At 57.7% G+C, this 55,439-nt stretch carries 61 protein-coding genes and 4 tRNA genes (1 of these 65 running past the window's edge); 56 read left to right on the forward strand and 9 right to left on the reverse strand.

The features are described from left to right. The first annotated feature begins 196 nt into the window (after positions 1-196). The 49 genes from birA to bfr all read left to right on the forward strand — a co-directional run bounded on the left by birA (position 197) and on the right by bfr (position 35,614). A complete protein-coding gene (birA, locus tag HX873_RS07525; protein WP_177055545.1) occupies positions 197-1,156 on the forward strand; it encodes a bifunctional biotin--[acetyl-CoA-carboxylase] ligase/biotin operon repressor BirA in 960 nt (319 codons plus the stop codon). Continuing rightward, entirely contained in the window at positions 1,146-1,895 is a 750-nt protein-coding gene (locus HX873_RS07530; protein ID WP_087692333.1) for a pantothenate kinase, read from the forward strand. The genes birA and HX873_RS07530 overlap by 11 nt, the downstream gene beginning before the upstream one ends. A 7-nt stretch (positions 1,896-1,902) precedes the next feature. Further along, positions 1,903-2,349, forward strand: coding sequence for a hypothetical protein (locus HX873_RS07535; protein ID WP_177068939.1), 447 nt, complete (start codon positions 1,903-1,905; stop codon positions 2,347-2,349). Between the two features lie 143 nt (positions 2,350-2,492). Further along, positions 2,493-2,577, forward strand: a tRNA-Tyr gene (locus tag HX873_RS07540). Positions 2,578-2,600: 23 nt separating this feature from the next. After that, positions 2,601-2,674, forward strand: a tRNA-Gly gene (locus tag HX873_RS07545). Between the two features lie 26 nt (positions 2,675-2,700). Then, positions 2,701-2,776, forward strand: a tRNA-Thr gene (locus HX873_RS07550). A gap of 163 nt (positions 2,777-2,939) precedes the next feature. After that, positions 2,940-3,015 (forward strand) — tRNA-Trp (locus HX873_RS07555). A gap of 45 nt (positions 3,016-3,060) precedes the next feature. Further along, on the forward strand, positions 3,061-3,429 hold the full coding sequence (gene secE / locus HX873_RS07560) for a preprotein translocase subunit SecE (protein ID WP_003210099.1): 369 nt from the start codon (positions 3,061-3,063) through the stop codon (positions 3,427-3,429). A gap of 9 nt (positions 3,430-3,438) precedes the next feature. Then, complete coding sequence (nusG, locus tag HX873_RS07565) at positions 3,439-3,972, forward strand: transcription termination/antitermination protein NusG (RefSeq protein WP_003176436.1); 534 nt, start codon at positions 3,439-3,441, stop codon at positions 3,970-3,972. A 117-nt stretch (positions 3,973-4,089) separates the two neighbouring features. Continuing rightward, a complete protein-coding gene (rplK, locus tag HX873_RS07570; protein WP_003210097.1) occupies positions 4,090-4,521 on the forward strand; it encodes a 50S ribosomal protein L11 in 432 nt (143 codons plus the stop codon). Beyond that, positions 4,521-5,216 (forward strand): 50S ribosomal protein L1, encoded by a 696-nt coding sequence (rplA, locus tag HX873_RS07575; protein ID WP_003176434.1) that lies wholly within the window; start codon positions 4,521-4,523, stop codon positions 5,214-5,216. Before rplK ends, rplA begins: the two co-directional genes overlap by 1 nt. Positions 5,217-5,414: 198 nt before the next feature. Then, complete coding sequence (gene rplJ / locus HX873_RS07580) at positions 5,415-5,915, forward strand: 50S ribosomal protein L10 (protein WP_003210095.1); 501 nt, start codon at positions 5,415-5,417, stop codon at positions 5,913-5,915. A 78-nt stretch (positions 5,916-5,993) separates the two neighbouring features. Further along, the gene (gene rplL, locus HX873_RS07585; protein WP_003210093.1) at positions 5,994-6,359 is read left to right on the forward strand and encodes a 50S ribosomal protein L7/L12; all 366 of its coding nucleotides are present in this window, start codon (positions 5,994-5,996) and stop codon (positions 6,357-6,359) included. 220 nt (positions 6,360-6,579) lie between these two features. Beyond that, entirely contained in the window at positions 6,580-10,653 is a 4,074-nt protein-coding gene (rpoB, locus tag HX873_RS07590; RefSeq protein WP_008436421.1) for a DNA-directed RNA polymerase subunit beta, read from the forward strand. 64 nt (positions 10,654-10,717) lie between these two features. Further along, positions 10,718-14,917 (forward strand): DNA-directed RNA polymerase subunit beta', encoded by a 4,200-nt coding sequence (gene rpoC / locus HX873_RS07595; protein WP_003210090.1) that lies wholly within the window; start codon positions 10,718-10,720, stop codon positions 14,915-14,917. A 216-nt stretch (positions 14,918-15,133) separates the two neighbouring features. Next, a complete protein-coding gene (gene rpsL / locus HX873_RS07600; protein WP_002555494.1) occupies positions 15,134-15,505 on the forward strand; it encodes a 30S ribosomal protein S12 in 372 nt (123 codons plus the stop codon). A 118-nt stretch (positions 15,506-15,623) separates the two neighbouring features. Continuing rightward, positions 15,624-16,094 (forward strand): 30S ribosomal protein S7, encoded by a 471-nt coding sequence (gene rpsG, locus HX873_RS07605; RefSeq protein ID WP_002555493.1) that lies wholly within the window; start codon positions 15,624-15,626, stop codon positions 16,092-16,094. Positions 16,095-16,124: 30 nt separating this feature from the next. Beyond that, positions 16,125-18,230, forward strand: coding sequence for an elongation factor G (gene fusA / locus HX873_RS07610; RefSeq protein WP_003210087.1), 2,106 nt, complete (start codon positions 16,125-16,127; stop codon positions 18,228-18,230). A gap of 30 nt (positions 18,231-18,260) precedes the next feature. Beyond that, positions 18,261-19,454 carry an elongation factor Tu gene (gene tuf, locus HX873_RS07615; RefSeq protein WP_003210085.1) on the forward strand — a complete coding sequence of 398 codons (1,194 nt, stop codon included), beginning with the start codon at positions 18,261-18,263 and terminating at the stop codon, positions 19,452-19,454. 141 nt (positions 19,455-19,595) lie between these two features. After that, entirely contained in the window at positions 19,596-19,907 is a 312-nt protein-coding gene (gene rpsJ, locus HX873_RS07620; RefSeq protein WP_003210084.1) for a 30S ribosomal protein S10, read from the forward strand. 81 nt (positions 19,908-19,988) lie between these two features. Then, positions 19,989-20,624: a 50S ribosomal protein L3 gene (gene rplC / locus HX873_RS07625; RefSeq protein WP_003194649.1), complete on the forward strand. Its 636-nt coding sequence runs from the start codon at positions 19,989-19,991 to the stop codon at positions 20,622-20,624. Between the two features lie 12 nt (positions 20,625-20,636). Beyond that, positions 20,637-21,239, forward strand: a complete 603-nt coding sequence (gene rplD, locus HX873_RS07630) for a 50S ribosomal protein L4 (protein ID WP_003210082.1) — start codon at positions 20,637-20,639, stop codon at positions 21,237-21,239. Next, complete coding sequence (rplW, locus tag HX873_RS07635) at positions 21,236-21,535, forward strand: 50S ribosomal protein L23 (RefSeq protein WP_002555488.1); 300 nt, start codon at positions 21,236-21,238, stop codon at positions 21,533-21,535. Before rplD ends, rplW begins: the two co-directional genes overlap by 4 nt. 14 nt (positions 21,536-21,549) lie before the next feature. Next, positions 21,550-22,374: a 50S ribosomal protein L2 gene (rplB, locus tag HX873_RS07640; RefSeq protein WP_003210080.1), complete on the forward strand. Its 825-nt coding sequence runs from the start codon at positions 21,550-21,552 to the stop codon at positions 22,372-22,374. A gap of 16 nt (positions 22,375-22,390) precedes the next feature. Next, complete coding sequence (gene rpsS / locus HX873_RS07645) at positions 22,391-22,666, forward strand: 30S ribosomal protein S19 (RefSeq protein WP_002555486.1); 276 nt, start codon at positions 22,391-22,393, stop codon at positions 22,664-22,666. Positions 22,667-22,679: 13 nt separating this feature from the next. After that, positions 22,680-23,012: a 50S ribosomal protein L22 gene (gene rplV / locus HX873_RS07650; protein ID WP_003210077.1), complete on the forward strand. Its 333-nt coding sequence runs from the start codon at positions 22,680-22,682 to the stop codon at positions 23,010-23,012. A gap of 13 nt (positions 23,013-23,025) precedes the next feature. Continuing rightward, positions 23,026-23,712, forward strand: coding sequence for a 30S ribosomal protein S3 (rpsC, locus tag HX873_RS07655; RefSeq protein WP_003176422.1), 687 nt, complete (start codon positions 23,026-23,028; stop codon positions 23,710-23,712). A gap of 12 nt (positions 23,713-23,724) precedes the next feature. Continuing rightward, on the forward strand, positions 23,725-24,138 hold the full coding sequence (gene rplP, locus HX873_RS07660; protein ID WP_003210075.1) for a 50S ribosomal protein L16: 414 nt from the start codon (positions 23,725-23,727) through the stop codon (positions 24,136-24,138). Beyond that, on the forward strand, positions 24,138-24,329 hold the full coding sequence (gene rpmC, locus HX873_RS07665; protein WP_002555481.1) for a 50S ribosomal protein L29: 192 nt from the start codon (positions 24,138-24,140) through the stop codon (positions 24,327-24,329). The genes rplP and rpmC overlap by 1 nt, the downstream gene beginning before the upstream one ends. A 2-nt stretch (positions 24,330-24,331) precedes the next feature. Next, positions 24,332-24,598, forward strand: coding sequence for a 30S ribosomal protein S17 (gene rpsQ / locus HX873_RS07670; protein ID WP_003176419.1), 267 nt, complete (start codon positions 24,332-24,334; stop codon positions 24,596-24,598). Between the two features lie 23 nt (positions 24,599-24,621). Further along, the gene (rplN, locus tag HX873_RS07675; RefSeq protein WP_002555479.1) at positions 24,622-24,990 is read left to right on the forward strand and encodes a 50S ribosomal protein L14; all 369 of its coding nucleotides are present in this window, start codon (positions 24,622-24,624) and stop codon (positions 24,988-24,990) included. An 11-nt stretch (positions 24,991-25,001) separates the two neighbouring features. Next, on the forward strand, positions 25,002-25,316 hold the full coding sequence (gene rplX / locus HX873_RS07680; protein WP_007896770.1) for a 50S ribosomal protein L24: 315 nt from the start codon (positions 25,002-25,004) through the stop codon (positions 25,314-25,316). Positions 25,317-25,336: 20 nt separating this feature from the next. Next, a complete protein-coding gene (gene rplE / locus HX873_RS07685; protein ID WP_003210069.1) occupies positions 25,337-25,876 on the forward strand; it encodes a 50S ribosomal protein L5 in 540 nt (179 codons plus the stop codon). A gap of 13 nt (positions 25,877-25,889) precedes the next feature. Beyond that, positions 25,890-26,195, forward strand: a complete 306-nt coding sequence (gene rpsN / locus HX873_RS07690; protein WP_003176414.1) for a 30S ribosomal protein S14 — start codon at positions 25,890-25,892, stop codon at positions 26,193-26,195. A 208-nt stretch (positions 26,196-26,403) separates the two neighbouring features. Then, positions 26,404-26,796 (forward strand): 30S ribosomal protein S8, encoded by a 393-nt coding sequence (rpsH, locus tag HX873_RS07695; protein ID WP_003186040.1) that lies wholly within the window; start codon positions 26,404-26,406, stop codon positions 26,794-26,796. 12 nt (positions 26,797-26,808) lie between these two features. Beyond that, positions 26,809-27,342 carry a 50S ribosomal protein L6 gene (gene rplF / locus HX873_RS07700; RefSeq protein WP_003176412.1) on the forward strand — a complete coding sequence of 178 codons (534 nt, stop codon included), beginning with the start codon at positions 26,809-26,811 and terminating at the stop codon, positions 27,340-27,342. A gap of 10 nt (positions 27,343-27,352) precedes the next feature. Beyond that, positions 27,353-27,703, forward strand: coding sequence for a 50S ribosomal protein L18 (rplR, locus tag HX873_RS07705; RefSeq protein ID WP_003186037.1), 351 nt, complete (start codon positions 27,353-27,355; stop codon positions 27,701-27,703). A gap of 3 nt (positions 27,704-27,706) precedes the next feature. Next, positions 27,707-28,207 carry a 30S ribosomal protein S5 gene (gene rpsE / locus HX873_RS07710; RefSeq protein WP_003186035.1) on the forward strand — a complete coding sequence of 167 codons (501 nt, stop codon included), beginning with the start codon at positions 27,707-27,709 and terminating at the stop codon, positions 28,205-28,207. 2 nt (positions 28,208-28,209) lie between these two features. Further along, positions 28,210-28,386, forward strand: a complete 177-nt coding sequence (rpmD, locus tag HX873_RS07715; protein WP_003186033.1) for a 50S ribosomal protein L30 — start codon at positions 28,210-28,212, stop codon at positions 28,384-28,386. Positions 28,387-28,390: 4 nt separating this feature from the next. Further along, positions 28,391-28,828, forward strand: coding sequence for a 50S ribosomal protein L15 (rplO, locus tag HX873_RS07720; RefSeq protein ID WP_003210066.1), 438 nt, complete (start codon positions 28,391-28,393; stop codon positions 28,826-28,828). Then, complete coding sequence (secY, locus tag HX873_RS07725; protein ID WP_003210064.1) at positions 28,829-30,157, forward strand: preprotein translocase subunit SecY; 1,329 nt, start codon at positions 28,829-28,831, stop codon at positions 30,155-30,157. It begins immediately after the preceding gene. 27 nt (positions 30,158-30,184) lie between these two features. After that, positions 30,185-30,301 (forward strand): 50S ribosomal protein L36, encoded by a 117-nt coding sequence (gene rpmJ, locus HX873_RS07730; protein ID WP_002555468.1) that lies wholly within the window; start codon positions 30,185-30,187, stop codon positions 30,299-30,301. 129 nt (positions 30,302-30,430) lie between these two features. Then, positions 30,431-30,787 (forward strand): 30S ribosomal protein S13, encoded by a 357-nt coding sequence (rpsM, locus tag HX873_RS07735; RefSeq protein WP_003210063.1) that lies wholly within the window; start codon positions 30,431-30,433, stop codon positions 30,785-30,787. A 30-nt stretch (positions 30,788-30,817) separates the two neighbouring features. Beyond that, complete coding sequence (gene rpsK / locus HX873_RS07740) at positions 30,818-31,207, forward strand: 30S ribosomal protein S11 (RefSeq protein WP_002555466.1); 390 nt, start codon at positions 30,818-30,820, stop codon at positions 31,205-31,207. A gap of 18 nt (positions 31,208-31,225) precedes the next feature. Next, positions 31,226-31,846, forward strand: coding sequence for a 30S ribosomal protein S4 (gene rpsD, locus HX873_RS07745; protein ID WP_003210056.1), 621 nt, complete (start codon positions 31,226-31,228; stop codon positions 31,844-31,846). 22 nt (positions 31,847-31,868) lie between these two features. Then, complete coding sequence (rpoA, locus tag HX873_RS07750) at positions 31,869-32,870, forward strand: DNA-directed RNA polymerase subunit alpha (RefSeq protein WP_003176403.1); 1,002 nt, start codon at positions 31,869-31,871, stop codon at positions 32,868-32,870. 41 nt (positions 32,871-32,911) lie between these two features. After that, on the forward strand, positions 32,912-33,298 hold the full coding sequence (gene rplQ / locus HX873_RS07755) for a 50S ribosomal protein L17 (protein ID WP_003210053.1): 387 nt from the start codon (positions 32,912-32,914) through the stop codon (positions 33,296-33,298). Positions 33,299-33,545: 247 nt separating this feature from the next. After that, positions 33,546-34,994, forward strand: coding sequence for a catalase (locus HX873_RS07760; protein ID WP_008436430.1), 1,449 nt, complete (start codon positions 33,546-33,548; stop codon positions 34,992-34,994). Positions 34,995-35,149: 155 nt separating this feature from the next. Further along, entirely contained in the window at positions 35,150-35,614 is a 465-nt protein-coding gene (gene bfr / locus HX873_RS07765) for a bacterioferritin (RefSeq protein ID WP_003210048.1), read from the forward strand. A 68-nt stretch (positions 35,615-35,682) separates the two neighbouring features. Here the strand turns inward: bfr and uvrA are convergent, their stop codons facing one another. After that, positions 35,683-38,517, reverse strand: coding sequence for an excinuclease ABC subunit UvrA (uvrA, locus tag HX873_RS07770; RefSeq protein WP_003210046.1), 2,835 nt, complete (start codon positions 38,515-38,517; stop codon positions 35,683-35,685). Positions 38,518-38,695: 178 nt separating this feature from the next. Between uvrA and HX873_RS07775 the strand changes: the two genes are divergently transcribed. Then, complete coding sequence (locus HX873_RS07775) at positions 38,696-40,090, forward strand: MFS transporter (RefSeq protein WP_003210044.1); 1,395 nt, start codon at positions 38,696-38,698, stop codon at positions 40,088-40,090. Between the two features lie 9 nt (positions 40,091-40,099). Further along, entirely contained in the window at positions 40,100-40,618 is a 519-nt protein-coding gene (locus tag HX873_RS07780; RefSeq protein WP_003210042.1) for a single-stranded DNA-binding protein, read from the forward strand. 91 nt (positions 40,619-40,709) lie between these two features. Here HX873_RS07780 and HX873_RS07785 read toward each other — a convergent pair whose 3' ends face one another. Continuing rightward, positions 40,710-41,618 (reverse strand): LysR family transcriptional regulator, encoded by a 909-nt coding sequence (locus HX873_RS07785; RefSeq protein WP_177008886.1) that lies wholly within the window; start codon positions 41,616-41,618, stop codon positions 40,710-40,712. Positions 41,619-41,721: 103 nt separating this feature from the next. Between HX873_RS07785 and tam the strand changes: the two genes are divergently transcribed. Beyond that, entirely contained in the window at positions 41,722-42,483 is a 762-nt protein-coding gene (gene tam / locus HX873_RS07790; RefSeq protein ID WP_177122535.1) for a trans-aconitate 2-methyltransferase, read from the forward strand. Positions 42,484-42,495: 12 nt separating this feature from the next. Here the strand turns inward: tam and HX873_RS07795 are convergent, their stop codons facing one another. Next, positions 42,496-43,047, reverse strand: a complete 552-nt coding sequence (locus HX873_RS07795; RefSeq protein ID WP_102370002.1) for a cysteine hydrolase family protein — start codon at positions 43,045-43,047, stop codon at positions 42,496-42,498. Positions 43,048-43,142: 95 nt separating this feature from the next. Between HX873_RS07795 and HX873_RS07800 the strand changes: the two genes are divergently transcribed. From HX873_RS07800 to HX873_RS07810, 3 genes are all read left to right on the forward strand, one after another. After that, a complete protein-coding gene (locus HX873_RS07800) occupies positions 43,143-44,123 on the forward strand; it encodes a GlxA family transcriptional regulator (protein ID WP_008436451.1) in 981 nt (326 codons plus the stop codon). 171 nt (positions 44,124-44,294) lie between these two features. After that, a complete protein-coding gene (locus HX873_RS07805) occupies positions 44,295-45,404 on the forward strand; it encodes a DUF3182 family protein (protein ID WP_177122536.1) in 1,110 nt (369 codons plus the stop codon). Next, positions 45,394-46,146, forward strand: a complete 753-nt coding sequence (locus HX873_RS07810) for a S9 family peptidase (protein ID WP_003210032.1) — start codon at positions 45,394-45,396, stop codon at positions 46,144-46,146. The genes HX873_RS07805 and HX873_RS07810 overlap by 11 nt, the downstream gene beginning before the upstream one ends. On the opposite strand, the gene HX873_RS07815 is transcribed toward HX873_RS07810, so the two are convergent. The 5 genes from HX873_RS07815 to HX873_RS07835 all read right to left on the reverse strand — a co-directional run bounded on the left by HX873_RS07815 (position 46,133) and on the right by HX873_RS07835 (position 51,501). Further along, on the reverse strand, positions 46,133-47,113 hold the full coding sequence (locus tag HX873_RS07815) for a lysylphosphatidylglycerol synthase domain-containing protein (RefSeq protein ID WP_003210030.1): 981 nt from the start codon (positions 47,111-47,113) through the stop codon (positions 46,133-46,135). The two genes, HX873_RS07810 and HX873_RS07815, sit on opposite strands and share 14 nt — an antisense overlap. Then, positions 47,091-48,389 carry a cardiolipin synthase ClsB gene (clsB, locus tag HX873_RS07820; protein WP_003210028.1) on the reverse strand — a complete coding sequence of 433 codons (1,299 nt, stop codon included), beginning with the start codon at positions 48,387-48,389 and terminating at the stop codon, positions 47,091-47,093. Before clsB ends, HX873_RS07815 begins: the two co-directional genes overlap by 23 nt. Continuing rightward, positions 48,386-49,162 (reverse strand): endonuclease/exonuclease/phosphatase family protein, encoded by a 777-nt coding sequence (locus tag HX873_RS07825; RefSeq protein ID WP_003210026.1) that lies wholly within the window; start codon positions 49,160-49,162, stop codon positions 48,386-48,388. Before HX873_RS07825 ends, clsB begins: the two co-directional genes overlap by 4 nt. Then, on the reverse strand, positions 49,159-50,085 hold the full coding sequence (locus tag HX873_RS07830; protein WP_177028969.1) for a DUF72 domain-containing protein: 927 nt from the start codon (positions 50,083-50,085) through the stop codon (positions 49,159-49,161). The genes HX873_RS07825 and HX873_RS07830 overlap by 4 nt, the downstream gene beginning before the upstream one ends. Positions 50,086-50,298: 213 nt before the next feature. Then, entirely contained in the window at positions 50,299-51,501 is a 1,203-nt protein-coding gene (locus HX873_RS07835) for an MFS transporter (RefSeq protein WP_177122537.1), read from the reverse strand. Positions 51,502-51,678: 177 nt separating this feature from the next. Here HX873_RS07835 and HX873_RS07840 point away from each other — a divergent pair, with 177 nt between their 5' ends. Next, on the forward strand, positions 51,679-53,793 hold the full coding sequence (locus HX873_RS07840) for a mechanosensitive ion channel family protein (protein WP_177122538.1): 2,115 nt from the start codon (positions 51,679-51,681) through the stop codon (positions 53,791-53,793). A gap of 60 nt (positions 53,794-53,853) precedes the next feature. On the opposite strand, the gene HX873_RS07845 is transcribed toward HX873_RS07840, so the two are convergent. Further along, positions 53,854-55,439, reverse strand: the end of a protein-coding gene (locus HX873_RS07845; RefSeq protein WP_177122539.1) for a DEAD/DEAH box helicase. 2,695 nt of this gene lie beyond the right edge of the window; the window shows 1,586 of its 4,281 coding nt (coding positions 2,696-4,281); its start codon lies off the right edge, out of view; its stop codon occupies positions 53,854-53,856.

Genomic DNA, 55,439 nt, shown 5'->3' on the forward strand with positions numbered 1-55,439 from the left:
GCCCATGTGAGAGTAGGTCATCGTCAAGATTAAATTCCAGAACCCCTGATTGCTTATGCAGTCAGGGGTTTTGTTTTGGCGGTCGGAAAATTTGGGTGGTCGAATTTCAAGCATCTTCAATGCTAACGTCCTGCCTTTCTATGCAATGGCCTAATGCATGGCTATCATGCGTGCCTCATTGTGAGGCGAGACCTGCATGCTGACGTTGTTGAAACTTCTAAAAGATGGTCGATTCCACTCCGGGGAGGCGCTCGGTGCTGCCTTGGGTGTCAGTCGCAGTGCTGTATGGAAGCAGCTTCAGCATCTCGAGGCGGAATTGGGTCTACCTATCCATAAAGTGCGGGGCAGGGGGTATCAGTTGGCCGCGCCCCTGATACTGTTAAGTGCCGATGAAATAGCTCGGCATGTACCTGTTCCTGCATGGCCTGTTCATATCTCTGACTCCATTGACTCTACCAATGCCGAGGCATTGCGGCTGATTGAATCGGGTCGCACTGCGCCATTTCTTGTGCTTTCAGAACAGCAAACTGCAGGCAGGGGAAGGCGCGGACGAAAGTGGGTCAGTCCTTTCGCTCAAAACGTCTACTACAGCCTTGTGATGCGGATCGAAGGCGGCATGCGTCAGTTGGAAGGGCTAAGCCTGGTGGTCGGACTTGCAGTTATGCAGGCGCTGCGCGACGCGGGTGTTCGTGGTGCAGGGTTGAAGTGGCCAAATGACGTTTTGGTCGGGCAGAAAAAGATCGCCGGAATTCTCCTGGAACTGGTCGGGGATCCCGCTGACGTCTGTCACGTCGTTATTGGTATCGGCATCAACGTGAACATGCAGAAGGCGGATGAGGTCGATCAGCAATGGAGCTCCGTACAGTTGGAGAGCGGCAGTGCTGTTGATCGCAACTACCTGGTAGCGCGTCTTGGAGTGCAGCTGCAGGCTTATCTTGAGCGTCACCAGGCATCTGGCTTTTCGGCAATCCAGGGTGAGTGGGAGCAAAGCCATTTATGGCAGGGCCGGCCTGTATCGCTCATCGCGGGCGTGAACCGGATTGACGGCGTGGTGCTGGGGGTCGATGGGCAAGGTGCATTGCGGTTGAGCGTGGATGGTGTTGAGAAAGTATATAGCGGTGGTGAGCTAAGCCTGAGGTTGCGTGATGATTCTTGAGCTCGACTGTGGGAATAGCTTTATCAAATGGCGGGTACTTGAGTCGGATAAGGCTCGTATCTTTGCCGAAGGTGTCGTTGGGTCGGATGCCTCGCTGATCGACAGCCTGTTCGCGCTCACGGGGCTCGCGTTAAAAGACTGCCGGCTGGTGAGTGTTCGCGCTTCGGATGAGACAAGTCAACTGGTCGCTACCCTGGTCGAGGCATTTGGCGTCAAGGTGCTGTGTGCTGCTTCGGCGAGACAGATGGGTGGGGTGCGGAACGGGTACGAAGATTTCGAGCGCCTGGGACTGGATCGTTGGCTCGCGATGCTGGGTGGGTTTCAGCTGGCGTCGGGCGCGTGCCTGGTGCTCGATTTTGGCACCGCCGCAACAGCAGACTTCATTTCCGCAGACGGTGAGCATCTCGGCGGTTTCATTTGTCCGGGGATGCCGCTGATGCGTAATCAGCTTCGAACACATACCCGCAAAATACGCTATGACGATATCGCCGCTGAACGGGCTCTTGAGGCGCTGTCTCCAGGGCGCACAACTGTGGAGGCGGTAGAGCGCGGCTGTACGCTCATGCTGAGGGGCTTTGTGTTGACCCAGCTGGAGTTGGCTCGAAGCTATTGGGGGAGCGATTTTACCGTCTTCCTTACCGGTGGGGACGCTGAGCTCGTGGCTGACGCTGTGCCTCACGGTAGGCTTGTCCCTGATCTGGTTTTTGTTGGCTTGGCGATGGCGTGCCCTTTGTCCTGAGGTTTTTATGCGTTGGCTGTTTCTGCTTTTGCTGGTCCTCAATGTCTTCTATTACATCTGGCATCAGCAGGAGGCCCCTCTGCGCGCTAAAGATGTCACGCCTTTGGCTCTCTATCGTGGTTCTCAGCAAGATATCCGCCTGTTGAGCGAATCGGCTGATGCGATGGTTCGGCGAGACAGGGCAAAAGCGCCTGATGCGCAGGCGACGTGCTTGTATATCGGCGGTTTGCCTGATCAGAAAGAGGCTCAGTCCGTTGAGCAGCGCCTCACCAGCCTGGATATCAAGGTCAGGCTGCAGTCTCTGAACCTGCCTGATGCGTCGGGATATTGGCTGCGAGTGGCCCCTGAAAGCAGGCGTCTGGCCGATGATCTGCCCTTTGAAAACCTTGTTAATGAATTCAATGAGTTAAAACATAAAATAATGCCGTGCGAAGGCATTGCAACCTTCGAATAGTTTGCATAGAATGGCGCCCGCTTCGCAGTGAAGACCTTCTAGGTCGACAGGGCGAAGCGAAGGTCAACGCAGCTAACCTCATATTTTTTAATGAGAAAATGCTTGACAGAAGGCTGGCATGATGTAGAATGCCGGCTCGCTTAGGAGGGGTTCCCGAGCGGCCAAAGGGATCAGACTGTAAATCTGACGTCTACGACTTCGAAGGTTCGAATCCTTCCCCCTCCACCATTTTAGCGTGAGCTGCAAGCTCCGCGGGTATAGTTTAGTGGTAGAACCTCAGCCTTCCAAGCTGATGATGCGGGTTCGATTCCCGCTACCCGCTCCAAGTTTGCAGGTTGTGCAAGTTGTTTCGCTCTTGTAGCTCAGTTGGTAGAGCACACCCTTGGTAAGGGTGAGGTCAGCGGTTCAAATCCGCTCAAGAGCTCCATATAACAAGGCAGATATGAAAATATCTGCCTTTGTTTTAACAGCTACCTCCGGTTGAATATGCCCTCTCTCGCTGTTTTGTTTGGGTGGGTTTCAGGTCTGCAGGGGTTTGTTGTTGTAAAGTCTTTTTCAGATCGGCATAATTGTCGGCCTGATTTTGTTTTAGGTCAGTAGCTCAATTGGCAGAGCGACGGTCTCCAAAACCGTAGGTTGGGGGTTCGATTCCCTCCTGACCTGCCAGATTCACTTGGTGTGTCTGGCTTTCTTTTCACAGGATCTTCATAGATGACTCCTAAGGCTGAAGCTCAAGGCTCTCGCTTCGATCTGCTCAAGTGGCTTGTAGTAGTCGCTGTTGTGGTTGTAGGCGTTGTTGGCAACCAGTACTACTCTGGGTCGCCAATCCTGTACCGTGTCCTCGCATTGCTCGCCCTTGCTGCTGTTGCTGCCTTTGTTGGCCTGCAGACTGCAAAAGGCAAGTCGTTTGCGGTCCTGGTGAAGGAAGCTCGTACCGAGATCCGTAAAGTCGTTTGGCCGACTCGCCAAGAAACCACGCAGACCACGTTGATCGTGGTAGCTGTTGTTCTGGTTATGGCGTTGCTGTTGTGGGGGCTTGATTCCCTGCTCGGCTGGCTTGTTTCCTTGATTGTTGGCTAAGGGTGTCCCGTGGCTAAGCGTTGGTACGTTGTGCATGCTTACTCGGGTTACGAGAAGCATGTCATGCGCTCTTTGCTAGAGCGCGTAAAGCTGGCAGGCATGGAAGATGGCTTCGGCGAAATTCTGGTTCCCACTGAAGAAGTGGTTGAAATGCGTAATGGCCAGAAACGCAAAAGCGAACGTAAGTTCTTCCCTGGCTACGTGCTGGTTCAAATGGACATGAATGAGGGTACTTGGCACTTGGTCAAGGACACTCCTCGCGTCATGGGTTTCATCGGCGGTACCGCTGATAAGCCTGCTCCGATCACTGACAAAGAAGCAGAAGCAATTCTGCGTCGCGTTGCTGATGGTAGCGACAAGCCCAAGCCGAAGACGTTGTTCGAGCCGGGTGAGGTTGTTCGTGTCACAGATGGTCCGTTCGCTGATTTTAACGGCACCGTCGAAGAAGTTAACTACGAAAAGAGCCGGATCCAAGTGGCAGTGCTCATTTTCGGTCGCTCTACTCCGGTAGAGCTAGAGTTCAGCCAGGTCGAAAAAGTCTAGCTGAGCAAGCATCCCAACCCCGCAGCCTTAGGCTGTGGGGTTTTGTCGTCACTGGGATAAACGCGCAAGTAACCGGGGAGCCTTTCGAGGCGTTCGAACCCGTAATTGGAGTGCCTCATGGCCAAGAAGATTACCGCTTACATCAAGCTGCAAGTGAAGGCCGCTCAGGCCAACCCAAGCCCACCTGTTGGTCCAGCTCTGGGTCAGCACGGCGTGAACATCATGGAATTCTGCAAGGCCTTCAACGCCCGTACTCAGGGTATTGAGCCAGGTCTGCCGACTCCAGTGATCATCACTGTATACAGCGACCGTAGCTTCACCTTCGAAACCAAGTCGACCCCGGCTTCGGTTCTGTTGAAGAAAGCTGCTGGTCTGACTAGCGGTTCCGCTCGTCCTAACACCGTTAAGGTTGGCACCGTGACCCGTGCTCAGCTGGAAGAAATCGCGAAAACCAAAAACGCGGATCTGACTGCAGCTGATATGGATGCAGCCGTGCGTACCATCGCCGGTTCTGCTCGTAGCATGGGCCTTAACGTGGAGGGTGTGTAATGGCTAAGCTGACCAAGCGCCAAAAGGCTATCGCCGGCAAAATCGAAGCGGGCAAGTCCTACAATTTTGTAGACGCTGCTGCTCTGCTGACCGAGCTGTCGACTGTCAAGTTCAGCGAGTCTGTTGACGTTGCTGTAAACCTGGGCGTTGACCCACGTAAATCCGACCAGGTCGTTCGTAGCGCTACTGTGCTGCCACACGGTACTGGCAAGACTGTACGTGTAGCTGTCTTCACCCAAGGCCCAGCAGCTGAAGCTGCTCTGGCCGCCGGCGCCGATCGCGTTGGCATGGACGACCTGGCTGCCGAAATGAAAGGCGGCGACCTGAACTATGACGTCGTAATTGCTTCCCCGGATGCAATGCGCGTTGTAGGTCAGTTGGGTCAGATCCTCGGTCCACGTGGCCTGATGCCTAACCCTAAAGTCGGCACCGTGACTCCAGACGTAGCTACCGCGGTTAAAAACGCCAAAGCTGGTCAGGTTCGTTATCGCACCGACAAAAACGGCATCATTCACACCTCCGTTGGCAAAGTCGGCTTTGATGCCGTCAAGCTGAAGGAAAACGTTGAAGCCCTGATCGCTGATCTGAAGCGTATCAAGCCAGCTTCCTCGAAAGGTATCTACGTCAAGCGCGTTACCCTGAGCACCACTATGGGCCCAGGTCTGGTCATCGACCAAGGCTCGCTGGACGTATAAGACACAAATTGGCGCAAGTAATTGCGCCAATTGAAAGATTGGGGTCCCTGCCTGGCGGGGGCTATCCAAGACCGTAGGCGACGCAAGTCTTAAACCACAAGCCTACGCAGATGGTGCTCCCGGTTCCTTACCGAATCAGACACCAAAACGACATCCGGCCCAGGCCAGATGAAACGGTAACAAGCAGGAGTTAAACCCGTGGCAATTAATCTCGAAGACAAGAAGGCCATCGTCGCTGAAGTCAACGAGGCTGCCAAAGCTGCTCTGTCCGCTGTCGTGGCTGATGCCCGTGGTGTGACAGTAAGCGCTATGACCGGACTCCGTAAAGAGGCTCGTGAAGCTGGCGTATACGTACGTGTTGTACGTAACACCCTGCTCAAGCGCGCTGTTGCTGACACTGAATACAGTGTCCTCAACGACGTGTTCACCGGCCCGACCCTGATTGCGTTCTCCAAGGAACATCCTGGCGCTGCTGCCCGTTTGTTCAAGGAATTCGCCAAGGGTCAGGATAAGTTCGAGATCAAGGCAGCTGCGTTCGAGGGCAAGTTCCTCGCAGCTAACCAAATCGACGTACTGGCAACACTGCCGACCCGTAACGAAGCTATTTCTCAGCTGATGAGCGTGATTCAAGGCGCTACCAGCAAGTTGGCTCGTACTCTGGCCGCAGTTCGCGAGCAAAAAGAAGCTGCCGCAGCCTAAGGCTGAGCATCTCCTCTCGCGTATTTTTGTTTATTTCGATGGCCGCGTAGGCCGTCCCCCAATTCAGGAATTACAGCAATGTCTATCTCCCAAGACGATATCCTCAACGCCGTAGCTGAAATGTCGGTTCTGCAGGTTGTTGAGCTGATCAAAGCTTTCGAAGAAAAATTCGGTGTTTCCGCTGCCGCTGCTTCGGCTGGCCCAGCTGTTGCCGCTGTTGCTGCTGAAGAGCAAACCGAATTCAACGTCATGCTGCTGGAAGCTGGCGAGAAGAAAGTAAACGTGATCAAGGCAGTACGTGAACTGACCGGTCTGGGCCTGAAAGAAGCCAAGGCAGTAGTTGACGGCGCCCCTGCCCAGGTTCTGGAAGCAGTGTCGAAAGACGCAGCTGACAAAGCTAAAGCAGTGCTGGAAGAAGCAGGCGCTAAAGTCGAGCTGAAGTAAGCATCGACCTTGCGTCTCCAGCCCAAGCGTTAAGCTGAAGGCTGATGGCTGGTGGCTCTTGCCACCGGCCTTTTTCCGTTATTGGCAATCGACTCGGTCGTCGCCTATAACGCGCTGTAACCACCCGATGCGGTGGCGCAAACCATGGGGTTTGCAAGATTTTCTGGCTGCTCCCGTCGGGAGGGGCCAAACAAGCAGGTGACCAAGCTGGGGAACGCTGATGGCTTACTCATATACTGAGAAAAAACGTATCCGCAAGGACTTTAGCAAGTTGCCGGACGTCATGGATGTCCCGTACCTTCTGGCTATCCAGCTGGATTCGTATCGTGAATTCTTGCAGGCGGGAGCGACCAAAGATCAGTTCCGCGACGTGGGCCTGCATGCGGCCTTCAAATCCGTTTTCCCGATCATCAGCTACTCCGGCAATGCTGCGCTGGAGTACGTCGGTTATCGCCTGGGCGAACCGGCATTTGATGTCAAAGAATGCGTGTTGCGCGGTGTTACGTACGCCGTACCTTTGCGGGTAAAAGTCCGTCTGATCATCTTCGACAAAGAGTCGTCGAACAAAGCGATCAAGGACATCAAAGAGCAAGAAGTCTACATGGGTGAAATCCCCCTGATGACTGAGAACGGTACCTTCGTTATCAACGGTACCGAGCGCGTTATCGTTTCCCAGCTGCACCGTTCCCCGGGCGTGTTCTTTGACCACGACCGCGGCAAGACGCACAGCTCCGGCAAGCTCCTGTACTCCGCGCGGATCATTCCGTACCGCGGTTCGTGGTTGGACTTCGAGTTCGACCCGAAAGACTGCGTGTTCGTGCGTATCGACCGTCGTCGCAAGCTGCCGGCCTCGGTACTGCTGCGCGCGCTCGGCTATACCACTGAGCAAGTGCTGGACGCTTTCTACACCACTAACGTATTCCACCTGAGCGGCGAAACCCTCAGCCTGGAGTTGGTGCCTCAGCGCCTGCGTGGTGAGATTGCCGTTCTGGACATCCAGGACGACAAAGGCAAGGTCATCGTTGAAGCCGGCCGCCGTATTACCGCGCGCCACATCAACCAGATCGAAAAAGCCGGTATCAAGACGCTGGAAGTGCCTCTGGACTACGTCCTGGGTCGCACCACCGCCAAGGTCATCGTGCACCCGGCCACCGGCGAAATCCTGGCTGAATGCAACACCGAGCTGAACACCGAGATCCTGGCGAAAATCGCCAAGTCCCAGGTTGTTCGCATCGAGACCCTGTACACCAATGACATCGACTGCGGCCCGTTCGTCTCCGACACCCTGAAGATCGACTCCACCAGCAACCAATTGGAAGCGCTGGTCGAGATCTATCGCATGATGCGTCCTGGCGAACCACCAACCAAAGACGCTGCCGAGACCCTGTTCAACAACCTGTTCTTCAGCCCTGAGCGCTATGACCTGTCTGCGGTCGGCCGGATGAAGTTCAACCGTCGTATCGGTCGTACCGAGATCGAAGGTTCGGGCGTGCTGTGCAAGGAAGACATCGTCGCGGTACTGAAGACCCTGGTCGACATCCGTAACGGCAAAGGCATCGTCGATGACATCGACCACCTGGGTAACCGTCGTGTTCGCTGCGTAGGCGAAATGGCCGAGAACCAGTTCCGCGTTGGCCTGGTACGTGTTGAGCGTGCGGTCAAAGAGCGTCTGTCGATGGCAGAAAGCGAAGGCCTGATGCCGCAAGACCTGATCAACGCCAAGCCAGTGGCTGCGGCGGTGAAAGAGTTCTTCGGTTCCAGCCAGCTCTCGCAGTTCATGGACCAGAACAACCCGCTCTCCGAGATCACCCACAAGCGCCGTGTTTCCGCACTGGGCCCGGGCGGTCTGACTCGTGAGCGTGCAGGCTTTGAAGTTCGTGACGTACACCCGACTCACTACGGTCGTGTATGCCCGATTGAAACGCCGGAAGGTCCGAACATCGGTCTGATCAACTCCCTGGCTGCCTACGCGCGCACCAACCAGTACGGCTTCCTCGAGAGCCCGTACCGCGTGGTGAAAGACGCACTGGTCACCGACGAGATCGTGTTCCTGTCCGCCATCGAAGAAGCTGATCACGTGATCGCTCAGGCTTCGGCCACGATGAACGACAAGAAAATGCTGATCGACGAACTGGTAGCTGTTCGTCACTTGAACGAGTTCACCGTCAAGGCGCCGGAAGACGTCACCTTGATGGACGTATCGCCGAAGCAGGTAGTTTCGGTTGCAGCGTCGCTGATCCCGTTCCTGGAGCACGATGACGCCAACCGTGCGTTGATGGGTTCCAACATGCAGCGTCAAGCTGTACCGACCCTGCGCGCTGACAAGCCGCTGGTAGGTACCGGCATGGAGCGTAACGTAGCCCGTGACTCCGGCGTTTGCGTCGTGGCTCGTCGTGGCGGCGTGATCGACTCCGTTGATGCCAGCCGTATCGTGGTTCGTGTTGCCGACGACGAAGTTGAAACTGGCGAAGCCGGTGTCGACATCTACAACCTGACCAAATACACCCGCTCCAACCAGAACACCTGCATCAACCAGCGTCCGCTGGTGAGCAAGGGTGATCGGGTTCAGCGCAGCGACATCATGGCAGACGGTCCGTCCACCGATATGGGTGAGCTGGCACTGGGCCAGAACATGCGCATCGCGTTCATGGCCTGGAACGGTTACAACTTCGAAGACTCCATCTGCCTGTCCGAGCGTGTGGTTCAGGAAGATCGCTTCACCACGATCCACATTCAGGAACTGACCTGTGTGGCGCGTGACACCAAGCTTGGGCCAGAGGAAATCACTGCAGACATCCCGAACGTGGGTGAAGCTGCACTGAACAAGCTGGACGAAGCCGGTATCGTTTACGTAGGTGCTGAAGTTGGCGCAGGCGACATCCTGGTAGGCAAGGTCACTCCGAAAGGCGAGACCCAACTGACTCCGGAAGAGAAGCTGTTGCGTGCCATCTTCGGTGAAAAAGCCAGCGACGTTAAAGACACTTCCCTGCGTGTACCTACCGGTACCAAGGGCACTGTCATCGACGTACAGGTCTTCACCCGTGACGGCGTTGAGCGTGATGCTCGTGCACTGTCCATCGAGAAGACCCAACTCGACGAGATCCGCAAGGACCTGAACGAAGAGTTCCGTATCGTTGAAGGCGCGACCTTCGAGCGTCTGCGTTCCGCCCTGGTAGGCCACAAGGCTGAAGGCGGCGCAGGTCTGAAGAAAGGTCAGGACATCACCGACGAAGTACTCGACGGTCTTGAGCACGGGCAGTGGTTCAAACTGCGCATGGCTGAAGATGCTCTGAACGAGCAGCTCGAGAAGGCCCAGGCCTACATCGTCGATCGTCGCCGTCTGCTGGACGACAAGTTCGAAGACAAGAAGCGCAAACTGCAGCAGGGCGATGACCTGGCTCCAGGCGTGCTGAAAATCGTCAAGGTTTACCTGGCAATCCGTCGCCGCATCCAGCCGGGCGACAAGATGGCCGGTCGTCACGGTAACAAAGGTGTGGTCTCCGTGATCATGCCGGTTGAAGACATGCCGCACGATGCCAATGGCACCCCGGTCGATGTCGTCCTCAACCCGTTGGGCGTACCTTCGCGTATGAACGTTGGTCAGATCCTTGAAACCCACCTGGGCCTCGCGGCCAAAGGTCTGGGCGAGAAGATCAACCGTATGATCGAAGAGCAGCGCAAGGTCGCAGACCTGCGCAAGTTCCTGCACGAGATCTACAACGAGATCGGCGGTCGCAACGAAGAGCTGGACACCTTCTCCGACCAGGAAATCCTGGATCTGGCGAAGAACCTGCGCGGCGGCGTTCCAATGGCTACCCCGGTGTTCGACGGTGCCAAGGAAAGCGAAATCAAGGCCATGCTGAAACTGGCAGACCTGCCAGAAAGCGGCCAGATGCAGCTGTTCGACGGCCGTACCGGCAACAAGTTTGAGCGCCCGGTTACTGTTGGCTACATGTACATGCTGAAGCTGAACCACTTGGTAGACGACAAGATGCACGCTCGTTCTACCGGTTCGTACAGCCTGGTTACCCAGCAGCCGCTGGGTGGTAAGGCTCAGTTCGGTGGTCAGCGTTTCGGGGAGATGGAGGTCTGGGCACTGGAAGCATACGGTGCTGCTTACACTCTGCAAGAAATGCTCACAGTGAAGTCGGACGATGTGAACGGTCGGACCAAGATGTACAAAAACATCGTGGACGGCGATCACCGTATGGAGCCGGGCATGCCCGAGTCTTTCAACGTGTTGATCAAAGAAATTCGTTCCCTCGGCATCGATATCGATCTGGAAACCGAATAACACGTGACGCGAATCGAGAGCGGGGCTGTTTAGCCCGCTCTCTGCTCCGCCAGGAGGAAAGGCCTTGAAAGACCTACTGAATTTGCTGAAAAACCAGGGTCAAGTCGAAGAGTTCGACGCCATCCGTATTGGGTTGGCATCGCCTGAGATGATCCGTTCGTGGTCGTTCGGTGAAGTTAAAAAGCCGGAAACCATCAACTACCGTACGTTCAAACCAGAGCGTGACGGCCTGTTCTGCGCCAAGATCTTTGGCCCGGTAAAGGATTACGAGTGCCTGTGCGGTAAGTACAAGCGCTTGAAGCACCGTGGTGTGATCTGCGAGAAGTGCGGCGTTGAAGTTGCACTGGCCAAAGTTCGTCGTGAGCGCATGGCGCACATCGAGCTGGCTTCGCCGGTTGCCCACATCTGGTTCCTGAAATCACTGCCGTCCCGTATCGGCTTGCTGATGGACATGACCCTGCGTGATATCGAACGCGTTCTCTACTTCGAGAGCTATGTCGTTATCGATCCAGGCATGACCACCCTTGAAAAGGGTCAGCTGCTGAACGACGAGCAGTACTTCGAAGCGCTGGAAGAGTTCGGCGACGATTTCGATGCCCGCATGGGTGCCGAAGCTGTCCGCGAACTGCTGCACGCTATCGACCTGGAACACGAGATTGGCCGTCTGCGTGAAGAAATTCCGCAAACCAACTCCGAAACCAAGATCAAGAAGCTGTCCAAGCGTCTGAAGTTGATGGAAGCCTTCCAGGGTTCCGGCAACTTGCCAGAGTGGATGGTGCTGACCGTTCTGCCGGTTCTGCCGCCAGACCTGCGTCCGCTGGTACCGTTGGATGGCGGTCGCTTCGCGACTTCCGACCTCAACGACCTGTACCGTCGCGTGATCAACCGTAACAACCGCTTGAAGCGTCTGCTCGACCTGTCCGCTCCGGACATCATCGTGCGCAACGAAAAGCGTATGTTGCAGGAAGCTGTCGATGCCCTGCTCGACAACGGTCGTCGTGGCCGCGCTATCACCGGTTCGAACAAGCGTCCTCTGAAATCCCTGGCTGACATGATCAAGGGTAAGCAGGGTCGTTTCCGTCAGAACTTGCTCGGTAAGCGTGTTGACTACTCCGGTCGTTCGGTAATTACCGTAGGCCCGACCCTGCGTCTGCACCAGTGCGGTCTGCCGAAGAAGATGGCTCTCGAGCTGTTCAAGCCGTTCATTTTCGGCAAGCTGGAAATGCGTGGTCTCGCGACCACCATCAAAGCTGCCAAGAAAATGGTCGAGCGCGAGCTGCCAGAGGTTTGGGACGTTCTCGCTGAAGTGATCCGTGAACACCCGGTTCTCCTCAACCGTGCACCGACCCTTCACCGTCTGGGTATCCAGGCGTTTGAACCGGTACTGATCGAAGGTAAAGCTATCCAGCTGCACCCGCTGGTCTGTGCTGCGTACAACGCCGACTTCGACGGCGACCAAATGGCCGTGCACGTACCGCTGACGCTGGAAGCCCAGCTGGAAGCGCGTGCGTTGATGATGTCGACCAACAACATTCTGTCGCCAGCCAACGGTGAGCCAATCATCGTTCCGTCGCAGGACGTTGTATTGGGTCTGTACTACATGACTCGTGAAGCGATCAACGCCAAGGGCGAAGGTCGTGTGTTCGCGGATCTGCAGGAAGTTGACCGTGTGTTCCGTGCCGGCGAAGCCGCACTGCACGCCAAGGTTAAAGTCCGCATCCACGAAACCATCAACGATCGTGACGGTGGCAGCGTCAAGAACACCCGTATCGTCGACACCACTGTCGGCCGTGCGCTGCTGTTCCAGGTTGTTCCACCTGGCCTGTCGTACGACGTGGTCAACCAGCCAATGAAGAAAAAGGCGATCTCCAAGCTGATCAACCAGTGCTACCGCGTGGTTGGTTTGAAAGAGACCGTTATCTTCGCTGACCAGTTGATGTACACCGGTTTTGCTTATTCGACCATTTCCGGCGTTTCCATCGGTGTTAACGACTTCGTTATCCCGGACGAGAAAGCCGCCATCATCGGTGCTGCCACCGATGAAGTGAAAGAGATCGAAAGCCAGTACGCCTCCGGCCTGGTAACCCAGGGCGAGAAGTACAACAAAGTGATCGACCTTTGGTCCAAGGCCAACGACGAAGTGTCGAAGGCGATGATGTCGAACCTCTCGAAAGAGCGTGTTATCGACCGTCATGGCGTGGAAGTCGATCAAGAGTCGTTCAACTCGATGTACATGATGGCCGACTCGGGCGCACGGGGTTCTGCTGCGCAGATCCGTCAGCTCGCCGGTATGCGTGGCCTGATGGCCAAGCCGGACGGTTCCATCATCGAAACGCCGATTACTGCGAACTTCCGTGAAGGTTTGAGCGTACTTCAGTACTTCATCTCGACTCACGGTGCTCGTAAAGGTCTGGCGGATACCGCGTTGAAAACCGCTAACTCCGGTTACCTGACTCGTCGTCTGGTAGACGTTGCGCAAGACTTGGTTGTGACTGAAGTTGACTGCGGCACCGAACACGGTCTGCTGATGACTCCGCACATCGAAGGCGGCGACGTTGTAGAACCGTTGGGTGAGCGCGTACTGGGTCGAGTAATCGCCCGTGACGTATTCAAGCCAGGTACCGAGGAAGTCATCGTTCCTGCCGGCACCCTGGTAGACGAGAAGTGGGTCGAGTTCATCGAACTCAACAGCATCGACGAAGTGATTGTTCGCTCGCCGATCAGCTGCGAAACCCGCTACGGCATTTGCGCCAAGTGCTACGGCCGTGACTTGGCTCGTGGTCACCAGGTGAACATCGGTGAAGCGGTCGGCGTTATCGCTGCCCAGTCCATCGGTGAGCCGGGTACCCAGCTGACCATGCGTACGTTCCACATCGGTGGTGCGGCAAGCCGGACCTCCGCAGCCGACAGCGTTCAGGTGAAGAATGGCGGTACCGTCCGTCTGCACAACCTGAAGCACGTTGAGCGAGTGGATGGCCACCTGGTTGCTGTGTCCCGTTCCGGTGAGCTGGCAATCGCTGATGACTACGGTCGTGAGCGCGAGCGTTACAAGCTGCCGTACGGTGCTGTGATTTCGGTTAAAGAAGGTGACAAGGTCGACGCTGGCGCAATCGTGGCCAAGTGGGATCCACACACTCACCCAATCGTTACCGAAATGAAAGGTACCGTGACCTACGTGGGCATGGAAGAAGGCATCACGATCAAGCGTCAGACTGACGAATTGACCGGTATGACCAACATTGAAGTACTCGACGCCAAAGACCGTCCAGCTGCAGGCAAAGATATCCGTCCTGCCGTGAAGATGGTTGATGACAACGGCAAGGATCTGTTGCTGCCAGGCACTGACGTTATCGCTCAGTACTTCCTGCCAGCCAACGCCCTGGTCGGTGTTGCGGATGGTGCGAAGATCGCGATCGGTGATGTTATCGCTCGTATCCCGCAAGAAACTTCGAAGACCCGTGACATCACCGGTGGTCTGCCGCGTGTTGCCGACTTGTTCGAAGCTCGTCGTCCGAAAGAAGCGTCGATTCTGGCTGAAGTCAGCGGCACCATCGCGTTCGGTAAAGAGACCAAGGGCAAGCGCCGCCTGGTTATCACCCCGAACGACGGTAGCGATCCGTACGAAGAGCTGATTCCGAAGTGGCGTCACCTGAACGTCTTCGAAGGCGAACAGGTAAACCGCGGCGAAGTTATCTCCGACGGCCCGAGCGATCCACACGACATCCTGCGTCTGCTGGGTGTGAGTGCGCTGGCCAAGTACATCGTTAACGAGATCCAGGACGTTTACCGTCTGCAAGGCGTGAAGATCAACGATAAGCACATCGAGACCATCCTGCGTCAGATGCTGCGTAAAGTTGAAATCGCTGAATCCGGCGATTCGAGTTTCATCAAGGGCGACCAGATGGAACTGACTCACGTACTGGTAGAGAACGAGCGCCTGGCGAACGACGAGAAATTCGTTTCCAAGTTCACTCGTGTGTTGCTGGGTATCACCAAGGCGTCGTTGTCCACTGAGTCGTTCATCTCGGCGGCCTCCTTCCAGGAGACTACTCGCGTACTGACCGAAGCAGCGGTAACCGGCAAGCGCGATTACCTGCGCGGCCTGAAAGAAAACGTGGTTGTGGGTCGTCTGATCCCGGCCGGTACCGGTTTGGCCTACCACAGCGAGCGTAAGCGTCGCCGTGAACTCGACAAGCCGTTGCGCGTAAGCGCCAGTGAAGTGGAAGCTGCACTGACCGAAGCGCTGAACTCAAGCGGTAACTGAGTTCTGCGGTAAATAAGACCGGGCCCTGGCAGCCCCGTTCGTCGGATCGAGACAGATTTGTCCCGGTTCGATGGAAGGGGAGGTCGGGGCCTTGCCTTGACTGGGGACAAGATCCTCTTTAGACTCTTGTACCCCTAAATTTGGCGGGAATTCGTTCCTGCCATTTTGCTTTTCTTGCAAGACAATAGCGTCGCAAGACAACAGTGGAGCTAGTAGATGGCAACTATCAACCAGCTGGTACGTCAGCCGCGTAAGCGTATCGTCGAGAAATCCGACGTGCCTGCGCTGCAGAACTGCCCGCAACGTCGTGGCGTATGCACTCGCGTGTATACCACTACGCCGAAAAAACCTAACTCGGCACTGCGTAAAGTATGCCGTGTGCGCCTGACCAACGGTTTCGAGGTTTCCTCGTACATCGGCGGTGAAGGTCACAACCTGCAAGAGCACAGCGTGGTACTGATCCGCGGCGGTCGTGTAAAAGACTTGCCAGGTGTTCGTTACCACACCGTACGCGGCTCCTTGGATACTTCCGGCGTTAAAGGTCGTAACCAGGGTCGTTCGAAGTACGGTACCAAGAAGCCTAAGTAGTAGCGGCTTTTTGTAAAACTGAATCATCTTATTTTCTGAGTCGATAAGAGTAAGGTCGGAGGCGTCCCGAAAGGGCACCGATTCCGAGCGAACCTGAAGACCGTTTGAGGGCTTATCCATGCCAAGAAGACGCGTAGCAGCCAAGCGCGAAGTGCTTGACGATCCAAAATACGGAAGCCAAATCCTGGCCAAGTTCATGAACCACGTAATGGAAAGCGGCAAGAAAGCCGTTGCCGAGCGTATCGTTTATGGCGCGCTGGAAAAGGTTAAAGAACGCAAGAACAGCGACCCCCTGGAAATCTTCGAGAAAGCTCTCGACGCCATCGCTCCGCTGGTCGAAGTGAAGTCGCGCCGTGTAGGCGGTGCTACTTACCAGGTTCCGGTTGAAGTTCGCCCGTCCCGTCGTAACGCTTTGGCAATGCGCTGGTTGGTAGACTTCGCCCGTAAGCGCGGCGAGAAGTCTATGGCCCTGCGTTTGGCTGGCGAACTGTTGGACGCTGCTGAAGGTAAAGGTGCTGCTGTTAAGAAGCGTGAAGACGTGCACCGTATGGCTGAAGCCAACAAAGCTTTCTCGCACTACCGCTTCTAATTCTGGCTTCACTAATTTTGCGAGGGCTTTATGGCTCGTACTACTCCGATTAGCCGCTACCGTAACATCGGTATCGTTGCTCACGTGGATGCTGGTAAAACCACCACCACCGAGCGCGTACTGTTTTACACCGGCAAAAGTCACAAAATGGGCGAGGTGCATGACGGCGCCGCGACCACAGACTGGATGGTTCAGGAGCAGGAGCGTGGTATTACCATTACTTCTGCTGCTATTACCGCCTTCTGGAAAGGTTCCGAGAAGCAGTACAAGGACGAGCACCGCTTCAACGTAATCGATACCCCAGGCCACGTAGACTTCACCATTGAAGTTGAGCGTTCCCTGCGTGTACTCGACGGCGCTGTCGTTGTGTTCTGCGGTACTTCGGGTGTTGAGCCTCAGTCGGAAACCGTATGGCGTCAGGCCAACAAGTACGGCGTTCCGCGTCTTGTTTACGTAAACAAGATGGACCGTGCTGGTGCCAACTTCCTGCGCGTGATCGGTCAGATCAAACAGCGTCTGGGTCACACTCCGGTGCCAATCCAGTTGGCTATCGGTTCCGAAGACAACTTCCAGGGTCAGATCGATCTGATCAACATGGAAGCTGTTTACTGGAATGACGCTGACAAAGGCATGGTTCCTGTTCGTAAGCCTATCCCTGCAGAACTGCAGGAGCTGGCTGACGAGTGGCGTAACAACATGGTTGAGGCTGCTGCTGAAGCCAGCGAAGAGCTGATGAACAAGTACCTCGAAGGTGAAGAACTCACCAACGTGGAAATCAAGGCCGCTCTGCGTCAGCGTACTATCGCTGGTGAGATCGTTCTGGCTGTTTGCGGTTCTTCCTTCAAGAACAAGGGTGTTCCCCTGGTTCTCGACGCCGTTATCGACTACCTGCCTGCTCCAACCGACATTCCTGCTATCAAGGGTACCAACCCTGATAACGAGGAAGAAGAGATGGAGCGTCACGCCGATGACAGCGAGCCGTTCTCGGCTCTGGCGTTCAAGATCGCTACTGACCCATTCGTGGGTACTTTGACCTTCGTCCGCGTTTACTCGGGCGTGTTGGCCTCCGGCGACGGCGTGATCAACTCGGTTAAAGGCAAGAAAGAGCGTGTGGGTCGTATGGTGCAAATGCACGCAAACGCCCGTGAAGAGATCAAGGAAGTACGCGCTGGTGACATCGCGGCCCTGATCGGCATGAAGGACGTCACCACTGGTGAGACCTTGTGCGACGCTGCCAAGCCAATCATCCTGGTTCGCATGGACTTCCCGGAGCCGGTTATTTCGGTTGCCGTTGAGCCTAAGACCAAGGATGACCAGGAAAAAATGGGTATCGCTCTGGGCAAGCTTGCTCAGGAAGATCCATCTTTCCGCGTCAAGACTGATGAAGAGACTGGTCAAACGATCATCTCCGGCATGGGCGAGCTTCACCTGGACATCCTGGTTGACCGGATGCGCCGTGAGTTCAACGTCGAAGCCAACATCGGTAAGCCTCAGGTTTCCTATCGTGAGCGCATCACGAAGAACTGCGAAATCGAAGGCAAATTCGTTCGTCAGTCCGGCGGTCGTGGCCAGTTCGGCCATTGCTGGATCCGTTTTGCTCCTGCTGATGAAGGTCAGGAAGGTCTGCAATTCGTGAACGAAGTAGTGGGCGGTGTTGTTCCTAAGGAATACATCCCGGCTATCCAGAAGGGTATCGAAGAGCAGATGAAGAACGGTGTTGTTGCCGGCTATCCGCTCATCGGCCTGAAGGCGACCGTTTTTGACGGTTCTTACCACGACGTCGACTCCAACGAGATGGCGTTTAAGGTGGCTGCTTCCATGGCTACCAAGCAACTGGCCCAGAAGGGCGGTGGTGAGTTGCTTGAGCCAATCATGGCAGTAGAAGTCGTTACGCCTGAAGACTACATGGGTGACGTGATGGGCGACCTTAACCGTCGTCGCGGCATGATCTTGGGTATGGAAGATACGGTTTCCGGCAAAGTGATTCGTGCCGAGGTTCCGTTGGGCGAGATGTTCGGTTATGCGACCGACGTTCGTTCCATGTCTCAGGGTCGCGCAAGCTACTCTATGGAATTCAAAAAATACAACACAGCTCCGGCGCACATCGCTGAAACTGTATCCAAAAAACAAGGCTGATTCAGTCCTTTAGGCAAGGAGTTAATTGTCGTGGCTAAAGAAAAATTTGATCGTTCCCTACCGCACGTAAACGTTGGCACTATCGGCCACGTTGACCACGGTAAAACCACTCTGACCGCTGCTCTGACTCGCGTCTGCTCCGAAGTTTTCGGTTCGGCTCGTGTTGACTTCGACAAGATCGACAGCGCACCAGAAGAAAAAGCTCGTGGTATCACCATCAACACCGCGCACGTTGAATACAACTCGCTGATCCGTCACTACGCTCACGTTGACTGCCCAGGTCACGCTGACTATGTGAAGAACATGATCACCGGTGCTGCCCAGATGGACGGCGCGATCCTGGTTTGCTCGGCCGCTGATGGTCCGATGCCACAAACCCGTGAGCACATCCTGCTGTCCCGTCAGGTAGGCGTTCCGTACATCGTGGTTTTCCTGAACAAGGCTGACCTGGTAGACGACGCTGAGCTGCTGGAACTGGTTGAGATGGAAGTGCGCGATCTGCTGAGCACTTACGACTTCCCAGGCGACGACACTCCGATCATCATCGGTTCTGCTCGTATGGCTCTGGACGGTCTTGACGACAACGAAATGGGCACCACTGCCGTTCGTAAACTGGTTGAGACTCTGGACAGCTACATCCCAGATCCAGTTCGTGTTATCGACAAGCCGTTCCTGATGCCAATCGAAGACGTATTCTCGATCTCCGGTCGTGGTACTGTTGTGACTGGTCGTATCGAACGCGGTATCGTTAAGGTTCAAGATCCACTGGAAATCGTTGGTCTGCGTGACACTACCGTCACCACCTGCACCGGTGTTGAAATGTTCCGTAAACTGCTCGACGAAGGTCGTGCAGGCGAGAACTGCGGCGTTCTGCTGCGTGGTACCAAGCGTGACGACGTTGAGCGTGGCCAGGTTCTGGTCAAGCCAGGTTCGGTTAAGCCGCACACTACCTTCGAAGCTGAAGTGTACGTGTTGAGCAAAGAGGAAGGCGGTCGTCACACTCCGTTCTTCAAAGGCTACCGTCCACAGTTCTACTTCCGGACCACTGACGTGACCGGTAACTGCGAACTGCCGGAAGGCGTTGAAATGGTAATGCCAGGCGACAACATCAAAATGGTTGTCACCCTGATCAAAACCATCGCAATGGAAGATGGTCTGCGTTTCGCTATCCGTGAAGGCGGTCGTACCGTCGGCGCTGGCGTCGTAGCCAAAATCATCGCTTAATAAGTGATGACTTGAAAAAGCCCCCGCTCAGCGGGGGCTTTTTTATTGAGTTGACACCCATATGGGGCGTCTATAGAATTGCGCCTCCTTTTAACGGGCGTGTTGCGCTCGCTGGGAATAGCAGCCGGAGTCTGAAATCCAATGGCAAATCAGCAAATTCGTATCAGGTTGAAGGCTTTTGACCACAAACTGATCGACCAATCCACCCAGGAAATCGTGGAAACCGCGAAACGTACTGGTGCTCAAGTGCGTGGTCCAATTCCACTGCCTACCCGTAAAGAGCGGTTCACCGTTCTGGTCTCCCCGCACGTCAACAAAGACGCGCGTGACCAGTACGAGATCCGTACTCATAAGCGCGTGCTGGACATCGTCCTGCCAACGGATAAAACCGTTGATGCACTTATGAAGCTTGATCTGGCGGCCGGTGTGGAAGTACAGATCAGCCTCGGCTAAGACTTGGGTCTTAGTCGTGTAACGCTCTGAAATGGGCGGCCATAGCGGGTGAAAGCCCCGTACACTCATGAGGTTTACAACATGACTATTGGTGTAGTCGGTCGTAAATGCGGTATGACCCGTATTTTCACCGAAGAAGGTGTCTCCATTCCGGTCACGGTCATTGAGATCGAACCGAATCGCGTCACCCAGTTTAAAACTGAAGAAACCGATGGCTATCGTGCAGTGCAAGTCACTGTCGGCGAGCGTCGTGCTTCGCGTGTGACTGCTGCTCAAGCAGGTCACTTCGCTAAAGCAAACGTTGCAGCTGGTCGTACTGTTATGGAGTTCCGTCTTGAAGACGGCGACTACCAGGCTGGCGATCTGATCAACGCTGAAATCTTCGCCGCTGGTCAACTGGTTGATGTAACCGGTCAGTCCAAGGGTAAAGGCTTCCAGGGTACGATCAAGCGTTGGAATTTCCGTGGCCAAGACAACACTCACGGTAACTCCGTTTCCCACCGCGTCCCGGGCTCTATTGGCCAGTGCCAGACTCCTGGTCGTGTATTCAAGGGCAAAAAAATGTCCGGTCATATGGGCGCTGAGCGCGTGACCGTGCAGTCCCTCGAAGTAGTGCGCGTCGACGCTGAACGCAATCTGTTGTTGGTCAAGGGTGCTGTTCCTGGCGCTACTGGCGGCAACCTGGTTGTACGTCCAGCGGCCAAGGCTCGCGGTTAAGGGGAAGCTGACATGCAATTAAACGTAAATGACGCTCAAGCGATCGAAGTTTCCGAACTGACATTTGGCGGCGAATTCAACGAGACGCTGGTTCACCAAGCAGTCGTGGCCTACATGGCCGGCGGCCGTCAAGGTAGCAAGCAGCAAAAGACCCGTTCCGACGTTCGTGGTGGCGGTAAGCGCCCTTGGCGTCAGAAAGGTACTGGCCGCGCTCGTGCCGGTACTATCCGTAGCCCAATCTGGCGTGGCGGCGGTACCACTTTCGCAGCACGTCCACAGGATCACACCCAGAAGCTCAACAAGAAGATGTATCGCGCAGCACTGCGCTCCATCCTTGCTGAACTCGTGCGTACTGATCGTCTGGTCGTGGTTCAGGACTTCGCTGTTGAAGCGCCGAAAACCAAAGATCTGCTGAACAAGCTGAACGGCATGGGCCTGACTGACGTCCTGATCGTGTCTGAAGCTGTTGATCAGAACCTGTACCTGGCTGCTCGCAACCTGCCACACGTTGATGTACGTGACGTGCAAGGTTCCGATCCAGTTAGTCTGATCGCATACGACAAGGTGTTGATCACCGTGTCGGCCGTGAAGAAATTCGAGGAGCTGCTGGGATGAACCAGGAACGCGTATTTAAAGTTCTGCTTGGCCCGCACGTTTCCGAAAAGGCTACGGTTCTGGCTGACAAGAAAGGCCAGTTCGTTTTCAAGGTTGCAACTGACGCAACCAAGCTGGAAATCAAGAAGGCCGTCGAAAGCCTGTTCAGCGTGAAAGTAGAGCGTGTTACTACCCTGAATGTTCTGGGTAAGAGCAAGCGCACTGCTCGCGGTCTGGGCAAGCGTAATGACTGGAAGAAGGCAGTTATCTCCCTTCAGCCAGGCCAAGATCTCGATTTCAGCAGCAGTGCTGAGTAAGGAAGGGGTGCATCATGGCAATCGTTAAATGCAAACCGACTTCCCCTGGCCGCCGTTTTGTGGTCAAGGTGGTCAACCAGGAGCTGCATAAAGGCGCTCCTCACGCACCGCTGCTCGAGAAGAAATCGAAGACTGGTGGTCGTAACAACAATGGTCGTATTACCACTCGTCACATCGGTGGTGGCCATAAGCAGCATTATCGTCTGGTCGACTTCCGTCGCAACGACAAAGATGGCATCGCTGCCACTGTCGAGCGTATCGAATACGATCCAAACCGTACTGCTCACATCGCTCTGCTGCTGTACGCAGATGGCGAGCGTCGCTACATCATCGCCCCTAAAGGCGTGAGTGCTGGTGACCAGCTGATCGCAGGTGCTTTGGCACCGATCAAGCCGGGCAACGCTCTGCAACTGCGCAACATTCCAGTTGGTAGCACCGTACACGGCATCGAATTGAAGCCGGGTAAAGGCGCGCAAATCGCTCGTTCCGCTGGTGCTTCGGCTCAGCTGATCGCTCGTGAAGGTGTCTACGTGACCCTGCGTCTGCGCTCTGGTGAAATGCGTAAAGTATTGGCTGAATGCCGTGCGACCCTGGGCGAAGTCTCGAACTCCGAGCACAGCCTGCGTTCGCTGGGTAAAGCTGGTGCCAAACGCTGGCGTGGCGTTCGCCCAACCGTTCGTGGTGTTGCCATGAACCCGGTTGACCACCCACACGGTGGTGGTGAAGGTCGTACCTCTGGTGGTCGTCATCCGGTATCGCCATGGGGCTTCCCGACTAAGGGCGCGAAGACTCGTGGTAATAAGCGTACCGACAAAATGATCGTCCGTCGTCGCAAGTAAATAGAGGGATACGACAGTGCCACGTTCTCTGAAAAAAGGTCCTTTTATTGATCTTCACCTACTGAAGAAGATCGAAGTGGCGGCGGAAAAGAACGATCGCAAACCGGTGAAAACCTGGTCGCGTCGTTCGATGATCCTGCCACAAATGGTCGGTCTGACCATTGCAGTGCATAACGGTCGTCAACATGTTCCAGTTCTCGTGAACGAAGACATGGTCGGCCACAAACTAGGCGAGTTTGCCGGTACCCGCACATATCGTGGGCACGTGGCAGACAAGAAAGCCAAGCGTTAAGGGGTAAGGAACGATGGAAGTAGCCGCTAAGTTGTCGGGCGCTCGAATCTCCGCCCAGAAAGCCCGCTTGGTCGCCGACCAGATCCGCGGGAAGAAGGTGGGCGAAGCGCTCAACCTGTTGGCTTTCAGCAGTAAGAAAGCCGCCGAGATCATCAAGAAAGTGCTGGAGTCGGCCGTAGCCAACGCCGAGCACAACGAAGGCGCAGACGTTGATGACCTGAAGGTCAGCACCGTTTTCGTCAACGAAGGGCGTTCGCTGAAGCGCATCATGCCTCGTGCCAAAGGCCGAGCTGATCGCATCGTCAAGCGGTCTTGCCATATCACTGTCAAGGTTGCTGACAAGTAACGGAGTCGAAGAGATGGGTCAGAAAGTACATCCCATTGGCATTCGCCTGGGAATCGTCAAGGAGCACACCTCCGTCTGGTACGCAGACGGTCGGACTTATGCGGACTACTTGTTCGCTGATCTGAAGGTGCGTGAGTATCTCCAAGACAAACTAAAAAGCGCGTCCGTGAGCCGTATCGATATCCATCGTCCTGCTCAAACTGCACGTATCACCATCCACACCGCTCGTCCAGGTATCGTTATCGGGAAGAAAGGTGAAGATGTTGAGAAACTGCGTCAGGACCTGACCAAGCAAATGGGTGTGCCTGTGCACATCAATATCGAAGAGATCCGCAAGCCGGAGCTCGACGGTATGCTGGTTGCGCAGAGCGTAGCTCAGCAGCTGGAGCGTCGCGTTATGTTCCGTCGCGCTATGAAGCGCGCAGTACAGAACGCCATGCGCATTGGTGCCAAAGGCATCAAAATCCAAGTGAGCGGTCGTCTCGGCGGTGCTGAAATCGCACGTACTGAATGGTATCGCGAAGGTCGTGTGCCACTGCACACCCTGCGTGCCGACATCGACTATGCCAACTACGAAGCTCACACCACCTACGGTGTGATCGGTGTAAAGGTTTGGATCTTCAAAGGCGAAGTAATTGGTGGTCGCCAAGAAGAACTGAAACCACAAGCACCAGCGCCTCGTAAAAAAGCTGCTAAGTAAGGGGTACGCCAAATGTTGCAACCAAAGCGTACGAAGTTCCGCAAGCAGATGACAGGCCACAACCGTGGTCTGGCTCAGCGCGGTAGCAAAGTCAGCTTCGGCGAATATGCGCTGAAGTCTGTAGCTCGTGGTCGTCTCACCGCTCGTCAGATCGAGTCAGCGCGTCGTGCACTGACCCGTCACGTTAAACGTGGCGGCAAGATCTGGATCCGTGTATTCCCGGACAAGCCTATCTCCAAAAAGCCCCTCGAAGTTCGGATGGGTAAAGGTAAGGGTAACGTGGAATATTGGGTTGCCCAGATTCAGCCAGGCAAAGTCCTGTATGAAATCGAGGGTGTTACTGAAGAGCTGGCGCGTGAGGCTTTCGCCCTGGCTGCTGCAAAGCTGCCGCTCGCCACCTCCTTTGTTAAACGGACGGTGATGTGATGAAAGCGAATGAACTTCGTGAAAAATCCGCACAGCAGCTGAACGAGCAACTGCTCGGCCTGCTGCGCGACCAGTTCAATCTGCGTATGCAGAAAGCAACTGGCCAGTTGGGGCAGTCTCATCTGCTCTCGCAAGTTAAGCGTGACATTGCTCGCGTGAAGACTGTGCTCAACCAGCAGGCAGGTAAGTGATCATGGCTGAAGCCGAAAAGACTGTCCGTACGCTGACTGGCCGTGTTGTCAGCGACAAGATGGACAAAACCATCACCGTTTTGATCGAGCGTCGCGTTAAGCACCCGATCTACGGTAAATACGTTAAGCGTTCGACTAAGCTGCACGCGCACGACGAAACCAACCAGTGCCACATCGGCGACAAAGTCACTATTCGTGAAACTCGTCCGTTGGCCAAGACCAAGTCTTGGGCCCTGGTTGATGTTCTCGAACGCGCTGTGGAAGTCTAAGGACTAGGGGTCGGAGAAATTATATGATTCAGACTCAATCCATGCTCGATGTGGCCGATAACAGCGGCGCACGCCGCGTTATGTGCATCAAGGTGCTGGGTGGCTCCCATCGTCGTTACGCTGGTATCGGTGACATCATCAAAGTTACCGTGAAGGAAGCAATTCCTCGCGGTAAAGTGAAAAAAGGCCAAGTGATGACTGCTGTTGTAGTCCGCACTCGTCACGGCGTACGCCGTGCAGATGGCTCCATTATCCGCTTTGATGGCAACGCTGCTGTTCTTCTGAACAACAAGCAAGAGCCGATCGGCACCCGTATCTTTGGGCCAGTGACCCGTGAACTTCGTACTGAGAAGTTCATGAAGATCGTCTCGCTCGCCCCAGAAGTGCTGTAAGGAGATCCGACATGCAAAAGATTCGTCGTGACGACGAGATCATCGTGATCGCCGGCAAAGACAAAGGTAAGCGCGGTAAGGTGCTGAAGGTTCTTGCTGATGACCGTCTGGTCGTTGGTGGTCTGAACCTGGTCAAGCGTCATACCAAGCCTAACCCGATGTCGGGCGTACAAGGCGGTATCGTCGAGAAAGAAGCGCCACTGCACGCTTCTAACGTCGCCATCTTCAACGGCGAAACCAACAAGGCTGACCGCGTTGGTTTCAAAGTAGAAGACGGTAAGAAAATTCGTGTCTTCAAGTCGACCCAAAAAGCGGTTGATGCTTGAACACTGCTAGGTAGAAGACCATGGCACGACTAAAAGAGATTTACCGGAAGGAAATCGCACCGAAACTTAAGGAAGAACTTAAGCTTTCGAACGTGATGGAAGTTCCGCGCGTTACCAAAATCACCCTGAACATGGGTCTGGGCGAAGCGATCGGCGACAAAAAAGTCATCGAGCACGCTGTTGCTGACCTGGAAAAGATCACCGGCCAAAAAGTCGTTGTGACCTACGCTCGTAAATCCATCGCTGGCTTTAAAGTCCGTGAAGGATGGCCGATCGGCGTCAAAGTGACTCTGCGCCGTGAGCGTATGTACGAATTCCTGGATCGTCTGCTGTCGATCTCCCTGCCTCGGGTCCGCGACTTCCGCGGCCTGAATGCCAAGTCCTTCGATGGTCGTGGTAACTACAGCATGGGCGTTAAAGAGCAGATCATCTTCCCGGAAATCGACTACGACAAGATCGATGCTCTCCGCGGTCTGGACATCACCCTGACCACCACTGCCAAGAACGATGATGAAGGCCGCGCTCTGCTGCGTGCGTTCAAATTCCCGTTCCGCAACTGATTGGAGTAGGACCATGGCCAAGATGAGCATGAAAAACCGCGAGCTGAAGCGTCAGCTCACGGTTGCCAAGTACGCCAAGAAGCGTGCAGCACTGAAAGCAATCATCGTTGATCTGAACGCAAGTCCAGAAGCGCGTTGGGAAGCTACAGTTGCTCTGCAGAAGCAGCCACGTGACGCAAGCGCTTCGCGCATGCGTAACCGCTGCCGCCTGACCGGTCGTCCACACGGCGTTTACCGCAAGTTCGGCCTCGGCCGTAACAAACTGCGTGAAGCGGCAATGCGTGGTGACGTACCAGGTCTGGTTAAAGCCAGCTGGTAAGTACGTTCGAAGTCTCGGTGGCCAGGATCGCAAGATACTGACCACCGGTGGCCTAGAATCTGGAACAAGCCCCTTTTGGGGCTTGTTTCATTTCCGGAGTGTGTCTAAAATACGCGGCTCGCCTGAGCCCGTGTGTTTTGTGCTCGGAGATTCTCGGCGACACGTAATGGCCGCAAGGCTAATTTTTTTGTATTAGGAGCGTCTAGCCATGAGTATGCAGGACCCGTTAGCGGACATGCTAACTCGTATCCGTAATGCCCAGATGGCTGAAAAGTCCGTCGTAAGCATGCCATCTTCCACGTTGAAGGTTGCTGTTGCCAAAGTCCTGAAAGACGAAGGCTACATTGCGGGTTATCAGATCAGCAGCGAAATCAAACCACTGCTGTCCATCGAGCTGAAGTACTTCGAAGGCCGTCCGGTCATCGAAGAAGTGAAGCGCGTTAGCCGTCCAGGCCTGCGTCAGTACAAGTCCGTTGATGATCTGCCAAAAGTTCGTGGCGGTCTCGGTGTGTCTATCGTCTCCACCAACAAAGGTGTGATGACGGATCGTGCTGCGCGCGCTGCCGGTGTCGGCGGCGAAGTTCTTTGCACTGTGTTCTAAGGGGGGATAAGCATGTCACGCGTCGCTAAGAACCCCGTTAAGCTGCCAGCCGGTGTCGAAGTAAAATTCGCAGGCCAACAGCTTTCGGTGAAGGGTGCCAAGGGCACTCTGGAACTGAACATCCATTCGTCCGTTGAGATCGTTGAAGAAGCTGGTGAGCTGCGTTTCGCTGCTCGCAATGGCGATCAACAAACTCGCGCAATGGCCGGTACCACTCGTGCGTTGGTAAACAACATGGTCCAAGGCGTAAGCCAAGGCTTCGAGCGCAAGCTCCAGCTGGTCGGTGTTGGTTACAAAGCGCAAGCAAAAGGCACGGTTCTGAACCTGGCCCTTGGCTTCTCGCACCCAGTGGATTACGAACTGCCGGAAGGCATCACCGCTGAGACCCCTAGCCAAACCGATATCCTGATCAAGGGTATTGATAAGCAGCTGGTAGGTCAGGTGGCCGCTGAGATCCGCGACTTCCGTCCACCAGAGCCGTACAAAGGCAAAGGTGTGCGCTACGCGGACGAAGTCGTCCGTCGTAAAGAAGCCAAGAAGAAGTAGGGCATAGCAAATGACCGACAAAAAAGTTACTCGACTGCGTCGCGCTCGCAAAGCACGCCTGAAAATGCACGAACTCGAAGTCGTGCGTCTCTGCGTGTTCCGCTCGTCGCAGCACATCTACGCCCAGGTCATCTCGGCCGACGGCAACAAAGTCCTGGCAAGCGCCTCGACTTTGGATAAAGAACTGCGTGATGGTGCCACTGGCAACATCGACGCGGCCACTAAGGTTGGCCAGCTGGTCGCTACGCGTGCTAAGGCCGCCGGCGTCTCGCAAGTGGCTTTCGACCGCTCTGGCTTCAAGTACCACGGCCGCGTGAAAGCGCTGGCTGATGCTGCTCGTGAAGCTGGGCTGGAGTTCTAAGTTATGTCAAATAACGACCAAAAGCGCGACGAAGGCTACATTGAGAAGCTGGTTCAAGTTAACCGCGTAGCCAAAACCGTTAAAGGCGGCCGTATCTTCACTTTCACCGCGTTGACCGTGGTAGGTGATGGTAAAGGGCGCGTTGGCTTCGGCCGTGGCAAGTCACGTGAAGTGCCTGCTGCGATCCAGAAGGCAATGGAAGCTGCTCGTCGCAACATGATCCAAGTTGATCTGAACGGCACTACTCTGCAGTACGCAATGAAGTCCGCTCACGGCGCTTCGAAGGTGTACATGCAGCCTGCCTCTGAAGGTACCGGTATCATCGCTGGCGGCGCTATGCGTGCTGTCCTCGAAGTTGCTGGCGTTCAGAACGTTCTGGCCAAGTGCTACGGCTCGACTAACCCGGTAAACGTGGTTCACGCCACTTTCAAGGGTTTGAAAGCAATGCAGTCTCCTGAATCCATTGCCGCCAAGCGTGGCAAAAGCGTCAAGGAGATCTTCTGATCATGGCTACCGTTAAAGTAACGCTGATCAAAAGCATGACCGGCCGCATCCCTAACCACAAATTGTGCGTTAAGGGTTTGGGTCTGCGTCGCATCGGTCACACTGTAGAAGTACTTGATACTCCCGAGAATCGCGGGATGATCAACAAGGCTTACTACATGCTGCGTGTCGAGGGTTAATTCGATGAAACTCAATGATCTGAGTCCAGCGCCGGGTTCCCGTCGCGAAAAGCATCGTCCGGGCCGTGGTATCGGTAGTGGTTTGGGCAAGACCGGTGGCCGTGGCCACAAAGGTCAGTCCTCCCGCTCCGGTGGCACCATCGCTCCAGGCTTTGAAGGCGGTCAACAGCCGCTGCATCGTCGCCTGCCGAAGTTCGGTTTCGTTTCCCTGAAAGCCATGGACCGCGCAGAAGTGCGTCTGTCCGAGCTGGCCAAAGTGGAAGGCGACATCGTTACCGTGCAGACCCTGAAAGATGCCAACGTGATCAACGTCAACGTACAGCGTGTGAAAATCATGCTGTCCGGTGAAGTGACTCGCGCTGTCACTATCGGCAAGGGAATCGGCGCCACCAAAGGTGCGCGTTCGGCTATCGAAGCAGCTGGCGGCAAGTTCGAGGAATAAATGGCTAAGCAAGGTGCTCTCTCAGCGCTCGGCAAAGGCGGTATGTCTGAACTTTGGGCTCGTCTGCGTTTTCTGTTCCTGGCGATTATCGTCTACCGAATAGGCGCACACATCCCGGTTCCAGGTATCAACCCGGACCGACTCGCAGACCTGTTTCGACAGAATGAGGGGACCATTCTTAGCTTGTTCAACATGTTTTCCGGCGGCGCGCTGGAACGGATGAGCATCTTTGCACTGGGGATCATGCCGTACATCTCGGCATCGATCATCATGCAACTGATGACCGCCGTCAGTCCGCAGTTGGAGCAGTTGAAGAAGGAAGGTGAAGCTGGCCGTCGCAAGATAAGCCAGTACACCCGCTACGGCACTGTCATCCTCGCCCTGGTCCAGGCTATCGGCATGTCCGTTGGCCTGGCCGGGCAGGGTGTTGCGTTCACTGGTGACTTTGGCTTCCATTTCGTCGCGGTATCCACATTTGTGGCTGGTGCGATGTTCATGATGTGGCTGGGTGAGCAGATTACTGAGCGTGGTGTTGGTAACGGTATCTCGATGTTGATTTTCGCAGGTATCGTTGCCGGTCTTCCGAGAGCGATTGGGCAGTCTTTCGAGTCTGCACGTCAGGGTGATATCAATATCTTCGCCCTGGTTGCCATCGGTTTGTTGGCAGTAGCGATTATCGGTTTTGTGGTGTTCATTGAGCGTGGCCAGCGTCGTATTGCTGTTCACTACGCCAAGCGTCAGCAGGGCCGCAAGGTCTTTGCCGCGCAGACCAGCCACCTGCCGCTGAAAGTGAACATGGCCGGGGTTATTCCTGCCATTTTCGCGAGCAGCATTTTGCTGTTTCCGGCTTCGTTGGGTGCCTGGTTCGGTCAGTCTGAAGGTATGGGCTGGTTGCAGGACATCTCGCAGTCGATCGCTCCTGGTCAGCCGTTGAATATTCTGCTGTTTAGTGCAGGGATTATTTTCTTCTGCTTCTTCTATACGGCGTTGATGTTCAATCCGAAAGACGTAGCGGAAAACCTGAAGAAGTCCGGTGCCTTTATTCCGGGTATTCGTCCAGGTGAGCAGTCTGCGCGCTACATTGATGGCGTTCTGACTCGCTTGACCATGTTCGGTGCTCTATATATGACGGCCGTCTGCCTGTTGCCCCAGTTCCTGGTGGTTGCAGCAAACGTTCCGTTCTACCTTGGCGGGACCTCGTTGCTGATCGTCGTCGTGGTTGTGATGGACTTCATGTCCCAAGTACAATCGCACCTCGTTTCGCACCAGTACGAATCCCTGATGAAGAAAGCCAACCTGAAGGGTTACGGCAGCGGCATGTTGCGCTGAGTACCCATAAGGTTCGAGGAGTTGGTGATGAAAGTTCGTGCATCGGTGAAAAAGCTGTGCCGTAACTGCAAGATTATTCGCCGCGAAGGTGTTGTTCGAGTAATTTGCAGCGCGGAACCGCGTCACAAACAGCGCCAAGGCTGAGTGTGATCCGCTTGAAGCCCGGCAGCTAGTGCGCTGCCGGGTTGATTATTTGTTATTACAGCGATATTATCTCGCGCCCTATTTCTTGGCTTCCGGGGCGTAGGTAGCTGTCAATTGGAGTCCCACTGAATGGCCCGTATTGCAGGCGTTAACATTCCAGATAACAAGCACACTGTTATCTCGCTGACCTACATCTATGGTGTTGGTCGCACTACTGCGCAGAAAATTTGCGCAGATACTGGGGTAAACCCAGCCGCAAAGATCAAGGATCTGAGCGACGAGCAGATTGAGCTGTTGCGTGGCGAAGTGGCGAAGTTCACCACTGAAGGTGACCTGCGTCGCGAAATCAACATGAAAATCAAGCGTTTGATGGACCTCGGTTGCTACCGTGGTCTGCGTCATCGTCGTGGTCTTCCAGTACGCGGTCAGCGTACCAAGACTAACGCGCGTACCCGTAAAGGTCCGCGTAAGCCGATCCGCAAGTAATCGCCCACGCGAATCGACAGGAAATTAATCATGGCAAAACCTGCTGCTCGTCCTCGTAAAAAAGTTAAAAAGACAGTGGTTGATGGCATCGCCCACATCCATGCATCTTTTAACAACACAATCGTGACCATCACCGACCGTCAAGGTAACGCGCTTTCTTGGGCTACCTCCGGTGGTTCGGGTTTCCGCGGTTCCCGCAAGTCCACCCCGTTTGCTGCTCAAGTAGCTGCTGAACGTGCTGGTCAAGCTGCGCTGGAATATGGCCTGAAAAACCTCGACGTCAACGTCAAAGGTCCAGGTCCAGGTCGTGAGTCTGCTGTCCGTGCATTGAACGGCTGTGGCTATAAGATCGCCAGCATCACCGACGTGACGCCAATCCCGCACAACGGGTGCCGTCCGCCGAAGAAGCGCCGCGTGTAATCCAGGAGATTGTAAAGAATGGCTCGTTACATTGGTCCAAAATGCAAACTCGCTCGTCGTGAAGGCACCGATCTCTTTCTGAAGAGCGGCGTGCGCGCGATCGAATCGAAGTGCAACATTGAAGCAGCACCTGGTATCCACGGCCAACGCCGCGGTCGCCAGTCCGACTACGGCACCCAACTGCGTGAAAAGCAGAAGGTCCGTCGTATCTACGGCGTTCTCGAGCGTCAGTTCAGCGGCTACTACAAAGAAGCTGCTGGCAAGAAAGGTGCAACCGGTGAAAACCTGCTGCAACTGCTCGAATGCCGTCTGGACAACGTTGTATACCGTATGGGCTTTGGTTCGACTCGTGCCGAATCCCGTCAGCTGGTATCGCACAAATCCGTCAGCGTAAACGGCCAAACCGTTAACGTCCCGTCGTACCAGGTTCGTGCTGGTGACGTGGTCGCGATTCGCGAGAAAGCAAAAAATCAACTTCGCATTGTCCAAGCTCTCGATCTGTGTGCCCAACGTGGCCGCGTAGAATGGGTAGAAGTAGACACTGAGAAGAAGTCGGGCGTTTTCAAGAACGTTCCTGCTCGCAGTGATCTGTCCGCCGACATCAACGAAAGCCTGATTGTCGAGCTCTACTCCAAGTAAGGGCTAGAAAATAGGTGCATCCATGCAGATTTCGGTAAATGAGTTCCTGACACCCCGTCACATTGATGTGCAGGTTGTCAGTCCAACCCGCGCCAAGATCACTCTCGAGCCTCTCGAGCGTGGTTTTGGCCACACCCTGGGCAACGCGCTGCGCCGCATCCTGTTGTCCTCAATGCCCGGCTGTGCAGTAGTCGAGGCCGAGATTGACGGTGTGCTCCACGAGTACAGCGCCATCGAAGGTGTACAGGAAGACGTAATTGAAATCCTGTTGAACCTTAAAGGTCTGGCTATCAAGCTGCACGGCCGTGACGAAGTTACGCTGACCTTGTCGAAGAAGGGTTCGGGGGTGGTTACCGCTGCCGATATTCAGCTGGATCATGATGTCGAGATCGTTAATCCCGATCACGTAATCGCTAACCTGGCGTCTAACGGCGCCCTGAACATGAAGCTCACCGTAGCTCGTGGTCGTGGTTATGAACCGGCCGACTCGCGTCAGAGCGATGAAGACGAAAGCCGCAGCATTGGTCGCTTGCAGCTCGACTCTTCGTTCAGCCCGGTTCGCCGTATCGCATACGTGGTGGAAAACGCCCGTGTCGAACAGCGTACTAACCTGGACAAGCTGGTTATTGATCTGGAAACCAACGGTACTCTGGATCCTGAAGAGGCTATCCGCCGCGCTGCAACCATTCTGCAACAGCAGTTGGCTGCGTTCGTCGACCTCAAGGGTGACAGCGAACCAGTGGTAATCGAGCAGGAAGACGAGATCGATCCGATCCTGCTTCGCCCGGTTGACGATCTGGAACTGACTGTACGTTCGGCTAACTGCCTTAAGGCGGAAAACATTTACTACATCGGTGATCTGATTCAGCGCACCGAAGTAGAACTGTTGAAGACTCCGAACCTGGGCAAGAAATCCTTGACTGAAATCAAGGACGTTCTGGCCTCCCGCGGTCTGTCCCTCGGCATGCGCCTCGACAACTGGCCGCCTGCAAGTCTTAAGAAGGACGACAAGGCGACTGCCTGATCGTCGTAATCACCGAACGTGAGTTTGGTAAGGAATGAACCATGCGTCATCGTAAAAGTGGTCGTCACCTGAGCCGTACCAGCTCGCACCGTAAGGCTATGTTCCAGAACATGGCGGTGTCGCTGTTCGAGCACGAGCTGATCAAAACTACACTGCCGAAAGCTAAAGAACTGCGTCGCGTTGCTGAGCCGCTGATTACTTTGGCCAAGACAGACAGCCTGGCTAACCGCCGTCTGGCTTTCGACCGTACTCGTTCGAAAGCTATCGTTGGTAAGCTCTTCAACGACCTGGGCAAGCGTTACGCTACCCGTGAGGGTGGCTACCTGCGCATCCTCAAGTGCGGTTTCCGCGCTGGTGACAACGCGCCTATGGCGTACGTTGAGCTGATCGATCGTCCAGTTGGCGGTGAAGCTGTATCCGCTGAGTAAGACGTCAGTCTGTAACGAAGAACCGGGCCTAGTGCCCGGTTTTTTGTGCGCGTTGAAAACTGGAATTACCTCGAGCGAATACACGTTCAGCCCGTGCAGCTACTTCTGATATCCGTTCGGATGGATCGTTAGTTAATTTCTATCGGTGGGTATGATTTAATAAATTTGATGGTGTCATCTTCCTGATCAATAATCGCTCCAAGCCGATTAGCCGGCAGTTCCAAGACTGACCTGAGGAAGATTGAGCATGAGCCAGAATAAAACCCTTACTACCGCCAGCGGCGCACCTGTCGCGGATAACCAGAATTCCCGTTCCGCCGGCCCACGCGGCCCGCTGCTGCTCGACGACTTTCACCTGATCGAGAAGCTCGCTCACTTCAACCGTGAAAACATTCCTGAGCGTCGTGTACACGCCAAAGGCTCGGGCGCTTACGGTACCTTCACCGTCACTCAAGACATCACGCAGTACACCAGCGCCAAGCTCTTCGATTCTGTGGGCAAGCAAACTCCGACTTTCCTGCGCTTCTCCACGGTGGGTGGCGAGCGTGGTTCGGCTGATACTGAGCGCGACCCGCGTGGTTTCGCGTTGAAGTTCTACACCGAAGAAGGCAACTGGGACATCGTTGGTAACAACACCCCGGTGTTCTTCATCCGCGACCCGCTGAAGTTTCCCGACTTTATCCACACCCAAAAGCGCCTGCCGCAAAGCAACCTGAAAAGTGCACAGATGATGTGGGACTTCTGGTCGCACTCCCCTGAGGCGCTGCACCAGGTCACCATCCTGTTTTCGGACCGTGGCATCCCGGACGGCTACCGTCACATGCACGGCTTCGGCAGTCACACCTACAGCTTGATTAACGCCAAAGGCGAGCGTCACTGGGTGAAGTGGCACTACAAGACCAAGCAAGGTATCAAGAACCTGGCGCCGGCTGACGCTGCACGCCTGGCGGGTACCGACCCTGATTACGCTCAGCGCGATCTGTTCGGTGCTATTGAGCGTGGTGACTTCCCGAAATGGCGCGTGTGCATTCAGATCATGACTGAGGCCCAGGCCAACGCTCACTACGAAAACCCGTTCGACGTGACCAAGACCTGGTCGCAGAAAGAGTTCCCGCTGATCGAAGTGGGTGAGCTGGAACTGAACCGCAACCCGCTGAACTACTTCGCTGAAGTTGAACAGGCGGCTTTCGGTCCAAGCAACATGGTCCCGGGTGTTGGCCTGTCGCCAGACCGCATGCTGCAAGGGCGCGTGTTCGCTTACGCCGATGCCCATCGCTACCGCGTAGGTACCAATCACCAGCAACTGCCGGTGAATGCGCCACGCAGCCCAGTCAACAGCTACCAGCGTGATGGTTCGATGGCATTCGGCTCCAATGGTGGTGCGGCCCCCAATTACGAGCCAAACAGCTACGCCGATGCGCCGAAGCAGGCTCCTCAGTATGCCGAGCCAGCCTTGGCCCTGAGCGGTGCGGCTGATCGTTACGATCACCGCGAAGATACCGACTACTACAGCCATGCCGGTGCGCTGTTCCGCCTGATGAACGATGAGCAGAAAGCCCTGCTGATCAACAATATCGCCGGCGCAATGGCGGGTGTTTCCAGCGACGTGGTGCAGCGCCAGTTGCAGTACTTCTTCAAGGCCGACCCGGCTTATGGAGAAGGGATCGCATCTGCACTGGGTGTATCGCTTAACTGACTCTAAACGATAAGCAGAACCGCCCTCATTTGGGCGGTTTTTGCGTTATTTAAGCTACTTTTCACCGGAAATCTTCACTTTTCTGCCGTTGGTCCCGTGACCTCCGGGTCATCATGGTTCAAACTACAGGCTTTCAAGCAGGGAGATGTAGGGCGATGCAAGGTCACCCCGACGTAATCGATTACCTCAACACGTTGCTGACGGGCGAACTGGCAGCTCGTGACCAATATTTCATTCACTCGCGGATGTACGAAGACTGGGGCTTTACCGAGCTCTACGAGCGTATCAACCATGAAATGGAAGAAGAGGCACAGCACGCCGACGCACTGATGCGCCGTATCCTGATGCTCGAAGGCACGCCCCGTATGCGTCCCGACGACCTGGATACCGGCACCACGGTGCCTGAGATGCTCGCCAGCGACTTGCGCCTTGAGTACAAGGTCCGTGCCGCGCTCTGCAAGGGCATTGAGCTCTGCGAGCAGCACAACGACTACGTCACGCGGGAAATCCTGCGGGTGCAGTTGAATGACACCGAAGAAGATCACACCTACTGGCTGGAAAAGCAGTTGGGCCTGATCAAGCTGATTGGCCTGGAGAATTACCTGCAATCGCAGTTCTGATTCCTCCAGCTACTAAAAAGCCCCTGTCACTTACACGGTGACAGGGGCTTTTTCGTGGGGCTGAACAATCAGTCCTTGTCGCGAGCCAGCAGAGGCTTGAGGTAGAAGCCGGTGTGAGACTGCTTCATCTCCGAGACTTGCTCCGGTGTGCCGACCGCAATGATCTGCCCACCTTTGGAACCGCCTTCCGGCCCCAGGTCCACCAGCCAGTCGGCGGTCTTGATCACATCCAGATTGTGCTCGATCACTACCACCGTGTTGCCGTGGTCACGCAGGCGATGCAGCACATCCAGCAATTGCTGAATATCCGCGAAGTGCAGGCCTGTGGTCGGCTCGTCGAGGATGTACAGCGTCTTGCCGGTATCACGCTTGGACAGCTCGCGAGACAGCTTGACCCGCTGGGCCTCGCCGCCCGACAGCGTCGTCGCCGACTGACCCAGCTTGATGTACGACAGGCCAACATCCATCAGTGTCTGCAGCTTGCGCGCCAGGGCCGGTACCGCGTCGAAGAACACCCGCGCTTCCTCGATCGTCATCTCGAGGGTTTCGTGGATGCTCTTGCCCTTGTACTTGATCTCCAGGGTTTCGCGGTTGTAGCGCTTGCTCTTGCACACGTCGCACGGCACGTAGATGTCCGGCAGGAAGTGCATCTCCACCTTGATCAAGCCATCGCCCTGGCACGCTTCGCAGCGGCCGCCCTTGACGTTGAACGAGAACCGGCCAGGCCCGTAGCCACGGGAGCGCGATTCCGGCACGCCGGCGAACAGCTCGCGAATCGGCGTGAACAGCCCGGTGTAGGTCGCCGGGTTGGAGCGCGGTGTGCGGCCAATCGGGCTTTGGTCGATATCGACCACCTTGTCCAGGTGTTCCAGGCCCTTGATGCTGTCGTGAGCGGCGGCTTCCAGGGTGGTCGCGCCGTTCAGTGCAGTGGCACTCAACGGGAACAGCGTGTTGTTGATCAGCGTTGATTTGCCCGAACCGGATACACCGGTCACACAGGTCAGCAGGCCCAGCGGGATCTCCAGGTCGACATTGCGCAGGTTGTTGCCACGCGCGCCCTTGAGGTGCAGTGCCATCTTCTTGTTGCGCGGGGTGCGTTTGGCCGGCACGGCGATCTTCACGCGACCCGACAGGTACTTACCGGTCAGCGAGTCAGGATGCGCCATCACTTCAGCCGGCGTGCCCTCGGCGACAATATGCCCACCGTGAACACCCGCTCCCGGGCCGATATCGACCACATAATCGGCCAGGCGAATCGCGTCTTCATCGTGCTCGACCACGATCACCGTATTGCCGATGTCCCGCAGGTGCTTCAGCGTGCCCAGCAAGCGGTCGTTGTCCCGTTGATGCAATCCAATCGACGGTTCATCGAGGATGTACAACACGCCCACCAGGCCGGCACCGATCTGGCTGGCCAAGCGAATCCGCTGGGCTTCACCGCCGGAAAGCGTGTCGGCACTGCGGTCCAGCGACAGGTAGTCCAGGCCCACGTTGACCAGGAACTGCAGCCGTTCACGAATCTCCTTGAGGATCTTGTCGGCAATTTCCCCGCGGCGGCCCGTCAGTTTCAGCGTGCCGAAGTATTCGCAGGCATCGCCAATCGGCAGGTTGGTCACTGCCGGCAGGGTCTTCTCGCCAACCCACACATGCCGCGCCTCACGGCGCAGGCGTGTGCCACGGCAATCCGGGCAAGGCTGGGTGCTGAGGAACTTGGCCAGTTCCTCGCGCACGCTGGCGGACTCCGTCTCGCGGTAGCGCCGCTCCAGGTTCGGCACGATGCCTTCGAACGGGTGCGAGCGTTTGACGATATCGCCACGGTCGTTCAAATACTTGAAGTCGACGTTCTGTGAACCGCTGCCGTGCAGGATGAATTTCTGCTGTTCGGCGGGCAGTTCGTTGAACGGCACTTCCAGGCTGAACTTGTAGTGCGAAGCCAACGACCCCAGCATCTGGAAGTAATAGACGTTACGCCTGTCCCAGCCACGTATCGCACCCTCCGCCAGTGTGAGGTCACCGTTGACCAGGCGCTTGATGTCGAAGAATTGCTTAACCCCCAGGCCATCACAGGTCGGGCAAGCGCCGGCCGGGTTGTTGAAGGAAAACAGCTTCGGTTCCAGCTCGCTGATGGCATGGCCGCAGATCGGGCAGGCGAAGCGCGCGGAGAAGATGATTTCTTCCCCGGGTTCGTCGTCCATCGGCGCCACCAGGGCAATGCCGTCTGCCAGCTTCAGCGCGGTCTCGAAAGACTCTGCCAGGCGCTGCTGCAAATCGGCACGCACCTTGAAACGGTCGACGACCACATCAATCGAGTGCTTCTTCTGTTTATCCAGCTTCGGCGCTTCGTCCAGCTCGTAGAGCTTGCCGTTGATGCGGGCACGCACGAAACCCTGGGCACGCAGTTCTTCAAAGACCGAAAGGTGTTCACCCTTGCGCTCGCGAATCACCGGTGCCAGCAGCATCAGCTTGGCGCCCTCCGGCTGGGCCAGCACCAGGTCGACCATCTGGCTGACGGTCTGGGCTTCCAGGGGAATGTCGTGGTCCGGGCAGCGGGGAATACCCACGCGGGCATACAGCAGGCGCAGGTAGTCGTAGATCTCGGTGATGGTGCCCACGGTGGAACGCGGGTTGTGGGAGGTGGATTTCTGTTCGATGGAAATCGCAGGCGACAGGCCTTCAATGGTGTCGACGTCGGGCTTTTCCATCATCGACAGGAACTGGCGGGCATAGGCCGACAGGGATTCCACGTAGCGGCGCTGGCCTTCGGCGTACAGCGTGTCAAACGCCAGGGACGACTTGCCGGACCCGGACAAGCCGGTGATGACGATCAGTTTGTCCCGTGGCAGGGTCAGGTCGATGTTCTTCAGGTTGTGGGTTCGAGCCCCACGAATCAGGATCTTGTCCAAGATGGCCTCGCACGGCGGGCGTAAATAATGCAGGAGTATACGGCTAAAGACTGGATGAATATACACTGTCAAAGTGCCGGGTGCAGCCTTACATGAAAGCTGCGCGGCAAACCGCCGCATATACCCTCTCAATCGATGGGACTGGTAGAATCGCCGCCGGTTCACACGAGGTTTATCCATGCACGATCCCCACAGCGAACGCATGAGTGGCAGCGAGACCCGCGCAGCAAGCGGTCTGGCCCTGGTGTTCGCATTCCGTATGCTTGGCATGTTTATGGTGTTGCCGGTGCTGGCAACCTATGGAATGGATCTCGCAGGAGCGACCCCGGCCCTGATCGGCCTGGCGATTGGCGCCTATGGCCTGACCCAGGCGCTGTTTCAGATTCCGTTCGGCGTCATTTCCGACCGCATCGGCCGCCGGCCGGTGATCTACCTCGGCCTGATCGTCTTCGCCCTGGGCAGTGTGCTTGCGGCCAATGCCGACTCTATCTGGGGCGTGATCGCCGGACGCGTCCTGCAAGGCGCCGGCGCGATTTCCGCCGCCGTCATGGCGCTGCTCTCCGACCTGACCCGCGAACAACACCGTACCAAGGCCATGGCGATGATCGGCATGACCATCGGTCTTTCGTTCGCAGTGGCGATGGTAGTCGGCCCGCTGCTGACCCGCGCGTTCGGCTTGCACGGTCTGTTCCTGGCCACCGGTGGCATGGCGCTGTTCGGCATCGTGATTGTCGCCTTCATGGTTCCGCATTCCACGGGGCCGTTGCAGCACCGTGAGTCGGGCGTCGCCAAGCAGGCATTGCTGCCGACACTCAAGCACCCGGACCTGTTGCGCCTGGATTTGGGTATCTTCGTATTACACGCGATGCTGATGTGCAGCTTCGTCGCCTTGCCCCTGGCCCTGGTGCAAAAAGCCGGGTTGCCCAAGGAGCAGCACTGGTGGGTCTATCTCACCGCGCTGCTGATTTCGTTCTTCGCCATGATCCCGTTCATCATCTACGGCGAGAAGAAACGCAAAATGAAACGAGTTCTGTTGGGCGCCGTCGCGACACTGATGCTCACTGAGCTATTCTTCTGGCAGTTCGGCGACAGCCTGCGGGCGCTGGTGATCGGCACGGTGGTGTTCTTCACCGCGTTCAACCTGCTGGAGGCTTCACTGCCTTCGCTGATCAGTAAGGTTTCACCGGCCGGCGGCAAAGGCACGGCGATGGGCGTGTATTCCACCAGCCAGTTCCTCGGTTCTGCACTGGGCGGGATCATGGGCGGCTGGATGTTCCAGCATGGCGGTTTGTCGGTTGTGTTCCTGGGATGCGCAGGTCTGGCTGCCCTCTGGCTAGCCTTTGCTGTTACCATGCGCGAACCTCCCTATGTGACGAGCCTGCGCTTGCCGTTATCGCCCGAAGCGATCCGCGAAGCCGGTCTGGTCGAGCGCCTTAAGGCCGTTGTTGGGGTTACGGATGCTGTGGTTGTTACTGAAGAAGCCGCCATCTACATCAAATTGGACACCGAATTATTGGATCGCGCGACGCTCGAGCAACTGGTCAACCCAGTGCCGACAGCGCGCCCAGCCTAGGAGAACGTTATGGCCCGTGGGGTTAACAAAGTCATATTGGTCGGTACATGCGGCCAGGATCCCGAAGTTCGCTACTTGCCGAACGGTAACGCCGTGACCAACCTGAGTCTGGCGACCAGCGAGCAGTGGACCGACAAGCAAACCGGCCAGAAGGTCGAGAAAACCGAATGGCACCGTGTGTCGATGTTCGGCAAGGTTGCAGAGATCGCCGGTGAATACCTGCGCAAAGGTTCGCAGGTCTACATCGAAGGCAAGCTGCAAACCCGCGAGTGGGAAAAAGACGGCATCAAGCGTTACACCACTGAAATCGTGGTCGACATGCAAGGCACCATGCAACTGCTGGGCGGCCGTCCACAGGGCGACCAACAGGGCCAGGGCGGCATGTCCAACTCGGCACCGCGTCCACAGCAGCAGTCCCGTCCGCAGCCAACCCAGCAGCCACAGCGTGAGTCGCGTCCAGCGCCACAGCAGGCCGCTCCTCAGCCGGCAGCCGACTTCGACAGCTTTGATGACGATATTCCGTTCTAAGGTCGCTTGAGACCCAGAACTGTCGCGTAACACCAGAAAACCCCCGGTGGCCTTGGCCCCGGGGGTTTTTCATTGCGGACACGGCAATCCGCTAAACGTCAGTAGAAGCGGCGCTCACCACCAACTCCCGAAACCTCTCCAATACCGACGACGTATCACCTACCCGGGTAGCCAGGTGCAACGGCGCCACCAGGCTCCGGCACTCCGAAAGCTCCCGATAAACAATCCCGTCGCCCCGCAACCGTTGCATTGAGGCAGGCACAATCGAAACCCCAAGCCCCGCAGCCACCAGGCTCAACGTCGCCGTCATGCGCGGCGCCTCTTGCACAACTTGCGGGCTGAAACCCGCTTCGCGACACGCCACCAGAATCGCGTCATACAACCCAAGCCCTACCCGGCGCCGATACAGCACAAACGCCTCGGTGGCCAATGCCGCCAACGGCAGCGGCGTCGACGGGTTGATAGCCAGTGGGTGGTCGGTAGGCAGCGCCAGCAACATTGGCTCCACCAGAATTGGCTGGTCCTGCAACGCCTGCGTCCCGCTCAGCGGCGAGCGAATGAACGCCGCGTCGAGCTTTTCGTGCAGCAACGCGTCCAGCAGTTCACCGGTACCGGCTTCTTCCAGTACCACTGAAACGCCGACAAAGGTTTCCCGAAACAGGCGCAGTACGCTGGGCACAAACGGATGCAAGGCGGCAGAGCTGGTGAAACCAATCGCCAGGCGTCCGCGCTCACCTCGGGCGGCGCGGCGCACAATGTCGGCCACACCATCGACGCTGGCCAAGATATGCCGCGCCTCTTCCAGCAAGGCCAGCCCCGCAGTGGTCGGGCGCACGCCTCGTGGCAGGCGCTCCATCAGCACCACACCCAACTCGGCTTCAAGACTTTGCAACAGGCGGGTCAGCGGCGGTTGCTGCATGCCCAGACGTTCTGCCGCGCGGGTGATATAGCCTTCTTCGGCAATCGCGACAAAGGCCCTGAGCTGCCTGAGTTCCAGCATAGGGATACTTTTCAGGTATGGGAGATGATCAATCGTGGCATTTGTTCTCATGGATCACAAGATTTAGGCTGTCCTCACTCCTCACAGAAGAAGGAATGCCGCAATGACCTGGTCAGCCAAGCAATACTCGATGTTCGAACAACAGCGCACTCGTCCCGTCCGGGATCTGGTAGCGGCCATCCCTGAGGGTGATGTGCGCACCGCCGTCGACCTGGGTTGCGGCCCGGGCAATTCGACTGAAGTCCTGGCTGATCGCTTTCCGCAGGCAGTGGTCACCGGCATGGACAGTTCCGATGACATGCTGGTCGACGCCCGCAAGCGCCTGCCCGCGTTGACTTTCGAATTGGCTGATATTGGCGCCTGGAACCCGGCGCAGAAATTCGACGTCATCCTCGCCAATGCGTCGCTGCAATGGCTGCCTGATCACGCCACGCTGTATCCGCATTTAGTCAATCAACTGACCTCCGGCGGCACCCTGGCGGTGCAGACGCCCGACAATCTTGACGAGCCGGCCCACAAGCTGGCGCGGGAAGTCGCGGCGGACGGCCCGTGGGCCGCAAAGATCGGCAGCGTCAAACACAATGAACGCCATACCGCGAGCTACTACTTTGAGTTGCTGAGCCAACACTGTTCCACCGTGGATGTATGGCGCACCACTTACCACCATCCGCTGGCAGGTTCCGCCGCGGTGGTGGAGTGGTTCAAGGGTTCGGCGTTGCGTCCATTCCTGGCGCCCCTGACCGAGTCAGAAAGGAACGCCTTCCTCGACGAGTACCTGGCGCGGATCACCAAGGCTTATCCAGCGTTGGCCGATGGCACTGTGTTGCTGCCGTTTCCGCGCCTGTTCATCATCGCTACCCGGTAAGCGCGGAGAAGGTCAATCGGCGGACAAGAACTGTTCCGCCGACACCACGCTCGCATAAGCAAACCCCAGCGACGACATAAACGCCGCATGCACCTGGGCTGCCGGCACGACGCTGCCATTGAATTCCAGGTCCCGCGTGGCGCAGGCATCGTGGATCACGGTCACGCTGTAGCCCAGGTCCGACGCGGCGCGCACCACGCCGTCGATGCACATATGGCTCATGCTGCCCACCACCACCAGCTCGGTGATGCTGCGTTGTTCCAGCAGGGCCCGCAGGTTGGTTTCGCGGAACGCATTGACGAAATGCTTGAGCACCACCGGCTCGTCGGCCTGGTTCAGCACCTTGGGGTGCAGGTGTGCACCTTCCGAACCCGGGGTGAAGAAGGGGGCATCGTCGGAGGTGAATTCGTGGCGTACGTGAATCACCGTATCGCCTGCCTGGCGAAATGCCTGTAGCACTTGCTGCGCCTTGTCTGCCGCCGCGTCCACTCCGTCTAGCGGCCACTTGCCCTGGGGGAAGTAGTCGTTCTGGATATCGATTAGGATGAGCGCTTGCTTGGCCATGTTGGTTTCCTTGTGAGGGTTGATGCGTCCAGTATCCTGGCTGGCGTGACGCCTGGGGATTGGCCGCACCGACAATAACAGAGGGAAAACTGACAATGGCGATCGTCGAGCTCGGCGTGCTGATCTACAGTGGTGCGCAAATGGCTGCCGTGCATGGCTTGACCGACCTGTTCGCGGTCGCCAACCGGATTGCGACCGAGCATCAGTCCGAGCAACTGCCGTCCCTGCGCATCAGCCACTGGCAGGCTGAAACAGGCGGTGCGCCGACCCGTGTATTCGATAGCGAGCCCGGTAGCGGGGATAGGTTGACGGCCTTGCTGATTCCACCCTCCATTGCCGGCTTTTCCGAGGGCCAGGCGTCCGCCGAATTGCTGGATTGGCTGCGCCAGCAACATCGCTCCGGGACCATTCTGGGCGGGGTGTGCGTAGGTTCGATCCTGATGGCGGAAAGCGGCCTGTTGGACGGTCGCAGCGCCACCACGCACTGGACGTCGGCGAAAACCTTCGCCGCCCGTTATCCGGCGATTCGCCTGGAAGCCGACAAACCCATCGTCGACGACGGCGACTTGATCACCACCGCCGGCCTCATGGCCTGGTCCGAATTGGGCCTGCGCCTGGTGGACCGTTTGCTCGGCCCGAGCATCGCTGCCAGCACCGCGCGTTTCCTGGTGATCGAACACAGCGACAGCGCCAGTGAATGCGGCAGTAACTTTGCGCCGATCCTCGCCCATGGCGACGCTGCGATTCTCAAGGTGCAACATTGGCTGCAGGCCAGCGGTGCGGTGGATGTTTCGTTGGCTGCCATGGCGCAGGAGGCGGGACTTGAGGAACGCACCTTCCTGCGACGGTTCCGCGCCGCCACCGGTTTGAAACCCACCGAATACTGCCAGCACCTGCGAGTGGGTAAGGCGCGGCAGATGCTGGAGTTCACCAACGGCACCATTGATCACATTGCCTGGACCGTGGGTTACCAGGACCCCGGCGCCTTCCGCGCCACCTTCAAGAAAATCACCGGGCTGGCGCCAAGTGATTACCGCAGCCGTTTCGGCGTGACGCCCACCAAGGCGCAAGCCTGAATCGTGCAGAACGCCGCGACACCTCGAGCACTTCGTGCAGAATAAAACAGGCCAAGTGCTATCGCTTTTCCCGCAACTGATTGATTCCCCGCGCGTTTAAACAAACGCCGCCTTGGCTTGATCCCTGCAACCGTCTCCCTACACACATGGCAGAACAGCCAAGGGGGACGCATGACCCCGACAAATCGCAAAAAAATCGTTGTGGCGCATTCGATTCGCCCGCACGCGCCGTTGCACCAAGTCGAAACCAACCGCGCGCTGGCCCGTTGGCTGGCGCACGTCCTCGGGCTCAAATATGGCGGCAGCTATAACCCTGAGCAGCACAGTGGGCGCGACCTCTATCTATTGCCCACTCAGACGCTGGTGGGCGCGGCCCAGGCGCGGCAATTCGGCGTCAAAGGCCCTGAGGATTTGTGGGGCGGCTACGTCGATCACGATTTCATCTGCACCAAGGCCATCAGCCACGGTTTGCTGAATAAAAACGCGGTTGCGCCCGAAGGCTGGTCGCCGCTGTTTTCCGAGCGCATCCGCAATGTGGTGCTGGATGGGTTGAGTGTGCACGCCCTGGCAGATGCGCGGCCGGCGGCGACCCATTTGCTGTACACCGGGCCGATCCGTCTCAAGCCTGTGCATGCCTGCGCCGGTCGCGGCCAGGAAGTGATCCGCAGCCTCGACGAGTTCGATGCCATCCTCGCGCGCCCTGATGCGGCGCAATTGTTCAGCGACGGCGTGGTGCTGGAGCAGGACCTGAGTGACGTGGTCACCCACAGTGTCGGCCAGAGCTTTATCGGCGATCACGTCATCAGCTACTGCGGCGATCAATACCTGACCCGGGACGGGCAGGGCGAAGAGGTCTATGGTGGTTCCAACCTGTTGGTGGTCCAGGGCTACTACGAAGACCTGCTCAAGCTCGACCTGCCCGCTGACGTGCGCCTGGCCATCCAGCAAGCGCAGGTCTTCGATAACGCGGCGGATGAGGCCTATCCCGGGTTCTACGCCTCGCGGCGCAATTACGACATCGCCCAGGGCCTGGACAGCGACGGCCAACGCCGCAGCGGCGTGCTCGAGCAGTCCTGGCGCATGGGCGGGGCCAGCAGCGCGGAAGTCGCGGCGCTGCAAAGCTTCGTCAACAACCCCGGGCTGCGGGCGATTTATGTCTCGTCGGTAGAAACCTACGTCGACCAGCCACTGCCCGCTGACGCGATCGAGGTGTACCGGGGCCCGGCAGAAAACAGCGACTTTCTTCTCAAGTACGTGACGGTCAAATCCTATGACGGCTAGAAGCGAAACCATTGCCATTGATATCGACGACGAACAGATGAGCGGGACCTTCCTCAGTCCCAAATCGAAAGTACCGGGGGTGTTGTTTGTGCACGGCTGGGGCGGGAGCCAGGAGCGTGACCTGGAACGCGCCAAGGGTATCGCCGGGCTCGGTTGTGTATGCCTTACATTCGACCTGCGCGGCCATGCCGGCAACGGCATTCCGTTATCCCGCGTCACCCGCGAAGACAACCTGCGCGACCTGCTCGCGGCCTACGACCGCCTGTTGTCACACCCGGCCATCGACACCTCGGCGGTGGCGGTGGTGGGCACCAGCTACGGCGGTTACCTGGCCGCCATCCTCACTTCGCTGCGCCCCGTGCGCTGGCTGGCTTTGCGGGTGCCGGCGCTGTACCGCGACCAGGAATGGCTCAAGCCCAAGCGCGACCTCGATAAAGCCGACCTGATGGATTATCGCGGCACCTTTGTGCACGCCGAAACCAATCGCGCCCTGCATGCTTGCGCGGCGTTTACCGGTGATGTGTTGATCGTGGAGTCGGAGACCGACGACCACGTGCCCCACGCCACCATCATGAGCTACCGCGCCGCCTGCCAGCAGACGCATTCGCTGACTCACCGGATTATCGACGGTGCGGATCATTCCCTGAGTGATCCGGTTTCCCAGCAGGCCTACACCTCGATCCTGGTGGACTGGATTACCGAGATGGTGGTGGGCGAGCGCTTGAGCATCATCCAGTCGTAGGCGTTTTCTTCACGCGCAATGCCTTGGCCTTGGCTTCGACCGCGAGGTACATCACCAGGGCCACCAGCAGCGGCAGGATGAAGTAGATTGCGCGGTAGGCGATCAGCCCCGCGAGCAGACTGCCGCGGGACGCTTCGTGCTGCAGCAAGGCAATGAAGACAGCCTCCAGCACACCAAGCCCCGCCGGGATGTGTGTGACCACTCCGGCAATGCTGCTGATCAGCAACACCCCGAGCACCACGGGGTAATCCAGCTGCTTGGGCAGCAGGGTAAAAATCACCGCTGCCATCAGCGACCAGTTCAGCGCGCCGAGCGCCAACTGCAACACTGCCATGCGCAGCGACGGCAGGCTGATTTCAATCCCGCGTATCGACCATGCGCGCTTTTTCGACAAGCGACAGGCCAGCAGGTAACCCAGGCTCGCCAGTACCAACAGCACGCCGACGCCTTGCAACGCACCGCTGCTGAGCTTCCACCCCGGCGGCAATGTCACCAGCCCGCTGCTGAATACCGCGCCGGCGATCGCCATGTAGCCGAACCAATTGGTGGCCAGGCTCAAGCCGAGGATCTTCGCGATGTTCCCGTTGCTCACCCCGAGTCGGGAATACAACCGATAGCGCATGGCGATGCCCCCAACCCACGCGCTCAGGTTGAGGTTGAACGCATAGCTGATGATGCCCACCGGCAAAATCTGCTTCCAGCCCAACGGCTGGCGGATGTAGGTGCGGCCGATCAGGTCGAAGCACGAATACACCAGGAAACTGCACAGGGTCAGCGCACCCGCGATGAGCAGCGTGCGCAGCTTGAAGTCGCCCAGGGTGTCGAGCACTTCGCTCCAGTCGATACGCCGGGCGAGCAGGGTGAACAACACGATCAGCACCAGGAAAAACACCACCGTCAGCGGTTTTTTCCAGCGTTTCAAGAAGCCGGGGCGAGCGCTTTCTTCAGCGATGCGAGCTTGGGTCATGATCCGCACGCTCCTCAAGAACGAAGGGTTTCAACCTCGGCTTGTGGGCCGGCAACCAGCCGGTCCACGACGGAAAATGCCGCAGCACATGGAACACCACGAAACCCACGGTCACCCGCCAGAACCAGCCGCGAGGCGCGCGGTTTTCCGGCATGGTCTTGCAGTGGTTCTGGCTCAGGTATTCCAGGCGCTCGAACAACTGCTGGTTGAAGGCACGATCACGAACCAGCACATTCGCCTCCAGGTTCAGCGACAGGCTCAGCGGGTCGAGATTGCTCGAACCCACCGTGCTCCACTCTTCATCCACCAGCGCCACCTTGCCGTGCAACGGACGCTGGCAGTACTCGTGGATCACCACGCCTTCCTTGAGCAAATAGTCATAGAGCATGCGTGCCGCCAGCTTGGCCAGCAGCACATCCGGCTGGCCCTGCATGATCAACTGCACGTGCACGCCGCGCCGCGCGGCATTACGAATTTCCCGCAGCAGGCGGTAGCCGGGAAAGAAATAGGCGTTGGCGATCACCACCCGCCGCTCGGCCTTGCGCAGGGCGTGCAGGTAGGCCTCTTCGATATCGGTACGGTGTTGCAGATTGTCCCGGTAGATCAGCCGTACCAGGCCATCGCCTTCGCCGGCAGCCCATGGCGACGGGCGTTGCTCGCGCCGCCAGCCGCGCCGCTTGCGCACACGCCGGCCACTTTGTGCGAGGGCGAAATGATGCAGGTCGGCGACTGCCGGGCCCTGCACCTGCACGGCATAATCCTGCTTGGCCTCGGGGCCGAAATCCCCCAGGTGATCCGCCGAGAAATTGATCCCGCCGATAAACGCCACACTGGCATCCACCACCACAATCTTGCGGTGCAAGCGGCGAAACCAGTTGGTGCGAAAACCCAATGTCTTGCTCGCCGGGTCGAACATCTGCACGGTCACGCCGGCCTGGCTCAATTCGCTGAGAAACCCCGGTGTCAGCTCGCCACAACCAAAGCCATCGAGGCTGGCGACGACCTTGACGCCACGCTGCGCCGCCTCGATCAAAATGCCTTTGAGCTCGTGGCCGACCTTGTCTTCGAAAAGGATAAAGGTCTCCAGCAAGATCTCCCGCTGGGCCTGGCGCATCGCCTCGAACACTTTGGGAAAGTAGGCCTCGCCGTTCTCCAGCAACTCGATCTGGTTACCGCTCTGCCAGCCGTAATCCAGGTCCCGGGCCACGGCATCGTCCGGCGGTTGGTCGGTCGCGATGTGTTCCACCGCGACCTTTTCCAGTGGTGCGCTGTTCATAGCTCGATCTCCACCGACAGCGGCGCATGGTCCGACAAGTGTGACCACGGGCGGCTGGTCAGGACTTGGGGCTGATGCACCTTGAGGTTGCGCACATAGATGCGGTCCAGCGGCAGCAGCGGCAGGCGCGCCGGGAAGGTGCGGGCCGGCTTGCCGTGGGTTTCGATAAACACTTCCCGCAGCCCGCAGTGGGCGAGATCGGCGCGCTGGCGCCAGTCATTGAAATCACCGGCGACAATCACCGGCGCGTCGGCGGGAATCTCGGCGACCCGCTGCGCGATCAGGCGCAGTTGCTGCTGGCGATGGACTTCCCGCAGCCCCAGGTGCACGCAGATGGCATGCACGTCCTGCACGTTGCCCGGCAAGCGCAGCACGCAATGCAGCAGCCCGCGACTTTCGTGGCCGCTCTGGGAGATGTCGAGATTGTCGTAGCGGATGATCTGGAATTTCGACAGCAACGCATTACCGTGGTCGCCATGGGGATACACCGCGTTGCGACCGTAGGCATATTGCGGCCAGATACTGTCGGCGAGGAACTCGTATTGCGGCATGCTCGGCCAGTTACTGTAGCGCTTGGGGTGGCGTTCATGGGTGCCGTGGATTTCCTGAAGGAACACCACGTCGGCGGCCACACTGCGAATCGCCTCCCGCAACTCGGGCAATATGAAGCGCCGGTTGAGCGCGGTGAAGCCCTTGTGGGTATTGACCGTCAGCACCCTGAAGCGGGTGATGGTTTCGGTGGGCGTGGTTGGCATCAGTTCCGGATGGGTCATGGCAACACTCCCGTGTCCGGCAACTTGCCGGGTTCGGTGGCCAGTGCCTGGTCCAGGCCAAAACGCTGCAGTAATTGGCGCGCATCGAAGGGCGCGCGCACCTTGATGTCGTTATCGAAGTAGCAAAACACCTCGCGCTGCTTGCGGGCGCGGGGTTTGTGCTTCGGGTCGATCAACTGTGCATCGGCGGGTTGTTTGCCGTGGCTCCAGCGTTCGATGCGATCGCCCCAGCGCTTGAGCGCTTCGGGCGTATAGCCGCTGGCATACAGCGCTTTGTCCCCATGCAGGCGCAGGTACACAAAGTTGGCCGTGACGTCTTCCAGGTAAGGCCACTTGCCGGCTGTGTCCGCCACCACCAGGGCCACGCCGTGCTTGTCGAGCATCTCGACAAACTCCGGCACGGCGAAACTCTTGTGGCGAATCTCCACCGCATGGCGCAGTGGCTTTTTACCGTGGGCTTGCAGGCTCGCCTTGCCGTTCAGGCGCGGCTCATGCTCGCGGGCGAGGGCGGCGGCCTGCTGGGTAGTGGTGGGTAATTCGGCGAGAAAGGCTTCAAACAACGGCGGGTCGAATTTGAAACTGGGCGGGAACTGCCAGAGGATCGGCCCGAGCTTTTCCTTGAGTTCCAGCACCCCGGAGGCGAAGAAATTCGCCATCGGCTTGTGCACCTCCCGCAGCCGCAGGATATGCGTGATGTAGCGCGGCGCCTTGACGCTGAACACAAACCCTTCAGGCGTGTCGCCATACCATTCGGCATAGCGCTTGGGTGTTTGCAGCGCGTAGAACGAGCCGTTGATCTCGATGCTGTTGACCGCCCGTGAGGCAAACTGCAGCTCGCGCTTCTGGGTCAGGCCCTCGGGGTAGAAATCCCCCCGCCAGGGCGTGTAGCGCCAGCCGGAAATGCCGATATGAATCGCGGCCATGATGACTCCCGTGGGTTAACTGTGTGGTGACCTCCGTTTTAGGGTGACTATGATGATCGGGAGAAAGTTTCGACGGTCCTACAGACGGCACCTCTCAAAATGTGGGAGCGGGCTTGCTCGCGAAGACGGTGGGTCAGTCGATATCTCTGTTGACTGACACACCGCTTTCGCGAGCAAGCCCGCTCCCACATTGGGTTCTTTATCGCTGCGGGATCAGTGCCCGCCAACCACCCGGGTCGAGCTCTCGGCATATACCGGCCCCAGCCGGTCAAGGCGCCCGCTCCAGGCCGTCAGCGCCAAGGCCACCAACACCACCGAGCCGCCAGTCCACGCCGTGTGGATCAAGCCCATGTGGGCGACGATCATGCCGCCGGCCCACGCGCCACCGGCAATCCCCAAGTTGAACGCCGCGATGTTCAGGCCCGAGGCCACGTCCACCGCATTCGGCGTGTGATGTTCCGCCTGGCGCACCACATACACCTGCAAGCCCGGCACATTGCCGAAAGCGACCGCGCCCCACACCAGCACAGTGGCCAGGGCCAGCCATGGATTACCCGCGGTGAAGGTCAGCACGAACAACACAGCGGCGAGCAGGGCAAAGATGATTTTCAGGGCGCTGATCGGGCCGCGTTTGTCGGCCAGCTTGCCGCCCCAGATATTACCGATGGCCACCGAGATGCCATACACCAGCAACACCAGGCTGACGGTGCCGGCGCTGAACCCGGAGATGTCCTGAAGGATTGGCGCCAGGTAGGTGAACGCGATGAACGAGCCGCCGTAACCCACCGCCGTCATGGCGTACACCAGCAGCAGCCGTGGTTGTTTTAATACTTGCAGTTGTTGCAACAGTGACGCGGGTTTGCTGTGGGCGATGTTTTTCGGTACGTAGAGCAGGCTGCCGATAAACGCGATCAAGCCCAGGGCCGAGACGGCGAGGAAGGTTTCGCGCCAGCCGAAGTGCTGGCCGATAAACGTCCCCAGTGGCACACCGGTCACCAACGCGACGGTCAGGCCGGTAAACATGATGGCAATCGCGCTGGCGGCTTTTTCCTTGGGCACCAGGCTTGTGGCGATCGTGGAGCCAATCGAGAAGAACACCCCGTGGGCCAGGCCGGTGACGATCCGTGCCAGTACCAGGGACTCATAACTCGGCGCTTGCCAGGCCAGCAGGTTGCCGAGGGTGAACAGCACCATCAGCGACAACAGCAGCAGTTTGCGTGGCACTTTGCCGGTGAGGGCGGTGAGTACCGGCGCGCCGATGGCCACGCCCAGGGCGTAGAGGCTGACCAGCAGGCCGGCGGACGGCAAGTCGACACCCAGGTCGGCGCCGATGGTGGGTAACAGGCCAACGATGACGAACTCGGTCGTCCCGATGGCAAAAGCGCTGAGGGTCAGCGCGAGCAAGGCAATGGGCATGGCTGCAACTCCGGTGGGTTTCAATCAGGAGCGCAGTCTCGGGGTTCGGCTTGTGCGGAAAAAGCCAGGTATTGGCATTTGATATTTGCCTGGGGCGCACGGATCGAAGTATACGGGGAACGATCAGGCGTCAAACCCGTCAGTTCCTTACAGACCCTTCTGAAGGAGCCCGGTGTTTTGTTGAATTTAAAGACTGTGCTACTGCTCGGCACGCTGCTGTTCTGCGGCAGCGGCGCGCTGCAAGCGGCCACTGCCCCCGCGGCTCCAGAGCCTGCCGCCCCGGCGAAGCCGGAACTTTTGGTAGAAGGCGGCCTGCTCGGCGCCATCAGCTCCAGCATCGATGATGTGCAGGACAAGCTCGACCTCAACCAGAACCTGGTCGACGCCTGGCGCCTGCGGGCCGACCGGGCGGCAGATGAGGTGGACAAGCTGGTCAACCAGCCGTCCGAACGTTCCTCGTGGAGCGTGGCCGGGGATTTCCTGTTGTTGTCCGGGGTGTGGATCGGCGCGTTCGCCGCGCTGACCCTGCTGGGGCGCTTTATCGTCAAGCGCCTGAGCCTGCAGCGGCATATCGCACCTCGCCAGCGCCTCCAGGCGTTGCTGGGTTACCTGATTCCCTACACGATACCGGCGCTTATCTGCCTGCCATTGACGCTCTACGTCAGCCACTTCCTGCCCACCTCGGTGGGCCGTGCGCTGGCGCTGTGTTTTGCCTACGCCACCAGCAGCGGCATTTTCTCCACCTCGATCCTGTTGTGCGTGATCGTCATGTTCAACGTCGGCCACAAGCGCCCGGCGGTGCAGATTATTCGGGACTACTGCCCCAAGCCGCTGTTCCTGATCGGCTTCCTTGCCGCCCTCAGCGATGCGCTGACCAGCCCACAGATCGCCCGCCAACTGGGGGGCAATATCACCGCCAGCGTCGCGATCTTCACCGGGCTGTTTGCCTCGGTGATCTTCGGCATGCTGGTGATTCGCCTGCGCCGTCCGGTGGCGCATTTGATCCGCAACCGGCCCCTGGCCCAGCGCCTGAAACACCCGGCGGTGCAGCAATCACTGCGGGTGTTTTCCGGCCTGTGGTATTGGCCGATCCTGCTGATGGTGCTGGTGTCGGCGATCAACCTGATCGGCGCCGGCGACGACAGCCAGAAAGCCCTGCGCTGTGCGCTGTTCACCACGATCCTGCTGATCGGCACGGTGTTCCTCAGCACGGTGTTGCAGCACCTGTTCCAGTCCCGCAGCACGGTGGCGGTGCAGCGCAGCAGCGCCTACAAAGAGCGTTTCCTCAGCCTGCTGCACGCGCTGTTGCGCATCGTGATGGCCATCGCCTTTATCGAAATCCTCGGGCGTATCTGGGGCGTTTCGCTGTTTGAGTTTGCCCAGCGCAACTCCGTGGGCCGGGCCATCAGTGATTCCCTGAGCAGCATCGGTTTGATCCTGCTGGTGACCTGGCTGTTCTGGGTGGTGCTCGACACGGCGATTCAGGAAGCATTGAAACCCCCGGTCAACAAACGCTCCAGCCGCCAACCCAGCACGCGGGTGAAAACCATCCTGCCGCTGCTGCGCAACGCAGTGAAAATCATCCTGGTGGTGATCTGCGCGATCACCACCATGGCCAACCTGGGGATCAACGTCGCACCGCTGCTGGCGGGTGCCGGGGTGGTGGGCCTGGCCATTGGTTTTGGCTCCCAGCAACTGGTGCAGGATGTAATCACCGGGCTGTTCATCATCATCGAAGACACCCTGTCGATTGGCGATTGGGTGGTGCTCGACTCCGGCCACGCCGGTACCGTCGAGGGGCTGACCATCCGTACCCTGCGCCTGCGGGACGGCAAGGGGTTTGTGCATTCGGTGCCGTTCGGGCAGATCAAGGCCGTCACCAACCAGTCGCGGCAATTCGCCTATGCGTTCTTCTCGGTGCAGTTCACCTACGACACAGATGTCGACAAGGCCGTGGAACTGATTCGCGAGGCGGGGCAGTCGATCCGCGACGACGTGTTCCTTAAGTACAACCTGCAAGGGCCGCTGGAGGTATTTGGCGTCGACAAGATGGACCTCAACGGCGTGGTGCTGACGGCGCAGTTCCGCACGGTGTCGGGCGGGCAATATGCGGTGAGCCGCGCGTTTAACCAGCGCTTGAAAAAGCTTGTGGATAACTGTGCCTTTGTTCACTTCGCGCAAACTTATCCACAGCAGGTGATGCTGCCGCAGCGGGTCGGGCAGCAGGTGGATGAGCCGGAGGAAGAAGTGCCTTCGTCGGTGGTGCTCACTGAGCAGCCAAGAACCCAATAGTTTTGTGTTAAGGCCGCCGGCCTCTTCGCGAGCAAGCCGTGGTTACGGGCACTGCACAAGTCAGTGTCTGATCAGTTTTTCCCGCACCAACCCGGCCTCCTGCTGATCCAACTCCAGCAACATCTGCTGCTTGCCGGCAATCTCCACCGCCGCCGGCAAACCATCCCGGTACACCAGCCGATTACCGCTCAACGCCGGCACCTTGCTACCCGGCAGCAGCGTACCGACCAGGTTCAGCGGATCCGCCCCACACACGGCAATCAAGCTGCCATCGTGAGGCCGCCGCCGAACTTCCCGCAGCAGCGGAATCGCTTCCGGCAACGCAAACTGTTCCCCCGCCAAACCACTTACAAACCGCCCGCCCCGAATCTCGCCCCGGGCCTCCAGCCGGTGGAACGTACGCAGCAATTCGCGCCAACTGGGCAGCCAGTCCGCCTCGCGCTCCAGCAGGCGCCAGAACACCACCCCGTAGCGGCGCAGCAAGGTCATCGCCACATGCTCCAGCGTCTCGGCCGAGTGAGCCCCCGGACGTGTGCCGTCCGCCACCGGTGCCCGCCGTACCAGGGCCCAACGCCCGGCATCGTCCATCCCGCCGACAAACGCGCCACGCCCGCGCCGACTGCTGCGGGCCTGACGTTTGCTCGCCGGCGTGGTCAGGGCGCGCAGGCCGGCAAAACTGTCGGCGTTCGCCAGCCCCGCGCCCACCAGTTCCTGCAACGCGGTTTCCAGTTCGCTGCGCAGCAGATGGGCTTCGTGGATCAATTCATCGAAAAACAGCGCGCCGTTTTCCCGCAGCGCCTGATGGACTTTCTGTGCCTTGGGCGACAGCTCGGTGCTGTCCGGCGCTTCGGTCAGTCCACTCCATAATGGCACCTGGCTGCGGGGCAACAGCACCACTGGCGTGCTGCGCAGGGCCGTCGCGCCGGCCTTGTTGCTCAGGCGCGTCCAGACCACTTTGCCGCTGCGGCACAAATCGTCCAGCCAGTGGGGCGCGTAATCCTTGATTCGTGCGCTGAGCAAATCGCTGTCCCAGGCCGAAGTGGCTGCGGCGTACCCTTCCAACTGCGCGACGATTTGCGGCAACACGGCGCTGCCCTGGCCGCGGGTACCGTTCGACAGGTGCTGCCAGTCGAACAGAAAACGCATGAAATCCTGCAACGCCACCGGCTCGATTTCCCGGCGCAGGCGCTTGACCGTGTAGCGGTGAATGCGCGCCAGCAGGTGGCGTTCGCACCATTGTTCGGCGCTGGCGCCGGGGCTGAAACGGCCGCGCAGCACGTAGCCTTCGCTCTCCAGCCGCGCGAGTGCCTGTGATACGTCGGCCACCGGCAAGGCCAGGGGCGCGGCGATCTCGATCAGCGTCAATGGGCCGAAGCCGCTCAGGCGCGCCCGCAGCACTTCCACCAAGGCTTCATCGAAGGTCCAGGGCTCATCGAAACCGGGCAACAGCGGCAGGTCATTCGGGTAGATCGCCGCTAAACAGCTCAAGCGCTCCAGAGCGGCCCAAACGGCCTGGTCGGTACCGCTCTGCAATCGGCTGGCGCGCCCACCGTCGGCCAGGGCTTGCAGCCATTCTGCCCACTGCGCCGTGACCTCCGATTCGACAATGCACGCCAAACTCATCAGCGCTTCATGCATCTCGTCCA

The sequence above is a fragment of the Pseudomonas sp. P7758 genome (assembly GCF_013386485.1).
GTDB lineage: Bacteria > Pseudomonadota > Gammaproteobacteria > Pseudomonadales > Pseudomonadaceae > Aquipseudomonas.

Excerpts from the sequence above, each read along its gene's own strand:
- birA (WP_177055545.1), top strand. The coding sequence starts at position 197 with ATGCTGACGTTGTTGAAACTTCTAAAAGATGGTCGATTCCACTCCGGG.
- HX873_RS07530 (WP_087692333.1), top strand. The coding sequence starts at position 1,146 with ATGATTCTTGAGCTCGACTGTGGGAATAGCTTTATCAAATGGCGGGTA.
- HX873_RS07535 (WP_177068939.1), top strand. The coding sequence starts at position 1,903 with ATGCGTTGGCTGTTTCTGCTTTTGCTGGTCCTCAATGTCTTCTATTAC.
- secE (WP_003210099.1), top strand. The coding sequence starts at position 3,061 with ATGACTCCTAAGGCTGAAGCTCAAGGCTCTCGCTTCGATCTGCTCAAG.
- rplK (WP_003210097.1), top strand. The coding sequence starts at position 4,090 with ATGGCCAAGAAGATTACCGCTTACATCAAGCTGCAAGTGAAGGCCGCT.
- rplA (WP_003176434.1), top strand. The coding sequence starts at position 4,521 with ATGGCTAAGCTGACCAAGCGCCAAAAGGCTATCGCCGGCAAAATCGAA.
- rplL (WP_003210093.1), top strand. The coding sequence starts at position 5,994 with ATGTCTATCTCCCAAGACGATATCCTCAACGCCGTAGCTGAAATGTCG.
- rpoB (WP_008436421.1), top strand. The coding sequence starts at position 6,580 with ATGGCTTACTCATATACTGAGAAAAAACGTATCCGCAAGGACTTTAGC.
- rpsL (WP_002555494.1), top strand. The coding sequence starts at position 15,134 with ATGGCAACTATCAACCAGCTGGTACGTCAGCCGCGTAAGCGTATCGTC.
- rpsG (WP_002555493.1), top strand. The coding sequence starts at position 15,624 with ATGCCAAGAAGACGCGTAGCAGCCAAGCGCGAAGTGCTTGACGATCCA.
- fusA (WP_003210087.1), top strand. The coding sequence starts at position 16,125 with ATGGCTCGTACTACTCCGATTAGCCGCTACCGTAACATCGGTATCGTT.
- rpsJ (WP_003210084.1), top strand. The coding sequence starts at position 19,596 with ATGGCAAATCAGCAAATTCGTATCAGGTTGAAGGCTTTTGACCACAAA.
- rplC (WP_003194649.1), top strand. The coding sequence starts at position 19,989 with ATGACTATTGGTGTAGTCGGTCGTAAATGCGGTATGACCCGTATTTTC.
- rplD (WP_003210082.1), top strand. The coding sequence starts at position 20,637 with ATGCAATTAAACGTAAATGACGCTCAAGCGATCGAAGTTTCCGAACTG.
- rplW (WP_002555488.1), top strand. The coding sequence starts at position 21,236 with ATGAACCAGGAACGCGTATTTAAAGTTCTGCTTGGCCCGCACGTTTCC.
- rplB (WP_003210080.1), top strand. The coding sequence starts at position 21,550 with ATGGCAATCGTTAAATGCAAACCGACTTCCCCTGGCCGCCGTTTTGTG.
- rplV (WP_003210077.1), top strand. The coding sequence starts at position 22,680 with ATGGAAGTAGCCGCTAAGTTGTCGGGCGCTCGAATCTCCGCCCAGAAA.
- rpsC (WP_003176422.1), top strand. The coding sequence starts at position 23,026 with ATGGGTCAGAAAGTACATCCCATTGGCATTCGCCTGGGAATCGTCAAG.
- rplP (WP_003210075.1), top strand. The coding sequence starts at position 23,725 with ATGTTGCAACCAAAGCGTACGAAGTTCCGCAAGCAGATGACAGGCCAC.
- rpmC (WP_002555481.1), top strand. The coding sequence starts at position 24,138 with ATGAAAGCGAATGAACTTCGTGAAAAATCCGCACAGCAGCTGAACGAG.
- rpsQ (WP_003176419.1), top strand. The coding sequence starts at position 24,332 with ATGGCTGAAGCCGAAAAGACTGTCCGTACGCTGACTGGCCGTGTTGTC.
- rplN (WP_002555479.1), top strand. The coding sequence starts at position 24,622 with ATGATTCAGACTCAATCCATGCTCGATGTGGCCGATAACAGCGGCGCA.
- rplX (WP_007896770.1), top strand. The coding sequence starts at position 25,002 with ATGCAAAAGATTCGTCGTGACGACGAGATCATCGTGATCGCCGGCAAA.
- rplE (WP_003210069.1), top strand. The coding sequence starts at position 25,337 with ATGGCACGACTAAAAGAGATTTACCGGAAGGAAATCGCACCGAAACTT.
- rpsN (WP_003176414.1), top strand. The coding sequence starts at position 25,890 with ATGGCCAAGATGAGCATGAAAAACCGCGAGCTGAAGCGTCAGCTCACG.
- rpsH (WP_003186040.1), top strand. The coding sequence starts at position 26,404 with ATGAGTATGCAGGACCCGTTAGCGGACATGCTAACTCGTATCCGTAAT.
- rplF (WP_003176412.1), top strand. The coding sequence starts at position 26,809 with ATGTCACGCGTCGCTAAGAACCCCGTTAAGCTGCCAGCCGGTGTCGAA.
- rplR (WP_003186037.1), top strand. The coding sequence starts at position 27,353 with ATGACCGACAAAAAAGTTACTCGACTGCGTCGCGCTCGCAAAGCACGC.
- rpsE (WP_003186035.1), top strand. The coding sequence starts at position 27,707 with ATGTCAAATAACGACCAAAAGCGCGACGAAGGCTACATTGAGAAGCTG.
- rpmD (WP_003186033.1), top strand. The coding sequence starts at position 28,210 with ATGGCTACCGTTAAAGTAACGCTGATCAAAAGCATGACCGGCCGCATC.
- rplO (WP_003210066.1), top strand. The coding sequence starts at position 28,391 with ATGAAACTCAATGATCTGAGTCCAGCGCCGGGTTCCCGTCGCGAAAAG.
- secY (WP_003210064.1), top strand. The coding sequence starts at position 28,829 with ATGGCTAAGCAAGGTGCTCTCTCAGCGCTCGGCAAAGGCGGTATGTCT.
- rpmJ (WP_002555468.1), top strand. The coding sequence starts at position 30,185 with ATGAAAGTTCGTGCATCGGTGAAAAAGCTGTGCCGTAACTGCAAGATT.
- rpsM (WP_003210063.1), top strand. The coding sequence starts at position 30,431 with ATGGCCCGTATTGCAGGCGTTAACATTCCAGATAACAAGCACACTGTT.
- rpsK (WP_002555466.1), top strand. The coding sequence starts at position 30,818 with ATGGCAAAACCTGCTGCTCGTCCTCGTAAAAAAGTTAAAAAGACAGTG.
- rpsD (WP_003210056.1), top strand. The coding sequence starts at position 31,226 with ATGGCTCGTTACATTGGTCCAAAATGCAAACTCGCTCGTCGTGAAGGC.
- rpoA (WP_003176403.1), top strand. The coding sequence starts at position 31,869 with ATGCAGATTTCGGTAAATGAGTTCCTGACACCCCGTCACATTGATGTG.
- rplQ (WP_003210053.1), top strand. The coding sequence starts at position 32,912 with ATGCGTCATCGTAAAAGTGGTCGTCACCTGAGCCGTACCAGCTCGCAC.
- HX873_RS07760 (WP_008436430.1), top strand. The coding sequence starts at position 33,546 with ATGAGCCAGAATAAAACCCTTACTACCGCCAGCGGCGCACCTGTCGCG.
- bfr (WP_003210048.1), top strand. The coding sequence starts at position 35,150 with ATGCAAGGTCACCCCGACGTAATCGATTACCTCAACACGTTGCTGACG.
- HX873_RS07775 (WP_003210044.1), top strand. The coding sequence starts at position 38,696 with ATGCACGATCCCCACAGCGAACGCATGAGTGGCAGCGAGACCCGCGCA.
- HX873_RS07780 (WP_003210042.1), top strand. The coding sequence starts at position 40,100 with ATGGCCCGTGGGGTTAACAAAGTCATATTGGTCGGTACATGCGGCCAG.
- HX873_RS07785 (WP_177008886.1), bottom strand. The coding sequence starts at position 41,618 with ATGCTGGAACTCAGGCAGCTCAGGGCCTTTGTCGCGATTGCCGAAGAA.
- tam (WP_177122535.1), top strand. The coding sequence starts at position 41,722 with ATGACCTGGTCAGCCAAGCAATACTCGATGTTCGAACAACAGCGCACT.
- HX873_RS07795 (WP_102370002.1), bottom strand. The coding sequence starts at position 43,047 with ATGGCCAAGCAAGCGCTCATCCTAATCGATATCCAGAACGACTACTTC.
- HX873_RS07800 (WP_008436451.1), top strand. The coding sequence starts at position 43,143 with ATGGCGATCGTCGAGCTCGGCGTGCTGATCTACAGTGGTGCGCAAATG.
- HX873_RS07805 (WP_177122536.1), top strand. The coding sequence starts at position 44,295 with ATGACCCCGACAAATCGCAAAAAAATCGTTGTGGCGCATTCGATTCGC.
- HX873_RS07810 (WP_003210032.1), top strand. The coding sequence starts at position 45,394 with ATGACGGCTAGAAGCGAAACCATTGCCATTGATATCGACGACGAACAG.
- HX873_RS07815 (WP_003210030.1), bottom strand. The coding sequence starts at position 47,113 with ATGACCCAAGCTCGCATCGCTGAAGAAAGCGCTCGCCCCGGCTTCTTG.
- clsB (WP_003210028.1), bottom strand. The coding sequence starts at position 48,389 with ATGAACAGCGCACCACTGGAAAAGGTCGCGGTGGAACACATCGCGACC.
- HX873_RS07825 (WP_003210026.1), bottom strand. The coding sequence starts at position 49,162 with ATGACCCATCCGGAACTGATGCCAACCACGCCCACCGAAACCATCACC.
- HX873_RS07830 (WP_177028969.1), bottom strand. The coding sequence starts at position 50,085 with ATGGCCGCGATTCATATCGGCATTTCCGGCTGGCGCTACACGCCCTGG.
- HX873_RS07835 (WP_177122537.1), bottom strand. The coding sequence starts at position 51,501 with ATGCCCATTGCCTTGCTCGCGCTGACCCTCAGCGCTTTTGCCATCGGG.